Consider the following 55,276-nt stretch of genomic DNA (forward strand, 5'->3'; position numbering starts at 1 on the left):
GGCGGTTTAGGCGTCGGTTTCGGAAGCAATTCTTATTTTAACCTGCAGGTTGCACCTAGAGTAGGATATCGCCTGACAAATGATTTGGAAGCTGGTTTAATTGGAAGTGTTTCCTGGCAGACTTCAGATTTTTATAAATCGACAATGTTTGGTTTTGGTCCTTTTGTAAATTATTATTTTGCAAGATCTTTTTTTGTGAGTGGTAATTTGCAGCATTTTTTCATCAATTACGAAGATAAATTTTATGACTATAAAAACGATCAGCAAGAAACGGCTCTTTATTTAGGAGGTGGATATATGCAGCAAATCGGGAATAATTCTTTTATGCAGATCGGTTTGATGTACAATGTTCTGTATAAAGAAAACAGCAGTGTTTTTTCTGGCGGATTAATTCCTAGTGTTGGCTTTGTGGTTGGACTTTAAAAGATTTATATAAAAAAGCATCAGGTTTTTCTGATGCTTTTGATTTATTATTTGATAATTAATTTAAAACTTTTTACTAAGGTTTTATCTGATTTTTTTATTGATAGAATATAATTTCCTTTCGGAAGCTGATCTTCAAGGTTAAAATGCTCTTCTTTGCTTTTTTGAACGTTTCTAGAATAAATTAATTTTCCGGACATATCATTAATACTGATAATATGCGGTTCTTTATTTAATACAGAACCTTTTAAAATGAAATTTCCATTATTCGGATTGTTGTAGAGAACAAAATCTTGAGAAGAATTTATTTCAGAGGTAGAGAGAAATTTAGGATTGAATTTGACAATATATCCAGAACGTCCCATTGTAACTCCCGGAGGATAAATAATTCCTTGCTGATAACCATTTGTTGATGTAAAGCCGTTGTTTCGATAAGTTGCTCCATACAGATAAAATCCGTTGGATGATTTTGAAAAACTGCACCTCGCATCAATAGCTGCCGAAGGGTTATTAGCAGTACCTCCGTAGTAGGAAATAAAATCTGGATGCCCAGTATTGGTATTCAGAATACCAAAAAAGAGATCCTCGCTATTCGCGTTAGGTTTTGTGCTGACAAAAGCTCCAGGGGTTGAAATATTATAATTTCCCTGATTTAATCCAGTGAAAAGCAATTTACCATTTTTGATATCAAGACCTCTGTCTCCACTGTAAGAATCATAACCATCAGTTCCTATGTAGGTACTCCAAACCCTGTTTCCTGAAAGATTGAATTTTGTAATAAACATATCAATGCCATCGTTCGTCTGAGATTTATAAGCACCTTCTGTGGCATAATAAGTACCACCCATTATACCAAAGGTCATTCCTGTTACGTAGACCCCTGTTTCGTCTGCTTTTATATCAGAAAGACCAGCATCAAGTGTATTTCCTGGTGTACCATAATAAGTTCCCCATATTCTTTGTCCTGTCATCCCGTCAAATTTCGAAATAAACTGCCCTCCTTTTGCAGTCTGAAAAGTATTGGGCGTTGATAATGTTGCTTCTGTTGTGATTATATCATTGTTGCCAAAAATGTAAAGATTATTTTCATAAACTGTTATCCCATTTATTGAGCTAGATGGCGTGTATGTTGCCCATAATTTTTGACCTTGCGGATTTAATTTTACGATATACGTATTGGGTAAAAGTGTCCCTGAGACATCATAAACAAGCTTGAAATTCTGTTGAAAAGTACCCGGATCTCCCAAGGTTTGCCATTTAGTATAACCTACGATATAAATATTCCCGTTGCTGTCAACCTCAAAATTATGAGACTCTCCCGTATTGGGAATGTAGGTTTTCCATAAGAGATTATTGTTGATATCATATTTAGCAAAGATTACATCAGTTGACTCGTTATTGTTGGGTAACCAAACTCCGGATGGAAGTGCAGTATAAGCTGTAATAGTATGCTCAATATCATATCGGTTTCCGAGGTCATCTCTGAAATAAGTAGCTTGTCTTGAGGTGGGTAAATAAGATGTTTTATATTCTGCTTGTAAGAGATTTCCTGAAGATGAAAATTTGCCGTATAAGTTATTAGGATTGTTTCCTATATATGTTTGGCTTCCAGAGGTCACAAACTGATTGTAATATGAAACAGGAGTATTTCCTCCAGTAGGATTGAGATAAGTCGTGATAACATCTGCGGAGATATTGGATGAGCTATCTTCATAAATTCCTGTAAGATATGTGTTTGTTCCCCCAAAATAAGTAGCCCAATCTCTTTCATAGTTAAAACCTTGGGCAAATAGACTTGAGGAAAATAGGAAAAAGAATAGATTTTTTGTTTTCATATTCAATTTTAATATTTTTATGATTATTAAAGGTTTATGCAAAAATACAAACAATTGTGAATTATCCTAATCAGTTGTAAAAAACAAAAAGCATCAGGAAAATTCCCGATGCTTTCTTATTTATTTAAAAATTGATTACTAAGATTTCTCAGCCGCCGATTTTTTCGTCTTATGAGTTTTTCCTTCTAATCCGTCTTTAGCTTCATTTAGACCTAAAGTTACCGTTTCACCTTCAGTTAATTGCTTGTTTACAAGCATTTCAGCTAATAAATCTTCAATATATTTCTGAATGGCTCTTTTCAATGGTCTTGCTCCAAAGTCTTTATCCCAACCTTTTTCAGAGATGAAATCTTTGGCCTCTTCAGTTAATTCAACTTTGTAACCTAGCTTATCAAGTCTTGTGTAAAGTTTATTCAGTTCGATGTCGATAATTCTCTTAATGTCATTTTGCTCAAGAGAATTAAAGATTACAATATCATCAATTCTGTTAAGGAATTCTGGTGCAAATGCTTTTTTAAGAGCACTTTCTATTGTACTTCTTGCTCGGGAATCTGTATTTGTTTTCTTTGCATTGGTTCCGAAACCTACACCGTCACCAAAGTCTTTAATATCTCTTGTTCCGATATTTGAAGTCAAGATAATAATTGTATTTCTGAAATCAATTTTTCTACCTAAACTGTCGGTAACGTGACCTTCATCTAAGATTTGCAGAAGAATATTAAATACATCCGGGTGAGCTTTTTCAATTTCATCTAAAAGAACGACTGCATAAGGCTTTCTTCTTACAGCTTCAGTTAATTGTCCACCTTCCTCGTATCCAACGTATCCCGGAGGCGCACCAACCAATCTTGAAACGGCAAATTTCTCCATATATTCACTCATGTCAATTCGAACCAATGCTTCATCAGAATCAAAAAGTTCTCTTGCCATTACTTTTGCAAGCTCAGTTTTACCAACACCGGTTGTTCCAAGGAAAATAAATGTTCCAATTGGTCGGTTAGGATCTTTCAGACCTGTTCTGTTTCTTTGGATAGATTTTACAACCTTTCTTACCGCATCTTCCTGACCAATAACTTTTCCGTTCATATTGTCGTCCATCTGAGCCAATTTATCAAGCTCATTTTTGCCAACTTTAGTTACAGGAACACCGCTCATCATCGAAACGACTTCAGCAACACTTTCTTCAGATACGGTTTCTTTTTTCTCTTTTACATCTTTATCCCATTGATCCTGAGCAGAATTTAACTCCATTTGCAAACGCTCTTCTTCATCTTTCAACTTTCTTGCTTCCAGATAATCCTGAGCTTTTACAGCTTTTTGTTTTAATTCTTTGATGTCTTCGATTTTCTTTTCAAAATCGATAATGGCAGTAGGAACTTTCATGTTTTTAATGTAAACACGTGATCCCGCTTCATCCATTGCATCAATCGCTTTGTCCGGTAAAAATCGGTCTGTAATATATCTTGCTGTCAGATTGACACACGCCAAAATAGCTTCCTCTGTGTAAACTACATTGTGATGTTCTTCATATTTATCTTTAATCTGATTCAAGATCTGAATGGTTTCTTCAATCGAAGTTGGTTCCACCATTACTTTTTGGAATCTTCTTTCTAAAGCTCCATCTTTCTCAATATATTGACGGTACTCATCAAGAGTTGTAGCACCAATACATTGAATTTCACCTCTTGCTAAGGCCGGTTTAAACATATTGGAAGCATCTAAACTTCCTGTAGAACTTCCTGCTCCAACAATGGTGTGTAACTCGTCAATGAATAAAATGACATCACGGTTCTTTTCAAGTTCCGTCATGATGGCTTTCATTCTTTCTTCAAATTGACCACGGTATTTTGTTCCGGCAACCAAACTTGCAAGATCCAAAGTGATTACTCTTTTACCAAAAAGAACTCTTGAAACTTTTTTCTGCTGAATTCTTAAAGCCAAACCTTCAGCGATGGCAGATTTACCAACACCCGGTTCACCAATCAACAACGGATTGTTTTTCTTTCTTCTTGATAAAATTTGTGAAACTCTTTCAATTTCTTTCTCACGACCGATTACAGGATCTAATTTTCCGTCTCTTGCCAAAGAAGTAAGATCTCTACCAAAATTATCTAATGTTGGAGTTTTACTTTTTGAAGAACCTAAATTTCCTGTAGGCTTTCTCATTTGCTCAAATTCTTCTCTGTCATCATCATCATCGTAAGCCGAATTCTGAGGTGCCTCTCCGGAATTTTTAAGCATGGTTTGATATTCTCTTGAAACTCCTTCATAGTCAATGTCGTAAGCTCCTAAAATACTTGAAGTAGGATCCTCATATTTATATAAAATGCCCAAAAGCAGGTGAACGGTATTGATCTCGTTGCTTTTGTATTGTCTGCATTCTAATTCTGCACGCTTAATGGAATGATCTGCCATTTTGGTGAATGAAATATTGGTCACTTCCTCAGAAATAGGATTTAGACTTGCTGTATTTAAAGTTTCAATTTTTCTTCTGATCTGTGTTAAATCGGCGTTAAGCCCTTGAAGGATTTCTTTTGCAGAGTTTTCTGTTTTTATAATACCTAAAAGTAGATGTTCTGTATTGAGAAATTCACTTTTCAGACGCTTAGCTTCATTTTTGCTTTGCTTGAACACTTGGCTCAAACCTTGTGAAAACTTATAATCCATAATATATCTCGTTAGAATAAAAGCAGAATTGCTTTATATTCAATATCTAAATTACAAATATTTTACCAAAAACCAATTAATGACTTTATGGCAGAAAAATATTTTTTATCTTATTGAAAATGACTAAGTTTGTTGTCCTTAAATATTCCCCATGAGTCCTGAGATCGTCAATTACATAGGCTATGCTGCTTCAGTTTTTATCGTTTTGAGTTTTATTCTTAAAGATTTAACCAAAATCAGGATTGTCAATTGTATTGGTTGTCTCTGTTTTGTCATCTACGGAATTTTCAGTGGAATGCTTTGGCCGGTTATTATTCCCAACGGAATTATTTGCTTTGTACAGGTATATCATTTACTCATTGCAAAGAAGAAATAATGGCTCGAAAAAAAATATTAATTTCTGCATTCAGTAATCTTTATACCGACCAAAGAATTGAAAAAGTTTGTAAAACGCTGCATGAAAACGGTTATGAAATAGAGTTAATAGGAAATGATTGGGGTGGGAAAGAAGCAATGACCCGTCCATATCCTTTTTCGAGAATAAATATTATTTCTAAAACTTTAAAGACCGCTTATTTTGAGTTTAATTGGATGCTTTATTGGCAGCTTTATGAAAAAGCAAATGAGCATACGATTCTTTTGGCCAATGATTTAGATGCTTTGCTACCCAATTATCTTTTAGCTAAAAAATTAAATATTCCATTAGTATTTGACAGTCACGAAATTTTCTCTGAAATGCCCGCTGTTCAAGGGAAAATGTCTCAAAAGTTGTGGCGTTATCTTCAGAATAAAATAGTTCCGAATTTAAAATTCATGATTACAGCAAGTGGAAGTTATGCAAAATGGTTTCAGAATAAATATGGAATCAATCCAACAGTCGTTCAGAATGCACCAAGAAAAATTGATTTTTCAATAGAAATTCCCGAAAATAATCCTAAAATACTTTTATATCAAGGTGCAATTAATCCTTTTCGTGGAATTGATAAAGCTATTTTGGCTATGCATCATCTTGAAAATGTTATTTTTAAGATTGCCGGAGACGGGCCGAAGAAAAAAGAATACGAAGATTTAGTTGTAAAAGAAAATCTTCAGGATAAAGTTCAGTTTTTAGGAAAGCTGCTTCCGGAAGATTTAAGAAAAATCACATTAACTGCTGATGTTGGAATGAGCATCGAAGAAAATGGAGGCGAAAGTTATGAATTTTCACTTCCTAACAAAGTTTTAGACTGTATTCAGGCAAAGGTTCCTTTAATTTTATCTCCGCTTCCGGAAATGTTAAATATTAAAAATCAGTTTGATGTTGGTGAAATCATCAAAGATCATCAGCCGGAGAATATTGCAACCGCCATAAATTTAATTTTAAATAAAGGAAGAAAAAACTATCAATCTGAATTAGAAAAAGCTTCTGAAGTTCTTTGCTGGGAAAATGAAGAAGTAAAATTGCTGGAAGTTTTTGAAAGGGCTTCTCGAGAAAATCATTATTAAGGTTTGTTAAACGATTATGAATATTACATTCAACAATCTTAATGGTTCAATTAAATTCCTAGAAAACTAAAAACTCTAAAAATTAGTATCTTTGCAGAAAGAAAGTATAGAAATGACCATTAAAGAAAATCAGCAGGAAATAATCGACGAATTTGCGTTTCTTGAAGACTGGGAGCAGAAATATGAATACATCATAGATTTGGGTAAAGAACTGAAAGGTCTTCCGGATGACAAGAAAACCGATGATAATCTAATCAAAGGTTGCCAAAGTAAGGTATGGATTGATGCTGAATTTAAAGATGGAAAACTATTTTTCAATGCAGATTCTGACGGAATTCTCCCAAAAGGAATCGTCTCTTTGCTCGTAAGCATTTACAGTGGTCATTCTACCCAGGAAATTCTTGATTCTGACTTTGAATTTATTTCTGAAATCGGATTGCAAGAGTTTTTATCTCCTTCCAGAGCCAACGGATTGATGGCGATGACCAAGCAAATCAAATTTTATGCAGTCGCATACCAACTGAAATCTTAGTTGTGACCAGAATTTTAGCATACCGTTTTTCCGCTTTTGGTGATGTCGCTATGACAGTGCCGGTTTTTCGCGAGTTTTTAGAGCAAAATCCAGACGTTGAAATCGTAATGGTTTCACGGAATAATTTTGAGAGCTTATTTGCTGATATTCCGAATGTTATATTCCATGGGATTGACCTGGATGATTATAAAGGTTTTTTTGGCATAAGACGATTAGGAAAAGAATTATTAAAGCAATATAATCCAGATTATATTGCTGATTTACATGATGTTATTCGTTCTAAGATATTAGATAAATTTTATGTAAGAAAAGGGTTGAAGGTTTTTAAAATCAATAAAGGTAAAGAGGAGAAAGAAAACCTGACTGATGTTTGGAATTTAGATAAAATTCAGCTTAAAAAGACAGTAGAGCGTTATGCTGATGTTTTTCGTGAAATGGGTTTTAAAGTTGAGCTTTCACATCAATTAAGACCAAAATCTAATCATAAATCGGGAATTGGTTTTGCACCTTTTGCTCAGCATAAAGGAAAAATGCTTCCTTTAGAAAAATCTTTTGAGCTTATAAAAATTTTAGCAGAAAAACATACAATTTACTTTTTTGGAGGTGGAAAGAAGGAAATAGAAACCCTCGAAAGTTGGGAAGAGCAAATTCCCAATACCAAAAGTCTGGCAGGAAAACTCAATCTTTCAGAAGAACTGAATAGAATTTCTCAGCTTGAAGTAATGATTTCGATGGATTCGGCTAATATGCATTTAGCGAGTGTTGTAGGGACGCGTTGCATTTCAATTTGGGGCTCCACCCATCCGTATGCCGGATTTTTAGGTTTCGGACAAAGCGAGGATGATGTTGTTCAGATTAATGACCTTACGTGTAGACCTTGTTCGGTTTTTGGTGATAAAGAATGTTATCGTGGCGATTGGGCGTGCCTGGAGGAAATTAATGTACAACAGATTATAGAAAAAATTTAGCAGAATGAAGATTTCTGTGTGTATTCCGGTTTATAATTTTGATATAAAAAATCTGGTAATTGCTCTTAGAACAGAAATTCAAACTAATCAAATTGATGCCGAAATTATTCTTATTGATGATGCTTCAGACAATCGTTTCAATGAAATCTATAAAGAAGCTTCAGTTTACACAAATCAGTTTCTTTTCCTCGATAAAAATATTGGACGATCTAAGATTAGAAATTTATTTTTAAAGCATACAAAAGGAGATTATCTGCTTTTTTTGGACTGTGATGCTAAAATTGATAACACTGATTTTCTTAAAAATTATTTACAAGAAATAGAACAGAATAGGGGAGTAGAGGTTATTTATGGTAATTTCAAAATTGATTCTGCTTATTTAAAAACGTTACGGAATAGATATTCTGTAGAAAGAGAAATTTTTTCAGGTGACCGAACCTCAGATTTTTCTGTTTTTAAAACTGTTAATTTTATTATTCAGAGAAAGACTTTCATAAAATTTCCATTTGATGAAACTTTAGCCAATTATGGTTATGAAGACTATGTTTTTGCAAAAAAAATGGAACTGAATCAGGTGAAATTTTCCGCAATAAATAATCCTGTAATCCATATTGATGACACTCCTAATGAAGTTTTCTTAGCTAAGACAGAAACTGCGATGAATTCTTTGTTTCAGCTTTCGAAATTCGTGGAAAATGAAAATTATATTAAGGATATTAAAGCTTTGAGGATGGCAAGAAAAATAAAGAATCTTGGTTTTTCCAAACTTTTTATTTTTTTATATGAAGGATTAGTTAAAAAAATAATTCTAAAAAATTTACTGTCAGAAAATCCGAATGTAAAATATTTGGATGTTTACAAACTAAACTTGCTGCTAAAAAAAATAAGATAGCATTAAAATAAAAAACTCTCAGAATAATCTGAGAGTTTTTGTGGGCCCTGAGGGATTCGAACCCCCGACCCTCTGGGTGTAAACCAGATGCTCTGAACCAACTGAGCTAAGAGCCCTAAATTTTTTAAAAGTTTTAGGAACTTTTGTGGGCGATGAGGGATTCGAACCCCCGACCCTCTGGGTGTAAACCAGATGCTCTGAACCAACTGAGCTAATCGCCCCTTGCAACGTTACCGTTGTTTAGAGTGGTGCAAATATACGACTTATTCGCAAATCTCCAAATTTTTTTCTAAAAAATCTCCAACTACAAAGTTACTTCCGCCAATAAAAATCATTTCTTCATTTGTACATTCTTGTTTTGCAGAAAGATACGCTTCTTGTACCGAATCGAAAATTTTATAAAAAATTTTTGCGTCAATCAACAAATCTTCATAATCTTGAGGGTGCCTTCCTCTGTTAATGGATGGTTTTGCAAAATAAAACTTAGAGTTTTGGGGAAGTAATTCCATTACATCATCAATTTTCTTATCATTCACAAATCCCAAAATAACGTGTTTGTGTTTTTCAATAGAATTTAACTGTTCAAAAACCGATTCCAAACCGGCTTGATTATGCGCGGTATCACAAATCGTCAAAGGATGTTGAGAAAATTCAAACCAACGACCAATAAATCCTGTGTTATGATGAACTTTCAAAAGTCCGGTTTCAATATTTTTATTTGAGATAGGGTAGTTTAGTTTTCTTAATTCTTCAACTAAGCTTAAAACAACTTTTATATTTTTATTTTGATAATTTCCCTTCAAATCTGATTTTAGCTCAGTTTTTAAAATAGTAGCGTCAATAAATGGAGCGTTTTCTTTAGTAGCTTTATCTTTAATAATATTTTTTACCGTTTCATTATCATCTCCGAAAATGATAGGGGTATTACTTTTTATAATTCCTGCTTTTTCGAAGGTGATTTCTTCGATGGTATCTCCTAAAATATTTTGATGATCTAGCTGTACATTCGTAATTGCTGCAACCAAAGGTTTGATAATGTTAGTTGAATCTAATCTTCCACCCAATCCGACTTCAATAATGGCAATGTCTACCTTTTGCTGAGCAAAATATTCAAACGCCATAATTGTCGTAAACTCAAAAAAAGAGGGGAGGATATCTTCAGGGAGCTTTTTTAGTTCTAAAATGAAATTATAGACAAACTCTTTATCACAATTTTTACCATTAACTTTAATTCGTTCTGTAAAATCAATAAGGTGCGGAGAATTATATAAACCAGTTTTGTAGCCAGATTCTTGAAGAACTGAAGAAAGCATGTTGCTGGTAGATCCTTTTCCATTGGTTCCTCCAATGTGAATGCATTTTATTTTATCTTGTGGATTGTTAAAAAAAGCGCAAAGTCTTGTGATGTTTCCAAGTCCCGGTTTGTATGCTTTTTGCCCATCTAACTGATAGTTTGGCGCCTGAACGAAAAGCCATTCTACAGCTTCCTGATATTGTGCGTTTGTCATGATGCAAAATTCTCAAAACTTTCATTAAAATGAAACAATAATTTTCTAAATCTGTAACTTTTTTGCAATCTTTACGTCTAATTTGAATAAAGCCAATTAGAAATCGTTATTTGCAAGCTTTCTCACAGAAAAAATCAATTGAAAATAACGGCTCCATTTGAAAAAAAATTAAATATTTCCTTATGAAAAAAGTTTTGACGGTTGTTTTGGGATTAGCCTTTGCAGGATTAAACGCTCAGCAAAAATGGTCTTTGCGTGAATGTGTAGACTACGCAGTAAAGCATAATCTTCAGGTGATTCAGAATGAATATTCAAAACAGATTCAGGATTCTAATCTTAAAATTGCCCAGAAAAATTATCTTCCTTCTGTAAATGCAAGCATAGGGAATAATGTAAGTTTTGGGCAGGCTTCTTTGGGAACGACAAGTATCCGAAACGATCAATTCAGTAATTCGGCAAACATTGGAGCTGATATTTTGATTTATAATAATGGAAGGCTTGAAAAAACAATCAGGAAATCACAGTTTGATGTAGAGGCAAGTCAATACGATATTGAAACGATTAAAAACGATATTTCGCTTCAGATTGCTCAGCAATATTTAACGACTTTACTGAACAAGGAAATCGTAAAGATTTCTCAGAGCGCAACAGAAAATGCAAAAAAACAATTTGATAGGGCAAAAATAACTACAGAAGTAGGCACAACGGCTCAAACAATTGTTGCAGAAGCAGAAGCAGCTTGGGCAAGAGAAAAACAAAATTTAAAGACAGCTGAGATTAATGTCGGAAGAAGTCTGTTTGCTTTGGCGCAATTACTTCAGTTAAAAGAATACAAAGATTTTGATGTGGAAGATGTGGAAGTTGATGATAAATTGACTCCTCAATTGTTTTCTGTAGATGATGTTTTGAATTTAGCTTATGGAAATCAACCACAAATAAAAGCGGCAGAAAGCAGAATAAAATCTGCAGAGACTCAAACAGAAATTTCTCAAACGGCATTTTGGCCTACGCTTACTGCGAGTGTAGGGGTTGGGACTTTTTATAGAAATTTATTGAATACAAATTACACAGGAGGCACTCAAGAGCCTGGATTTTTTCAGCAGTATAAAGATAACTTTGGGCAGCAAGGAGGGGTAACTTTAAATGTTCCTATCTTTAATAAAGGGATTACCAAACTTCAGGTAGAGCAATCAAAAATCAACGAAAATATCGCTAAAACAACATTAGAGCAGCAAAAACAGACGGTAAGACAAAGTGTACAGCAAGCTCAGTTTGATGCAGATGCCAATTACGAAATATATCTTTCTGCTGTAGAAGCTGCAAAAAGCACAAAATTGGCAATGGAATTTGCAGATAAAAGTTATACGGCAGGCCGTACGACAATTTATGATTTAAACATTGCCCGAAACAATTATGCGAACTCTCAAGGTTCGGTTGAACAGGCGAAATTTAATTATCTTTTCAGTCTTAAATTATTGAATTTCTATTCAGGGATTCCGCTAACTTTGTAAGATGTCTATTCAGTCTTTAGAAAAATATTTGCCTCAAAATACACTTTTGTATTTAAGAAAGTGGTTTTCAGATTATTCTATTCACATAAAAGTTACTAAAAACCGAAATTCAAAACTTGGAGATTATCGTAAATTGAGAGACAATTCGCATGAAATTACTATCAATTCTACATTAGCTCCGCAGCTTTTCTTTTTCGTATTAACCCATGAATTGGCGCATCTTATTGCTTTCGAAAAATTCGGAAGAAGAATTGCTCCACACGGTAACGAATGGAAACATACTTTCAGGGAAATGCTTTTGGAAAGTGTAGATGTTTACGAAGAAGATTTAAAACCAATTATTATTAAATTTTCGCAATCTCCAAAAGCCAATTTTATGGCAAGTCCAGATTTGGTAAAATATTTTCATATTGAAAATCAAGATGATGATGAGGTTTATATAGAAAAGCTTTATAAAGGCGAAAATTTCATCTACCGAAGCGAAAAGTATTTGTTGGAAGGTCTTATTAAAAAAAACTATCTTTGTGTGAATCTGGTTACAGGACGAAAGTATTCTTTCAAACCTTTGGCTAGAGTGAAAAAATGCAGTTAAATATGTTAAAATCAGATAAATACTGTGTGATTATGGCAGGAGGAATCGGTAGTAGATTCTGGCCTCTGAGCACACAAAAATTCCCCAAACAATTTCAGGATATTTTAGGAACCGGTCGCACCATGATTCAGCAGACGTATGACAGAATCAGCAAAGCTATTCCTAACGAAAATATATTTGTAATCACCAACAAAGAGTATGTAGCGCTTTCTCATCAGCAGTTACCAGAAATTCCTGAAGAGAATGTCGTGGGGGAGCCTCTGATGAAAAACACCGCTGCCTGTAATCTTTATATGGCAAATAAAATTGCCGAAATTAATCCCGATGCTACGATGATTGTGCTTCCTGCAGATCATTTAATCTTAAAAGAAGATGTCTTTTTAGAGAAAGTAGAATTGGCATTTAATATTGCGTCAACCCATGATTATTTGTTGACTTTAGGAATTACGCCGACAAGACCAGATACGGGCTACGGATATATTCAGTTTGTAGAGAAAAAAGATTCAGACTATTATAAAGTTAAAACATTCACCGAAAAACCAATTCTTGAAATTGCTAAAAGTTTCCTTGAAAGCGGAGATTTCCTTTGGAATGCCGGAATTTTCATATGGAATGTAAAGTCTATTCACAAAGCCTTTGAAACGTTTCTTCCGGATATGACGCAGCAGTTTACGGCTTGTGAATACAATGCTGAAGCGGAACTAAGTTGTATAGAACTTATTTATCCTAAAATCCAGAAAATATCAATCGATAACGGGATTTTAGAAAAAGCTAAAAATGTACATGTAATTCCTGCTGATTTAGGTTGGAGTGACCTTGGAACCTGGACCTCGGTTTTCGAAAACAGCGATAGAGACCAAAACGAAAATGCAGTCAATATCAAAACGGCGCTTACCTACAATTCTACAGGGAATATTATTCATGTGAAAAATAATAAAGCAGTTGTAATAGACGGTTTGAAAGATTTTATCGTTGTAGATACAGATAAGGTATTGTTAATTTGCCCGAGAGAACACGATCAGCAGATTAAAGAATACGTTTTAGATTTAAAAAGCCTTAAAAAAGGAGAGAAATTTATGTAAATATTGGCATAGTTTCTGTCCGCATTTCAAACTATGAAAAAAATTAAAACTCTTACTTTTCTTCTTTTCTTTCTAGGAATCTCTGTTTTTTCTCAGGAAAAGAAAAAGTTCTCAAATATTGATGCCGTTTTGGGCAAAATTGTTCCCAATAGCAAAGTTGATTTTTGGGTATTGGTTAATAACAGTTATGGTAAAAATAAAGAAGTAAAAGTTTCAGGAACCAAACAAGATTATCTTCCTCAATTTGTGGGATTTAATTTCAGACCGGGACAAGAAAGTTTTTATTATATTGTTTCTTCCGTAGGAGGGAAGATAAGCTATTTAACTGATTTAAAAGAATTAAAAGAGTTTATCGGAAAGGTTGATAATGTCGAAGAAGCTGCGTTGTCTGCTGTTTTAGAGGGTTATTTTATCGATGAGCAATTCGTAGATATTGCGGCCAATTACTACGATGATAAAACCAATTATTACCTTAATCTTGGAAAAATCACCTCAAAAGAATGTCCTTATCAGAAAATACATTTTACATTAACGGTCAATAAATCAACAGGCATAGTTTCAAATATTAAAGATAACGGAACTTACATCGAAGTTTATACTAAAAACTGTACAAATAACCCGCGTCTTTTAAAAATAGAAAAGAAAGAAGAACCTAAAAATGAACCCCAAAAGCAACCTTCCAAAAAAAGAAAATAACTTCTACGAAACAGAAAGGCTTTTGATTCGACCTGTTGCTGTAGATGACACTGATATTATTTTTCAGCTTTATAATATGCCTAATTTTATAAAGTTTATTGGAAATAAGAACATCAATTCTCTCTCTGATGCCGAGAATTATATTAAATCTAAGTTTTTACCGCAAATTGAAAAACGAGGATTCGGAAATTATATTCTTGTTTTAAAAGAAGGAAATCAGAAAATCGGAAGTGTGGGAATCTTCGAAAGAGAAGGTTTGGGTGTTGTAGATATTGGGTTTTCTGTCCTTGAAAAATTTGAAGGCAAAGGTTTGATGTTTGAAGCCGCTCAAAAAGTAAAATCTATCGGAATGGAAGAATTTGGTTTAAATAAAATTTCTGCCATTACTTCAAAAGACAATTTTTCTTCTCAAAAATTAATCGAAAGGTTAGGTTTGAAATTCCAAAAATATGTAACGCTTCCTAATGAAGATGAGGAGCTGATGTATTACGAAACGGAATAATTAAACACTAAAAACACAAATGTTTTCACGAATCAGCATAAGATATTTGTGAAATTAGTGAAAACATTCGTGTTTAAGACTTATCCCTCCAAAATCTGTGCTGCTGCCGTTTTAGAAGTCACTTTTTCAATAACTCTGGTGCAAATTCCTTTTTCATCGAAAATAAATGTGGTTCTCACAATTCCCATATAAGTTTTACCAAAAGTTTTTTTCTCCTTCCAAACTCCGAATTTTTCAATGACATCACGGTTTTCATCAGCAATTAAATCATAAGGAAAAGCAAATTTGCTGTGAAAGTTTTTTTGCTTTTTCACGGTATCTCCGCTGATTCCTAAAAGCTGAAATCCTGCTTTTTCCAATTGTGAATAGTTATCACTTAAATTACAAGCTTCCACAGTACAAGTGGGCGTACTCGCTTGCGGATAAAAGAAAATTACTAATTTTTTTCCAAGTAACTTTTCAGAAGTAATTGTTTCTCCATCCTGATTTATTCCTTCAAATTGTGGTAATTGGTCTCCAACTTTCAGCATAATGATTTATTTTTGTTCAAATTTAATGGTTAAATGACAAAAAAGCAAAGAGCCGCACTCGTTCAGGAAGAATTAGAAAAATTATATCCTGTTGTTCCTATTTTTTTAGATCATACAGATGTTTATACTCTAATGGTTGCTGTTGCACTTTCTGCGCAAACGACCGACAAAAAGGTAAATGAGGTAACTCCGGAACTGTTCGCTGTAGCAGGAACGCCACAAAGAATGGCAAAATTGGAGGATTTTGAAATTAAAGAACTCATCAAAGAAATCGGACTTTCAAATACAAAAGCTAAGAATCTGAAAAAAATGGCAGAGCAACTTTTGGAAAAACATAACGGGATTGTCCCTCAAACGTATGAAGAACTTGAAGAATTGGCAGGAGTGGGGCACAAAACAGCTTCTGTAGTGATGAGCCAGGGCTTTGGATTTCCTGCTTTTCCGGTCGATACACACATTCATAGACTAATGACGCAATGGAAACTTACTTCTGGAAAAAATGTTGTAGAAACCGAGAAAGATGCCAAAAAATTATGGAAAGAAGAGTTCTGGAATAAACTTCACCTTCAAATTATCTTTTATGGAAGAGAATATTCTCCGGCAAGAGGAAAAGGCGAGAAAGATTTTATTACTAAAATGTTGTTCGAAGAAAAAGATAAATAATATAACAGCTGCAAAAATTCCCCTCCAATGGAGGGGTGGCGAAAATTCGACAGAATTTTTGACGGGGTGGTTTAAAGAATAAGAAATTTTAAAATCATTCCACATCCAACAATCTCCTATGATAGTTAATCTGTCCCAAATGATAACCCAAATGTCCAAACAAATGAACCAGAAAATAGTCTGTCGTCATGGGATAGCCTAAAGCCTCAATCTGATATTCTTTTTTCAAATCTTCCTCTGATAATTGATCAAGCGAAGAATGTACAGTCTCAATCGTTTTTTCAATTTTATCAATCAATTCTGTTCGCGGAATATTTTTTAATGAAAATTCAAGCTCCCTGTTTCTTACATAACCTGAATTTCCCAATATTGATCCGATGAAATGATTGATATTTCCAACCAGATGAAGCGATAAATTTCCTGCAGAATTGAGAATGTTTTTATCAATTTTCCAGATAGTTTCTTCGTTTTGATACGCTTCTATTTCTTTTTTTAATTGGTTTAAATCTCTTGTGAACAATGATTTTATACTTTCTGTCATAATTTTAGTATTATTAAATTCCCCTTCCTTGAAGGGGTGGATTTTTGTGAAACAAAAAGACGGGGTAGTTAACTAATAAATCAAAATTAAGAAAAATCAATATTCTGAGTAATTTTATTTTATTAAAGCTTTAAAATATCCTCTGAAATCTTTTGTGAAATTTTCTACTTTTGTATTATAATCTATAAAACCATAAACAGTGTCGTTTTTCTGAAAACTATTGTTATCAAGCACTAATTTTTGATAAACAGGTTTCGTCTTCATAAATTTTATTTCGCCGTGTAAGGTTTTAGGGTCAATATCTTTAATGAAAAAATGATCATCAAATACTTTGATTAAAACACCATTTCCATAAAGGCCATTATTGTTATTGAGTAAAATCTCCAATGTATCATTTTTTGAAACAGCGTTGCATTTATATTTATCGGTTTGAAATAAAGCTGTTGTCTGAATAATATAAGCCGTTCTTGTTTTACTTTCTATTTTTTCCTTTTTATAAAGCTTTAATTCTGGATATTTTGAAAGCAGTTTTATTGTGTCATTTTGTGGAAGACCTTCGTCAACGACAAATTTTCCAAAATTCTGTTGAATTTTCTTCTCTTTTTTACAGTTTACAATTGATAAGCAGAAAATTAAAATGAATATAAAAAATAAAGTTGGTTTCATGATTTTGTTTAAACAAAACTAAAACAAAAAAGTCACGAAAAATTAATTCGTGACTTCTATATTTTAATGAGAAAATCTTTCTCTTCATTTTTTTTACTAAACTTATTTCTGCTTCGTCGCCCAAAGCTCCATTTTTCTGTTTAAAACATCCAAAGGAAGACAACCCTGACTCAAAACTTCATCGTGGAATTTTGCCAGATTAAATTTACCACCCAATTCTTTCTGATATTTTTCTCTCAGTTCTCTGATTCTTAAAGATCCGATTTTATAACCCAAAGCTTGTCCAGGCATTGCCATGTATCGTTCAACTTCTGCAGTTGCTCCTGCTTCATCGTAAGCAATATTGTTTAAGAAATAAGTAATTGCATCTTCTCTTGTCATTTTTCCGGTGTGGATTCCGGTGTCGACCACCAAACGAACTGCACGAAGCATTTGATCGCTCAAATAACCCATTTTTTGATAAGGATCGGTGTACAATCCGAATTCAGGACCTAAAGTTTCGCAATAATGCGCCCAACCTTCACCATACGCTCCAAACCAGCCAAATCTCATGAATTTTGGAAGCTTTGTATTTTCCTGTTGCAGAGAAACCTGATAATGATGTCCCGGAATGGCTTCGTGTAAAAACAGAGATTCCATTCCTGAGGTAACGTTGAATTTTGAAGGGTCGGGAAGTGGCATGTAGAAAATTCCCGGTCTTTTTCCGTCGGGAGTGCCTTGGATGTATTCTGCACTTGCACTTGCTTCTCTGAATTTTTCAGTTTGTCTGATTTCAAACTTAGTTTTTGGCGTTACGCTAAACATGGTTTTTAGCTTCGGCGTTATTTTAGCTAAAATCCCATTGAAACCATCCAAAACTTCTTTTGAGGTTTTGTAAGGCATTGCTTTAGGGTCTGTTTTTACAGAATTGATAAACTCTTCAAGTGTTCCCTTGAAACCAACTTGCTGCTTTACTTTTTCCATTTCTCCACGAAGCATAGCAACCTGCTGTAGACCAATTTTATTGATTTCTTCAGGTGTTTTATTAGTGGTTGTCCAGCTTTTAGCGTAATATTTGTAGATATTATCTCCTTTAGGTAAGCTATTGTATCCGTCTGTTTCTCTTGCTTTTGGCAAATATTCTTTCTCTAAAAACTCACCCATTTTTGTATACGCAGGAATGATGTTTTTTGTAATAGCATCCTTGTAGAGGTTGGTCAGTTTTTCCTTTTGTTCTTTGCTGAAGCTTTTTGGAAAGTTTTTTACAGGACCGTAGAAAATATTCTTTTCAAAATCTGGTGTAATGATTTCTTCAGCTCTCATTTGAGGAATCATTTTTACAACCAATTTTCTTGGGAGAACCATTTTGTTATTCATTCCTTCACGGAAATTATCGGTAGCAGCATTCATCCACACAGGAAATTTCTCCATTCTTTTTAACCAGTCTTCATAATCTTTTTCAGTATTGAAAGGCTGACTTCCTTGTCCGCTTCCATACAATGGAAAATTTAGCGGTAAACCTGTAAACTGGCTGAAAGGAATATATTCCGGATGGTAAGCATACGCTTCAATTTTATCTTTTAAAGTATAATCTAAAACATCATAAATTACTTTGTCTTCATCCGAAAGACTTTTATAATCTACATTTTCAAGTTGTTTCTGAATAGAATTATAAAAAGCAACTTCACCCAAAATAAAATCTTTGTCAATATTGATAGGAAGTTGATCGTTGTACCTCAAGTCTCCTTGTGAAGTAGCTTCTAAAGGATAGAGCTTTAAATATTGTTCATAATAATTAGATGCAATAGAATCTATATTGGTTGGCGTAACTTTCGTTAATGGTGAATCTGATTTTTTGCAAGATGAAATGCTCACCGCCAAGCCGAGGCCGATTATGGTTTTAAATAAAATATTTTTCATAGATAATCTTTATCTTTTATTTGTAAGATGAAATGCAATTGTTGTTACAAAATTTTGTTTCAGCATTTTATCACGGGAATAAATAACAAAAATAGCCAATATTGTAATCAAATTCGTTTTAAAGGTAGATTTTAATAAAAATAATTTTCAAAACATTTTTCAGATTCGTACAATTTTTTATCTTTGCCTAAAGCATTTAACAATCATAGTATTACAGTTCTTTTTTAGGAAATAATGAAAGGGATTTTAAAAATTTACCATCCAGACGAGACATTAAAATATAATATAAAAAGCACTTATTGCAAGGCTGTTTATAGTAACCAAAAACACTTTCTGGAAGTGGAAGTCATTACAGATGACGGCTTAGATCATGTAGACGACGATTCTCTGCAGTATAATTTTCCTCAACTTTCGCTGGAAGTAATTGAATTTCCGATAGATTCTTCGGAAATTGAAGGAAAAACATTCGAGATCAACGACTCTGATGATGAGGTTTATACCGAAGTTAATTTGTTTGATGATGAAGATGCCTTCATTTACGACAACGAGCTTTGTTTTGAGAAAAACGAAGAAGATGAGCTTCAGGTAATCTGGAAAGGAACCATTGATGATTTTTACACAGGTTCTGATACGCCAATTTCTTTCAGACTGAAATGCGAATTCAAACAAGATGAGATAGAGGTAGACGAAGACTAAGCGCTGCCAAAATATAGACTGCAAATTTCTTTTCAAATACTTTTTTGGAAAGAAATTTGCTTTTTAAGACATTATTAGATTTGGAATGTGTTTTTTTAAGCTTATTTTAAGATAAGTATTAATAATATTCTGTTATTTTTGTCGTTTAAAAACCATTATAAAATAATCAATTAATGCTGCTAACGGAACTTACTCAGATTTTATTTGCACAGGTCGCTGTACCTACTGTACCTGTAGAAAAGCTTGAATTTTCTTTTTGGAATATCCTTTTTCATGGTGGTATCTTCGCTAAAATAGTGATGGTGACAGTTTTGTTATTAGGAGTTTTCTCTGTTTATCTATTTTTTGAAAGATTTTTCTTTATTAAAAGAATGACTTCAAAAACAGATTCTAATTTTATGAATAACATCGAAGATTTCATTCGAGATGGGAAAATAGAGGCTGCGGCAGATTATTGTAAAACACAGAATTCACCCGAATCCAGAATTTTAGAAAAAGGAATTTCAAGATTGGGAAGACCCGTTTCTGATATTGTAAGCGCGATGGAATCTCAAGCTCAAATTGAGGTGGCAAACATGGAGAAAAACCTGAACCTTTTGGCAGTTGTACCAAGTATTGCACCAATGTTGGGACTTTTGGGAACGGTAATCGGGATGATTATTGCGTTCTTTGATTTGTCTCACGCTGAAGGCGCTTTCTCTCCAAAAACTTTGTCTGAAGGTATTTATACCGCTCTTGGACAAACGGCAGTTGGTTTAGCAGTGGCAATCCCGGCAAACTTTTTTTATAATATTTTGCTGACAAGAATTGATAAATTCGTTTTGAGAACTCAAAATGTTTCTGGAGAATTTTTAGACATTATCAATAAACCTTTATAAATTCTAACAGATGAAAATTCAGAGAAGAAATAAAGCGCATCCGGAATTCAGTTTAGCAGCGATGACAGACGTTATCTTGCTGATGTTGATTTTCTTTATGATTACCTCTTCAGCGGCTAATCAGAGTGCGATTGATGTAAAACTTCCGCAAACAGGAAGCGTAGATAACAATATTCCGAATCCGATGACGGTAAGTGTAAAACCAGACGGATCGTATTTTGTAAATGATCAACCGGTAAGCAGAGAATTGGTGGAACAAACCATCGTGAGTGATCTTCAGAGCAAATCTGCAAAATCATTTACCATCAGAGCTGATGAGAGCACAATGCATAAAGATGTTGTTTTTTTAATGGAAATTGCAGAAAAGCATAAATTTAATATTGCGATTGCAACGGTAAAAGAATAAGCATTCTGCATTCCTACGAATACTTAAATAAGAAAATTAGTGCATTCGTGGCAAATAAAAATTATAATTTGAGACCAATAAATCAATGAGAGGTTATACGATAAATAGAGCCGAAGAAAATAAAGATAAGATAAAAAGTGCAGTGCTTTCTATCCTTATTTGGTCTGCTATTTTGTTATTCGTTTTCATCTATAAAATGAAACCTACCGAGCGTGCAAAAGAACCCGAAGTAATTACTACAATGCTTGTAAACTTTGGAGATAACCGAAACGGAGCCGGAATTGACGAACCAGCGAATCAGGAAGGAAGTTTAGCTGCAAAAGCTATTGAAACAGCTCCTGAACCAGTTGAAAATGTGGTTTCTGAGCCTAAAACGGTTATTGTTCCAGATCCCAAACCGGAATCAAAAAAAACTGAGGTCAAAGAAAAAATAATTACCGGAACAAACACCAAAGTTACCGCTCCGAAAAAAGAAGATTCAAAAACCAATAAAAAATCAACGGCAAGTTCGACGACGAAAAGCACAAAAAGTTCTGCAACAACAGCCAATTCTAAAACAGGAAATGGAGATGGAAAAGGAACTGCTGCTATCGGAAATCTAATTAAAGGCCGGGGAACAAAAGCCGGCAGTCAGGGAACAGGAACGGGAATAGGTAATAATGGCGATCCTTTAGGTGGAGACGGAAATGGCGACAGCAAAGTAGGAATAGACCGTCGATTGATAGGCTATATTCCCGGAACGATGGGAAGAGGAGGTGCTCAGCCAAGCCACAATTGCTCAGCAAGCGGATCGATTACCATTGCTTATACTGTAGATAAAGCTGGAAATATTTCTTCTGCAAGACGATCAGGCGGAGTTTCAGATCCTTGTGTGGTTTCCACGTCTGTTGCATGGGTTAAGAAATATGTTAAAGCTGAAAAAGCCAGCGTATCATCCACCGGAACGTATAGTATCACATTCTAAAAATACAAAAGCACTTTATTCAAGTGCTTTTTTTATTTGTTATATATAATTGCTCAATCTTTGTTTGCGATTGCTCGGAGATTATTTTTTTGCGATTTCGTTGATCCTGTTGATAATCGGAAGTGCAAAAATTCCACTGGTTTGAAGATAAAGCTCGTAGAATGTTTTTGCTTTGTCTAAAAAGTCATTATTGTTTAGAACTTTTCCGTTGTAATAGAAAAGATTTCCGAGCATTTCGTAATAATCTTTGCGGTCTCTTTCCTGTCTTTCTGTTACGATTTCAATTATTTCTTCTTTGGATTTTGATGAAAGTTCTTTAAAATCAAATTTAAAAATATCTTTCATTAAAGAATCAAAATCTAATTCTTTCTGCATTAAACTTTCTTCGGGTTTGTCTAAAATCAGTTTTTCTAATGCTTGAGATAACTGACGGATGAGTCTTAACGTGAATTCTTTATCTGTAATCATAAAATAGTTGCTTGTTGATAGTTTTTGGTTTTTTGTTTATGTACGCCAGTTTAACTGGACATATTTTATAAAATTATTTATTTTTCCTCCTAAAAGTTGATATTGTTCTATCTTATTTTGAAAATCCGCATTTAATTCAGGATAAAGTATTGCCAGCTTTGATAAATGACTTACTGTTTCATCACAATTCCCTTGTGAATAAACTAAAAAACGAATGAATTCTCCTTTATAATTTTTTCTTCCATATCCTTCTGCAATATTTGTTACCACAGAGTCAGAAGATCTTCTTAATTGACTTCCTAATTCATACAATTCACGTTTCGGTAATTTAAAAGTAAGTGGATGTGTTTCAATAAATAATTTAAAAGAAATATTATAAATATCAAGATTTGTGTAGCTCATAATTTTGTATTTAAAACTATTATCTAGCAACCATCAACTATCAACTAGTTAGGCGAAAAACAAATACGCCAATCCAATTGCTGTAATTACGCCCACCAAATCAGCCAAAAGCATGGCAACTACAGTGTATCTCGTGTTCTTTACAGCTACTGCTCCAAAATAAACTGCAATCACATAAAACGTCGTGTCTGAGCTTCCCTGAAGAACTGCTGCCAACTTCCCTTGAAAACTATCTGCTCCAAAAGTCGCCATCGTATCAACCATCATTCCTCTCGCTCCTGAACCGGATAAAGGTTTGATTAAAGCCGTCGGAAGACCGTCTACAAATCTGGCGTCTAAATTCGCAACATTGGCAACCCATTTCATCCCATCAATGATGACGTCAAAGACTCCTGAAGTTCTTAAAAGTGAAATCGCAATCAGCATTCCTACTAAATAAGGGATAATCTTTACACAAGTCCAAAAACCTTCTTTTGCGCCTTCAATAAAAGCATCGAAAACATTAATTTTTTTATAAACTGCACCAAGAACAATCGCAATAAAAATGAATAAGATTAAGCCATTACTTAAAACTTTACTGAAATCATCCAGTTCGTTCTTACTCAATTGAACTAAATAGACAACCAAAAGCGCAATTAATGCGGAAATTCCCCCAACATAAGCAAGAACAATAGGTTTTAATAGATTAATTTTTTGATAAGCTGAAACAATGATCATTGCTGCTAAAGTCGCTGCAAATGTCGCAATCATACACGGAAGAAAAATATCAGTCGGTGTTTTTGATCCCATCGAAGCCCTGATCGCAATAATAGAAACCGGAATTAATGTCATTCCTCCTGCGTGAAGGCAGAGAAACATGATTTGTGAATTACTTGCGGTATCTTTATTCGGGTTTAAAGTCTGTAAACTTTCCATCGCTTTTAGGCCAAATGGAGTTGCAGCATTATCTAAACCTAAAAGATTCGCGCTAAAATTCATCAGCATATGACCGAAAGCGGGGTGGTTTTTAGGAATTTCAGGAAATAATTTTGAGAAAAACGGTTGAATTAATCGGCTTAAAAGATTGATTCCGCCAGCTTTTTCAGCAATACTCATGAATCCCATGAAGAGGGTCATGATTCCTATCAATCCAATACATATTTTAACGGCGGTTTCCGAAGTTCCAATGACACCGTCTGCTTCCTGAATTCGATAAACCTGAACATTCTGTTTTAAAGAATCTGTTTTATAATGAATTCTGCTGTTTGCAAAATCAGGTTTTTTCATCAGGCTGTCTCTTACGATAGGAGAAAGTGTAGTGATATTTTGGGTAGCAATCTGTACGGTATCGCCGCCTTTTCCTACAACCATATCATTGAAAATGGTTTTGTAGTGGCTTGACGAAATGTATTTTATACTTGCAATAGTAATGGCAATGATGATGAAAGCCGACCAAATTCTGCTGAGAACCATTTAGATTAAATTAATTGTTTAAACTTAGTTAAAAATACTTTAAATTGCAAAAGTCTAAAAAATCAAGATTGGATTAAAATAAAGTTTGTCATTTCGCAGGAATCTAAACAGAGTTTCAATAGCATTACTGAGATTCCTACGGAATGACAAATTCTGATAATAAGGAAAAAAAAGAGAATTATTTTTCATCCAGATACACCAATTCTCCTTCAAAATTATCATCCAGGCTTTTCAAAATCTTGGCATTGGCGGTTTTCTTTTGTAATTCTTTAATAAAAAAGCTTTTCTCAAAAAACTGACGGTGAATTCCGGGAAGAAGTTCCATGAAATAATCCATTCCTATTTTGTTATTGTGAAGATCCATTTTGGTTTCCAAAGGCTCGTTTGGAAATAATTCTTCGTGCAGATCTGTAATTTTTTTGCAGAAGTCTAATGCTTTTTCGGGAGAAGACACTTTGCTGCAATACATCATAATCAGGCAACACCAAAGTGAATGTCTGAAAGCGTTTCCTTCACCGTTTTTGGATGCCGTTTTAGGATAAAGTTTCTGTGCGATAGAAAAGGCTTTTATGGTGGCATAAAAACTTAAAATCGAAAAAAGAGGGTGTGGTAAAACAGCAGATAAGAGTTTAAATATTTTCTTTAAACTCATTGATGTAATGGTAGTTAAAACGACTTTAAATGTCCTCATAATTTGGCTGTTGGCAGTTAGCTTATTGCTTTTGGCTTTGAGATCAAGCAGTATAGCTTTTAAAAATAAATTATTGCCATTATTTAAATAAAAATCTCTCCCAAATTGAGAGAGATGATATGTTTTTTTAGTTTAAATCTTAAGCTTTTACGGCTAATAAATTTACTGTTTTAGAAACGACTTCTTTAATTTCAGTTCTTTTTACAATGAAATCTACGAAACCTTTTTCCTGCAAAAATTCTGAAGTCTGAAAGCCTTCTGGTAAATCTCTACCGATGGTTTCACGGATAACTCTTGGTCCTGCAAATCCGATTAATGCTCTTGGTTCTGCCATAATGATATCTGCAGTCATTGCAAAAGATGCTGTAATTCCACCGAAAGTTGGGTCACAAAGATAAGCGATGTACAAAAGTCCTGCTTCTGAAAGCTGAGCCAACTTAGATTGTACTTTAGCCAACTGCATCAAAGAATACGTTGCTTCCTGCATTCTCGCTCCACCAGACTGGCAAATAATCATGTAAGGAAGTCTTTTTTCAATACAGTAATCAATTGCTCGTCTGATTTTTTCACCCATCACAGAACCCAAAGATCCTCCAATGAAAGCAAAATCCATACAAGAAACTACCATTTCAGTTCCGTTTACGGTTCCTACTGCGTTTCTTATGGAATCAGTCAGTTTTGTCTTTGCTTTTACTTCTTTTAGACGGTCGGTGTATGACTTGGTATCTTTAAAGCTAAGCATGTCTATACTTTCCACATTAGCATCTAGCTCAGTGAATTTTCCTTCGTCAAAAAGGATGTCAAAAAACTCTGCACTTCCTATTCTTACATGAAAATCGTCTTCAGGAGAAACATAATTGTTTTTCTTGAGTTCATCGTGTTCTACCACTTTTCCTGATGGAGTCTGATGCCAAAGACCTTTTGGTACATCTTTTTTATCATCTGTAGAAGTAGTAATATTTTGTGCTTTTCTTTTAAACCAGTCGAATGCCATAACTATATAATTGATGTATGATAAATGATAAAAGATGAGGAAAGCGTTTTAAAATCACTTATCGCTCATCTTTTATCAATTATAATTTATTTAAGCGTATTTACGTTATTTAAATCTTCAAAAGCTCTAACCAATCTTTTAGAGAACGTTTCTTCTCCTTTTCTGATCCATCCTCTTGGATCATAGTATTTTTTGTTAGGCTTTTCTTCTCCTTCAGGATTTCCGATTTGAGTTCTCAAATATTCTACATTTTCTACCATATAATCTCTGATTCCTTCTGTGTAAGCAAACTGAAGATCGGTATCAATATTCATCTTAATTACCCCGTAATCAATAGCTTCTCTGATTTCTTCTAAAGAAGAACCTGAACCACCGTGGAATACAAAATTAATTGGCTTCTCAACAGTTCCGAATTTCTCCTGAACAAATTTCTGAGAGTTATCTAAGATTTTTGGAGTAAGAACTACGTTTCCTGGCTTGTAAACTCCGTGTACATTTCCGAATGCTGCTGCAATGGTAAAGTTATCAGAGATTGCTTTCAGTTTTTCGTAAGTGTAAGCGATGTCTTCTGGCTGAGTGTATAATAAAGAGTTGTCTACACTAGAATTGTCTACACCATCTTCTTCACCTCCTGTAACCCCGATCTCAACTTCTAAAGTCATCTGCATTTTTGCCATTCTTTCGAAATATTCAGCAGAAATCTCAAGGTTTTCTTCTAAAGATTCTTCAGAAAGATCAAGCATGTGAGAAGAGTAAAGAGACTTTCCTGTTTGCTTGAAGAATTCTTCGTTAGCATCCATCAAACCATCAATCCAAGGCAACAATTTTTTTGCGGCGTGATCTGTATGTAAAATTACTGTTGCTCCATAAGCTTCAGCAAGGGTATGAATATGTCTAGCTCCTGCGATACCACCTAAAATAGCTGATTTCTGAGCGTCATTGCTTAATCCTTTTCCAGCGTTGAAAGATGCCCCACCGTTAGAAAACTGAATGATTACAGGTGAGTTTAATTTTGCTGCAGTTTCCATTACTGCGTTTACGTTGCTAGATCCAACTACGTTTACTGCAGGTAATGCAAACTTGTTTTCTTTAGCATATTGAAAAATATCTGTAACTAACTGACCTGTGGCAACTCCTGCCGGGAAAATTCTACTCATGTTTACTTTATTATAATATTAGGATATTTTTTGAAAATTCTTGTAAAGGTAATCAATTTTAAGAAATTACTAATTTCTTTTATCGCGTCCCCAAAGTAGCTTCTGACGGATGGTTTCATAGAAGCTTAAATTGTTGGGCTGCACCAATAATAACTGGAAACTTGCCTTTTTAATTATGATTTCTTTATCGGTTTCGATATGAATTAATCTTGAATCTAATGAAAGAGAATATTGCGGAACTCTGCTTTCCACTTTAAATTTAATTTCCACTTTATCATTAACAACTAATGGTCTTACGTTTAAATTATGTGGCGCAATCGGAGTAATGACAAAATTTTCGTTATTCGGAGAAATAATTGGTCCGCCACAACTTAATGAATAAGCTGTAGAACCTGTCGGTGTAGAAACAATAACACCATCGCCCCAAAATACATTTAAAAACTCATTATTGATATAAGAATCTACCGTTACCATTGAAGTGGTTTCTTTTCTTGAAACGGTTACGTCATTTAAAGCATACGGGAAAAACTCGTCAGATTTGGGTGAAACAACTTCAATCACAGATCTTCGGCTGGTTTTTACATCACCTTTTAAAATAGAATCCAGTTCTTTGAAGGCTTCTTCTTTGGTGAAGCTAGCTAAAAATCCGAGTCTTCCGGTATTGACACCAACGACAGGAATTTCAAGATCCTCAATGAAAGTCAAAGAGTTTACAATCGTTCCATCGCCTCCGAAAGTGAAGAAAAGATCAACTTCTTTATCGATAAGATCCTGTTTGTTGCCAAAAGTTTCAAAAATTTTAGAAAACTGAAGCGCTTCAGCCATTTCGTCAAACAAAACAGATTTTACACCTCTGCTTTCCAGTTCAGAAATAAATTTGCTTAAATATAAAAAAGTATCAAGATCTTTTTTCTGAGAATATATGGCTGCCTTCATATTATATTTCGATAAATTTTTGTAAAAAACCTAAACGGTCTTTGAAAAGATCTGTTTTCTCATCAGAATAATATTTTTCTACAATTCTGTAATCGTAACGGTCAAAAGTGGCATCAATTGAAGCTAAATTTTCGTTACTGATTTTTATGGTGACGTGAATCACTTCATCAGACATGAAACTGATAAATCCGCCGTAAAATTTAGAGTTGTTGCTCTCGACGATATTTGCAATTTCTGTCATCGAATATTTTCTTGCCGGAGTTTCTATCGTAAGAATAGCACCGGTTTCCGAAAACAGAGGGTATTTTGAAAAGGTCTGAAAAACATCATCACAACAAATGTATCCGAGATATTTTTCGTTTTTGTTGATCACAGGAATCACGTTGGCATTGAATGTATAAAACAATCGAATGCTATCCATGATATTATTGTCTTCTAAAATCGCAAACCGCTCAATCTGATGTTCCAGATTTTTCAAATGTCCTTCATCTTCATAAAGAAAGTCTTTAGCGATGGCTCCGTAAAAGTGGTGTGATTTTTTGATGAAAATATGTGTATATCCAAATGCTTCTAAAGTTTCTCTAGCTGATTCGATAGAGTCAGTCAGATGAAAACACGGAAAATCTTTTGAGATATAGTCCTTGATAAACATTGTGCTAATTTATAAAATTTTAAACGAAACCTTTCTCTAAAAGTTAAGTTATTTTTCAAAAAAGTAAAAAAACGGATTCAAAAATTTGTTCGTAAAGAAAAATAAAGTATCTTTGTCGCCTTTCATTTTTACTTTTTATTAGATTTATTTCAAACTGCACTGTCTTTTAGACAGACGCAGTTTTTTTATTTTAGGGCTTTTGCAAACTCCCACATCACGATTCCACCGCATACACTTACATTTAAAGAATGCTTTGTACCGAGTTGTGGAATTTCAATGAAAGAATCAATATTCTGCAAAGCTTCATCACTGATTCCTTCTACTTCGTTACCTAAAATTACCGCATACTTTTTAGTATTGTCGATTTTAAAATCAGTGATCATCGTACTATTAGTTGTCTGTTCGATTCCTACCACTTCAAAGCCTTGGCTTTTTAAATCGTTTATGGTTACATTAATATCATTTTCATAACTCCAGTCTACACTTTCTGTTGCACCTAAAGCCGCTTTGTGAATTTCACGGTGTGGCGGTTGTGGTGTAATTCCACACAGAATAATTTTCTGAATCAAAAATGCATCTGCTGTTCTAAAAGTTGCACCCACATTGTGCATGCTTCTTATATTATCTAAAACGACCACCAACGGAATTTTCTCAACCTTCTTAAAAGTTTCTACATCAATTCTGTTGAGTTCTTCCAGTTTTAATTTATTTACCAAAATAATTTTATTTCTTATTACAATTTACGAATTCTTGTCTATCAATGGATTTAATTCGCCTTTTCTTTTTTTTATTTTTTTGCACCCATGATCTGATGCACATTCCTTTCGATATTTTGTGCGATGGCTTCCATGGGAATATCATTCTCATCATTGTTGAAAGGATCTTCAATTTCTTCAGCAATCAATTCCAGACTCATCAAAACGTAATATACGAAAACAGTCAGCGGAATCATGAATAATCCGAGATTAATGACATAAGCAATTGGTAAAGCCAAAACATATAAAATGATGAATTTTTTTATAAATGAAGAATAGGAATAAGGAATGGGGGTATTTTTAATTCTTTCACAACCTCCGCAGACATCAAGAAAACCTGAGACTTGCGTATCTAAATAAAGCATTTCTACATCAGAAATTTTTCCTTCTTTTTTTAATTGATGCAATTTGTGGGTCAAAAGGATCACCAAATCGGTGGGTCCATGATTTTTCAAAGATTTTTCGATTTCAGAATAATCTTCATCCAAAGCTAATCTTGTAGATTCCTGAGAAAGATGTTTAGCCAGAAAATGGGGATAGTATTTTAGGTAACGTGCAATTTGATTTGCAGAATCTCTGTCGTCTGAAAGAATCATATTGATTTTTACAGCGAAATTTCTTGTGTCATTTACCAGTTTTCCCCAAAGTTTTCTTCCTTCCCACCATCGGTCATAGGCTGTATTGGTTCTGAAAACCAGCAATAATGATAAAACGAATCCTAATAATGAATGAATCAATCCGACATTGCTTACCTTAGATTTTGAGGTTAAATGCAGATATTCAACTTCTAAATACTGAATTCCGTAAGAATAAACAGCCATCAAAATCATTGTTGGAAAAAGGATTTTCAGGGTGTCGCTTTTGTGTAAGCTGACCAGTATTTTCAGGAAATGTTTGGTATTGTAAACTCTCATGGGTTGCGTGTCTTTTGCAAAGATAAATTTTTATAAATTTCAAAAAAACACTATTTTTATTTCGCATTAAATTTACAAAGCCATGATTCTCGAAAACGTAGACGTTGTAAACGATATAACGAAAGAAGATTTCCAGCAAAATTATTTCAAAAAACAGAAACCACTTCTGATAAAAAATTATGCGAGTCGGTGGGAAGCCTTCGATAAATGGAATTTTGATTTTATTAAAGAAAAAGCGGGTGCACAGGAAGTTCCGTTGTATGATAACAAACCAGCGGATTCTAAGAAAAGCTCTGATGCGCCTGTCGCGAAGATGAAAATGAAAGATTATATTGATACGATAAGATCTAAACCGTCAGACCTTCGTATTTTCTTTTATATTATTACCGACCGTCTTCCTGAACTGCTCAAAAATTTTACATATCCTGATTTGGGAATTAAATTTTTCAAAAGACTTCCTACATTATTTTTTGGCGGAAGCGACGCTCATGTTTTAATGCATTATGACGTTGACTTGGGTGATTTTATGCATTTTCATTTTGAAGGAAAGAAGAGAATTCTTTTGTTTGATCAGAAACAGTCGAAGTTTTTATACAAAGTTCCGCTGTCGGTTCACACGGTTTATGATATCGATTATGAAAATCCGGATTACGAGAAATTTCCTGCTTTGAAATATGCAAAAGGGATTGAAATTTTCATGGAACACGGTGATGCACTTTTCATTCCCGGAGCTTTTTGGCATTTCAATAGATATTTGGAACCCGGCTTTTCAATGTCTTTAAGAGCTTTGCCTAATAAACCAAAAGTTTTTGCCAATATGATGTATCATGTTTTCATCATGAGATATACGGATAAACTAATGCGAAAACTTTTTAAAGCGAATTGGGTGAATTTTAAGCAAAAATGGGCGTATGAAAAAGCAACGGAAGCTCTTGAAAAGTTTGAGAAGAAAATAGAAAAGGTTTAATGCATTATGCAGTGGCTAAATATTTATAAAAATAATGGATGAAAATTTTACTTTTCAAAAACATATTTTGATTGTTGGAAAGACACAAATTGAAAGACATACAAGCCTGGACCAGATTCTTGCGAACTGTAATCTTGAATTCATTAAATTTCCTGCATCCATGAAGTCATTTCCTGATTACCTTAATATAGTTCAATCTAAAAAGCTTTTTTCTCCATTTTATGAATCAAAAGGAAAATATAATTTAAATCAAATTTTAGATTTTCATATTGACTGGATTGCCGATAACAACTGTCTTTTTGTTTTTGATGAATTTCAGAACATTGAAGACGGATTTGCTTTAGAAATTATGAGAATTATGATTAATAATTTAGAAGTCAATCATAAATCGGCAACCAAAATAATAATGACTTTAGAAGATGAAACCAAATTATTAATAATCTGTATGAAATTGTAAATGAAACTAAATATAAAAGCAAAGTTCAGGTTGTAGAAAGTAATTTACAAATCATCACATTGTAAAAACGGATGTTTAAACAAGATTATTAAAAGTCTGTGCGAATCTTGCGAAATCTGTGGGGAAAATAAAAAAGTATCATTTTACTCCTTCTTTTTTATTTCATACTTTTACCAACCCAATTTTAAGAACGATTTCAATGGCAAAGGCGACGAAGAAAGAAACCCCGTTAATGACGCAGTATAATACCATCAAGGCGAGATATCCTGATGCGCTTTTACTTTTCAGAGTGGGAGATTTCTATGAAACTTTTGGACAAGATGCTGTTCGAACATCCCAAATTTTGGGCATTGTTCTTACCAAAAGAGCCAACGGAGACGGTCATATCGAATTGGCTGGTTTTCCGCATCATTCGGTAGATTCTTATTTGCCAAAATTGGTAAGAGCGGGAATTCGTGTTGCAATTTGTGACCAGTTGGAAGATCCAAAAACCGTCAAAGGAATTGTAAAACGTGGTGTAACAGAGTTAGTTACGCCAGGGGTTACGTTCAACGACCAGGTTTTAAGTTCAAAAAAGAATAATTTCCTGCTTTCGCTCCACAAGGAAAAAGAAAAATACGGAATCGCTTTGGTAGATGTTTCCACCGGAGAATTTCTGGTAAGTGAAGGAAATTTAGATAAGATTTTACATATTATCAATACGTTTGACCCGAGTGAAATCATTTATCAGAGAAGTGTACAAATTCCCGATCAGCTGAAAAACAGAAATGTTTTTAAATTGGAAGATTGGGCATATCAATATAATTTTGCCTACGAAAAACTGACGAATCAGTTTAAAACCAATTCGTTAAAAGGTTTTGGAGTGGAAGGTTTACCTTTGGCAATTACTGCAGCAGGAGCTATTTTTGCTTACCTTGTTGAAGATACCCATCACAAATTATTGGCGCACATCACCAAAATTCAGATTATTCCGCAGGATGATTATCTGATGATGGATCATTTTACGCTGAGAAACCTTGAAATCGTTTATCCAAGTAATCCGAAAGGGAAATCACTTTTAGATATTATCGATAAAACGGCCACACCAATGGGTGGAAGATTGTTGAGAAGAAGAATTATACTTCCTTTAAAATCTGTCGAAGAAATTGGAAGACGACTTTCCTTAATTGATTTTTTAAACGAGAATGATCAACTGAAATATGAAATTTCCCAATTATTGCGTGCTATTTCAGATTTAGACCGATTAATGGGAAAACTGGCAGCAGAAAAAATTTCACCTAAAGAATTGGGTTACCTTCGTCAAAGTTTGATCAATATTCAGAAAATTAAAGGATTACTTCATCCTCATGCTGATATTTTAGCTTGGTTGGAACCATTAAATTCATTAGATGAATTAATCGAATTGCTTGAAAATCATTTAAATGAAGAGCTTCCGGTAAATCTTGCGAAAGGAAATGTAATAAAGCAAAATATTTCTGAAGAACTCGATCATTTGAGAGGTTTACAAAATAAAGGTCGTGGTTTTCTTGACGAAATGTGTCAGCGCGAAGTGGAACGCACCGGAATTACCAGTCTGAAAATTGATTTTAATAATGTTTTCGGATATTTTATTGAAGTAAGAAATGCTCATAAAGATAAAGTTCCGAGTGAATGGATTAGAAAGCAGACGCTTGTGAATGCCGAAAGATACATCACGGAAGAACTGAAAGAATACGAAAGCCAGATTTTGGGCGCAGAGGAAAAAATCAGCGTTCTTGAAAATCAACTGTACCGAAAAGTCTGTTCAGACACGATGGTTTACATCGACCAAATTCAGGAAAACTCAAATATCATTGCGCAACTTGATGTTGCAGTAGGTTTTTCTGAACTGGCGGTTTCTGAAAGTTATACAAAGCCTGTTTTGAATGATGGTTTTGCAATTGATTTAAAAGAAGCAAGGCATCCGATCATTGAAAATGCACTTCCTTTAGGCGAAAAATATATTCCAAACGATATCTTTTTAGATAAAGATTCTCAACAGATTATTATGGTTACCGGACCCAACATGGCGGGTAAATCTGCAATTCTCCGTCAAACGGCGATTGTTTGTTTAATGGCGCAGATTGGAAGTTTTGTTCCGGCAAAGCATGCGGAAATCGGGCTTTTAGATAAAATTTTCACCAGAGTAGGAGCAAGCGACAATATTTCGGCGGGTGAATCTACTTTTATGGTGGAGATGAATGAAGCGGCAAATATTTTAAATAATATTTCTGAAAGAAGTTTAATTCTACTAGACGAAATCGGTCGTGGTACATCAACCTACGATGGGGTTTCTATTGCGTGGGCGATTGCTGAATATCTTCATCAACATCCGACTCAGGCTAAAACATTGTTTGCAACACATTACCACGAGTTGAATGAAATGACCGTAAATTTTGAGCGTGTGAAAAACTTTCACGTTTCTATTCAGGAGAATAAAGGGAATATCATTTTCCTGAGAAAATTAGTTCCTGGTGGAAGTGAGCATAGTTTTGGTATTCACGTGGCAAAACTGGCGGGAATGCCTGCAAAAGTGGTTAACAGAGCCAATGAGATTCTGAAAACTCTGGAAGCAAGCCGTTCTCAAAGTGGTTCTTCTGAAAGTATTAAAAAAGTAACTGATGAGCATATGCAGCTTTCTTTCTTTCAGCTAGACGATCCTGTTTTAGAAAATATCAGAGAAGAATTAACCAAAATTGATATCAATACTTTAACGCCAATTGAAGCTTTAATGAAGCTGAATTCGATTAAAAAGATGATTGGAAAATAATTTTTGCCTTTTAATCAAATAATTACTTGAAATCTATATTAATAGGAATTTGAAGTTTAGTTCTTACAAAATTTCCATTATGTTTTGCGGGAATCCATTTACCTTTGATGCGTTTTATGGCTTTTTCTACAGAATGATTAAAGCTTTTGTTTGATCCTATAACCTGAGTTTCTGCAATATTTCCATCTCTTTCTACGGTAAAACTAAGGATTGCTTTAAGAATATTTTCATTCTTTTTGATTTTTACTGAGTCTAATATGATAGCATCCTTAACCTTCTTGATGAAAGCTTCTTTGCCATTAGGAAAATAGGCTTCATGATCAGGATAATCAGGACATACTGTAGTTTCATGAATATTCTCTATTGCTTTCGGCATTGATGGCGTTGCGGGAGGTATCGGAATATTCTGTCCAAAAACAACCCCGTTAAAGGTCATTATGATAACTAAAGTAAGGTTTTTCATCGTTAAATTTCTTCAAAAATAAAAAAATCGATGTCAATTTCTGACACCGATTGAAATTTTAAAAAAACAAAATTATCTTTAATTAAACTTTTTACTCATTAAAGGAAAAAAGAATATGTAGCGTACCGCTTCACCGTTTAATTTTGCGGGTTTCCATCGGACAATAATCTTTCTCATTCCTTGTTCTGCTGCTGCTGCATGTTTTTTATTTTTTGCAACGGCAGTAACGTTTCTTACGTACCCGTTTTTTTCAACAATAAAATAAAGTCTAGTATCTAATTTTTCGTTTTTTTTAAGGTCTAAAGTTTCAATGTTTTCGAAATATTTTCTTTTAAAAGCATCCATTCCACCAGGAAATTCAGGGATGGTATCTGCTTTTGTAACAACCTGTTTAAGGTCTAATCTGTTTTTAATAACATCATAATCTGGTAAACCAGAAACATCAGAAATGGTAGTCTGAACAGTTTTTTTTTCTTCTGTATTTTGTGCGAATACAAGAGAAGAAAAACTAAGAACCATTAAAAAAAACGCTTTTTTCATTCAAATCTAATAATACCAATTTAAGTATTATTCTTCAAAGATAAGTATATTAAATGGGTATCAAAATTAATTGAAAGTTAGACTAAGATAGACTTTGAAGCGAAAGTCTACTTTGTGCGGAGTATTTTCGACATAAATCTGCTTGTCTTTTAATTAATTAACAAAGTTTAACAGCTCTATTATATTGGCATACAAATTCATTCGCTAATTTTGAGTATGAAGAAAATTTTGAGTTTCAGTGCATTGATTTTCAGTCTGTCTTTTTATTTTTCACAGGAACAAATTATTGTAAATGATGTTCCGATGATTAAATATGAAGTACTCGAAAAGAAAATTCAGGAAGAAAAAGACGTTTTGCTGGTTCTGAATTTCTGGTCTACAACCTGTGCGCCTTGTGTAAAGGAACTTCCGGATTTTATGGAAGTTAATAATAAACATAAAGACAATCCTAAATTTAAAATGCTTTTGGTGTCTTTAGACCGCCCGAAAGATAAAGACCGTGTTATTCAGTTTATTAAAAATAAGAACCTTACGGCAGAAGTTATTCTTCTTGATGATATTAAAAGAATGAACACCTGGATTCCCCGATTTGAAAAAAACTGGGACGGAAATATTCCTGTCACCATTATCTATAAAAACTCAGAAAAAGTACATTTTAATGACGGCGAAATGACAAAAACTGAATTGGAAAACGTAATCACAAAAAATCTATAACCATGAAAAATATTAAAACATTAGTTGCTGCCGCAATAATAGGCTTAAGCTTACTAAGCTTTTCGGCAATAAATAAAAATAATGAAGAACCGAAGCAAAAAGTAAGTTCTTCAAAAGGCTATGAAGTTGGTGATACAGCTGCCGACTTTAAGCTTAAAAACATTGACGGAAAAATGGTTTCGTTGAGTGATTTTAAAACAGCAAAAGGCTTTATCGTGGTTTTTACCTGTAATCATTGTCCGTACGCAAAAAAATATGAAGACAGGATTGTTGCGCTTGATAAAAAATATAAAGAAGCTGGTTATCCTGTGATCGCAATTAACCCAAATGATCCTAATGTGCAACCTGAAGATGGTTTCCAACAAATGATTACCAGAGCCAAAGAAAAAGGCTTTACATTCCCTTATTTGGTAGATGAAGGCCAAAAAGTTTATCCTCAATATGGAGCGACAAAAACACCGCATGTATTTATTCTTCAGAAAGAAGGCTCAAAAAATATAGTGAAATACATTGGAGCTATCGACAATAATTATGATGATCCTAATGATGTTTCAGAACATTATGTACAAGATGCAATGGATGCTTTATTAAGCGGGAAACCAGTTGCAAACGCTAAAACAGTAGCCATAGGTTGTACAATAAAAGTGAAAAAATAATTTTATTTTTAAAATTAAATTGAGATATTGGGCAGGCTTTTAGTCTGCTCTTTTTTTATGAAGACCTAGCCCAAATTAATCATGATGAAATTTAAATTTAGCCCGAAATATTTCCTTTTAACCATCCTTATCTTCCTTGTTGAGGTTTTAATTGCAACGGTTTTAAAAGATAATTTCTTTATCAGAGCTTATCTGGGAGATGTAATTGTGGTAATGCTGCTGTATACTTTTGTGAAAAGCTTTGTCATCATCAATGAAACAAAATTGATCATCGGGATTTTTGCTTTTTCATGTCTGGTCGAGTTTGCCCAATTTTTCCATATTGCAGATAAATTAGGCTTCCAACCTGGAAGCCTAATGTATATCGTAATCGGAAATTCTTTCTCGTGGATTGATATTTTGTGTTACGGAGTTGGCTGCTTAATTTTATATGTTTTCACAAAATTCAAATCAAAAAATGAAGACAATTAGTCTAAATTAAATTGAAGAGGTTGTCGCATACGCATTTTTACTTTCTCACCGTTTTTTTCGCCAGGAATCCATTTTGTTTTTATTTTATTGAGCGCACTTAGAAACTCTGTTTTTACGGCTTCATTGTCATAAGATTCCATTCTCAGATTAATCATATTTCCTTCTTTATCAATATCAAATACGGCAATTGCTCTTGCTTTTGCAATGTTCTGCTTTGCTAATTTAGAAGTATTGAATTGATTGATAATCTGCCTCATGAAAGCAGAATGTCCACCCGGAAATTCAGGAGTTTTTTCTACAGATGTTTTTTTTCTATAATCTGATCCTACTTTTACATCAGGAGATTGTATCGAATCTTTTTGAGCATCAATAAAAATTCCACAAAATAAGATCAGTAAAAATGCAATATATTTTTTCATAATAATTTATCTTCCAAAAGAATCATATTTATCTTCAGCGTACTTGATGAAACGGTTCAATAAAGCTACATTATCTTTTTCCATAGGCGACAATTCGCTGTCAACATTGTTGGAAACAGGGATATACCAATCGGTCTGCTCAAAGAAGTTTCTATACGTTTGTTTTTTGAAGGAATACCCGTGTCTTGCAAAAACAGAATTTTTAATGATTTCCATATCGAGTTTTCTAAGATTTTTAAGGTCTTTTTCACTCAGTTTCTGTTTAGAAGCATTGATTTTGAAAACCGCATCAGAGGCGATTCTGTTTTTTGAAGCGGTATAAGTTTCCGCTTTTCCGGTTTCTTCGTCGGTGTATTTTTCTTTAAAATCTTTTGGATTTTCCCAGTCAATCAACTCAGAATTTTCATCCAGCATAAAATTCGGATTGTAAACAAACTCTTTTTTGATTAATTTCAGGTTTTTTAACGGAGCTTTTACAGCAGATTTATTAAAAGCGGTCCATTTTCCAGTAATGCTGTCATTTTTTAGCTTAATTTCAAATCTTCCGTCGGTTTTATCATTTCCGGGCTCGTCAAGAACAAAAGATTGAGTACCTTCATTGAAAACCCCGCGAAACGGACGTTGGGTTCCATTCACAATGCTTTGTCCGTACACAGAATCCTGAGTAATTCGGTTGATTTTTAATGAAAGTCTTTTATAATCTGTTCCTTCGTAATATTCTTTGGTTTCGTTATCATAAAGTTCTCCTTTGCCTGCAAATTCTCCGGTGTAAATCCCGTAATATTCTTTATGAACTTCAGGAATTACCACAGAATCTTTTTTTGCGGTTAAAGAATCTTTTGGAGCTTCAGTAACTGTGGCGTCTTTTTTACAGCTGATTAAACTGATTGTAAACAGAGTGATTAAGGTAAATTTTAAAATTTTCATATTAAATTAAATGTGCTTTTTTGTGATTAAATATTCAATTAATAAAATGTTTGGAACCCAGCCCAACCATGCAATTATTTGGTAAACATCCATTGGGTTTGGGTGGAATAAATATACAATAATTACTTTCCAAATTCTCAAAGTAAGCGCAGAAATTGTGAGCGCGAAACTTCGCCACATCCATTGCTTGTGTTCTTTAAATTTTTTCTGTCGGGCCAGTTGATAGGCTTTAAACGTGGAAAACCACCAAAGACCACCTAGAATTGCAAAAGATAGTTTTGATAAAATTCCGCCATTCGCAAAAATTCCCATGTAAATTCCTGAAGGTGCTGCGAGAAGTAGAATCAAAAAAATATACATTTTCCCGGCATTTCTGTGAAAGTTTTTCAGTCGGAAATCTTTTCTTAAAATGGCTAAAAAACCGGACAATAAAACAAAAATGCTTGTGTAAACGTGAGTGTAGAAAAACCAAAGATATTCTGGTCTGTCCTGAACTTCGGTCTGTTTAATCATCAGGAAGCTGACATTGGGATCTAAAGGAATATATTCTAAAGTTATTTTCAGCATGAGCCAAAAGAAATATCCAAATCCGATGATGAGAAGGATTTTAAGAGTGTTAAGAATATTTCTTTTGACTGAAAACATTTTTATTTCTAATTAATCAAAATTCATTGCAATAGGTAATTTATATCTAAATCTTACTAGTTTTCCATCAATTTCAGCTGGTGTCCATTTGGTTTTCGACATTGCTTTTATTGAACGTTCCATTTCTTTGTTCATAGATTCATTATCGCCAATAATTTTAAGTTCTGTAAGCTTTCCCTCTTCGGTAATTACAAATTGTACTTCAGATTTTATTATCCCTTTTGCTTTTATTTTATTACTATTAAAAATTTGGGTCAATTTTTTTCTAAAAGCATTTATTCCTCCTGGATATTCGGCGGCTTTATCTGTTTTGTCAAAAGCATATTCTTTTGCTGTAATTTCTTCTTTTGGCGTAATACTTTCTTGTGAGAAAATTTTTACAGAACTAATTAGTACAATAAGTACAAATAGTTTTTTCATGATATAGTTTTTATAAATTATTCAAATCCTGTGCAATCAGCCACGCTTCACTCCAGCACGCCTGAAAATTAAATCCACCGGTCACGGCATCAATGTTCAAAACTTCTCCGGCAACGTAAAAGTTAGGCAAAATTTTCGAAGACATATTTTTAAAATTAATTTCTTTTAGATCTACACCTCCTGCGGTTACAAATTCATCTTTAAAAGTCGACTTTCCGGTGACCTGAAATTTCTTTTTACATAAATTTTCTAAAATCGTTTGCATCTCTTTTCCTGAAATCTGTGCAACTTGCTTATTTAAATGGATATTTGAAACTTCCAGAATTCTTTGCCAAAAACGGTTGGTCACATCAAAAATTTTCGATTGCCCGATTGTTTTTTTAGGATTTGATATTTTAAAATTCTGAAATAATTCTTCTGCATCATCGATATCTTTAGAAATAAAATTAATTTCAATTTCAAAGTTATATTTCACTTTAGCCAAATTAATCGCTTCCCAAGCCGAAATTTTCAGAATTGCAGGTCCCGAAAGTCCCCAATGGGTAATTAAAAGGGGGCCGCTTTCTTCAGTTTTTAATGTTGGAATCGATGTTTCTGCCATTTCAAAACTTGTTCCGGGAATATCTTTAAGTAATGGATCTTTAATATTAAAAGTAAAAAGCGACGGAACCAAATCAATGATTTTGTGACCTAAATTTTGAATCATTTTCAAAGACTTTGGTGAACTTCCCGTTGTATAAATCACAAAATCTGCTTCAAAATCTCCTAAACTTGTTTTTACCAAATAGTTTTCATCCCGTTTTTCAATTTCTTTTACAGAACATTTGGTTTTAACTTCAATGTTTTTCTGCTGAATTTCATTTAAAAAAGTATTGATAATCGTTTGCGAAGAATTACTTTGAGGGAAGATTCTGTTGTCATTTTCTATTTTCAACGAAATGTTTCGTTTTTCGAACCATTCCATCGTGTCTCCTGGTTGAAATTTGGTAAAAACACTGAGTAATTCCTTGTTTCCACGAGGATAAAACTGCACCAGTTCTTTAGGGTCAAAACAAGCGTGACTTACATTACATCTTCCGCCTCCGGAAATTTTTACTTTTTGTAAAACATCTGAATTCTGCTCAAGAATGGTAACTTTATATTTCTTTTCGTCAAGATTTGCTGCACAGAAAAATCCTGCGGCACCGCCTCCGATAATGATAATTTGCTTCATAATTATTTAATCTTATGCTGAAGATTATTTTTGCAAAACTACAATTTTTATAAACCATCTTATTTGAGTAATTTTGAGGATTATAATTTTTGAATTTTTTCTAACCACAAAAGTCGCAAAAGCTTTTTAACACATTAGTTATTTTAAGTTTAATTGATTTTGTAAAAAAGAACACATTAGTTTTTTGAAAATCTAAGATTTTCATCTGTTGTGAACTTTATGTAATCGTATTTTAAGCTTTAAGATTACAATTTATCTTTTGTGGTAAAATAAAGTTCAAATTAAACTTTTAAAAAATGACTTTTTACCATACATTCGAAGTTCGCTGGAGCGACTTAGACGCAAATAAACATTTGGCCAATTCATCTTACGTGCAATATTGTGCACAAACAAGAATGGCTTTTATGAAAAAAGAGAAAATGGGAGTTACCCAAATGAGCCGATGGGGAATTGGCCCTGTGATTATGCATGAGCGTTTTTCTTTTTTCAAGGAAATTTTTGCTGATCAAAAGGTAATTGTAAGCCTTGAAATCGATGGATGTGCAGAAGATGCTGCGATTTATCGTTTTGTTCACAAGTTTTATCTTCCGGATGGTTCGCATTGCGCAACCTCAGAAGCAACCGGTGTTTGGATCGATACGATGCTAAGAAAAATGACTTCTCCACCAGATGATGTGGTAGAAGCAATGAATAAATATAAAACTGCTGAAACGATATTGATGACGAGAGAAGATTTTAAAAAACTTCCTTTCCGTCCGGAAAATATTGACCCAGCAACATTTAACTAATAAATGATAATAGATAAATGATGTTTGATAGCCTAAGAAGTATTCAAAATCATTTATCATTTATCAAACATCACTTATAATAGAATTTATGTTTGAAGATAAAGAACAAGAATTAACGCCAATCTCAAAACTTGGAGAATTTGGTTTAATTAAACACTTAACAGAGCATTTCCCATTGGGAAATGAATCTTCGGAGCTTGGAGTAGGAGATGACGCCGCAGTTATCAATCCCGGAAACAAGAGAGTTGTTTTAACAACTGATGTTTTGGCGGAAGGTGTACATTTCAATTTAGGATATGTTCCTTTGAAACATTTAGGTTACAAAGCTGTTGTTGTGAATGTGAGTGATATTGCAGCGATGAATGCTACTCCTACACAAATTTTAGTTTCTCTGGCTGTCTCAAATCGTTTTCCTGTAGAAGCTTTGGAAGAATTATATGCAGGAATTCAGGCAGCTTGCGGAAGATATAAAGTGGATTTGATTGGCGGAGATACAACGAGTTCTAATGCCGGTTTAGTGATGAGCATAACCGCAGTAGGAATTGAAAATGAAGAAAATATCGTTAAAAGAAGCACTGCAAAACCAAACGATTTGTTGGTGGTAACCGGAGACTTAGGCGGAGCTTATATGGGACTTCAGATTTTAGAAAGAGAGCATGCCGTTTTCTTAGCTGATCCCAATATGCAACCTGAAATGGAAGGTTTCGACTATATTTTAGAGAGACAATTAAAACCGGAAGCCAGAACAGATGTAAAAGGTGTTTTAGAACAATTAGATATCAAACCGACGTCAATGATTGATATTTCAGACGGTTTAGCTTCGGAAATCTTACATTTGTCAGATCAGTCGAAAGTTGGTTTCAGATTGTACGAAGAGAAAATTCCGATGGATAATTTAACGATTACAACTGCTGACGAATTGAATTTAAATCCTGTAATGACGGCGTTAAGCGGCGGTGAAGATTATGAATTATTATTCACGATTGCTTCAGAGGATTTTGATAAGATAAAAAATCACCCGGATTTTACCATTATCGGTCATGCGGTTGAAAAAGAAGAAGGGAACTTTATGGTGGCAAGAGGCTCTAACCAATTGGTTGCTTTAACAGCACAAGGTTGGGATGCTTTTTTAGGAAACCAGTACAACGATTAAAATTTAATTTTAAATATTGTGAAGTCACTGCATTTTTTGTAGTGGCTTTTTTGTTTAATATTGGCAGATGGATAAAAAAAATAATGATTTAAATGTTCAATGTAACTGTTGTGGATATTTTTCTCTTGAAGAGAAAGGAGTTGCTGAAATTTGTCTTGTTTGTTTTTGGGAAGACGATGTAGAAACTGATTTAGATGTTATCAGTAATCCAAATCGGATGACATTAAGAAATGGAAGAAAAAATTTTCTTGAATTTGGAGCTTGTGAAGAAATATTTATAAAAGATGTTATAAAAAATCCTGAAAGCAAGTATAGAAAAGGTATTGTTAAAGTTTAGAAGAGTAATTTTCCTGTAAGAATAAATTTAGATATTATTAGGCTGATATTTCAAAAAAAAATCTCTACAGTTTTGCAGAGATTTTATAATTTTAAAAAGGTTGTTCAGTACATCTGTCATCACCGGGAGGACAATAAGGTGTCCCACCACCGCCTCCGCCACCTCCAACAGCGACGCATTGTCCCGGGTTTCCGTCATCATTCATTTCGCATGCTTTTCCAAAAGTACATTCGCAATCGGTCCAGCAATAAGCGGAATCGCCATTCGTATGGCAGCCAGACCCGGCTCCGCCAAGAATTGTTGATAAATCTTTTCTCAGAAGTTTTTTAATGTTTTTCATAGTTAAAAGTTTTGTATTTGGTTGAAATATTTTACATTTTTAAAGATAGAAAATTAAAATGAATCTCTTTGATTTTAAATGATTTGGAAATAAAAAAACCATTGCAAAAGCAATGGTTTTCATATAATAAGTAAATTACTTTTACGCTTTCACAATATTTACAATCACCTCAGTTGCCTTCATCATACTTTCCAAAGCAACATACTCATAAGGTCCGTGGAAGTTGATCCCGCCGGCAAAAATATTCGGACAAGGCAATCCCATATAAGATAATTGCGCTCCGTCTGTACCTCCTCTGATAGCTTTTATTTTAGGCTCAATTCCCGCTTCTTTCATTGCTTTTGCAGCAAGATCTACGATGTGCATTTTGCCTTCAAATTGCTGCTTCATGTTACGGTATTGCTCTTTAATTTCAACTTCAGCGGTTTTTTCGCCGTGTTTCGCATTAAACTCAGCAACTTTTTGCTCCATGAATTTTTTTCTTACTTCAAATTTTTCTTCGTCATGATCACGAATAATGTATTGAAGTTTACATTCTGAAACATCAGAAGTTACATCCATCAAATGATAAAATCCGTCAAAACCTTTCGTCGTAGAAGGTGTTTCGTTTGCAGGAAGAGACTGGATAAATTCTGCCGCCAAAAGACTTGCGTTTACCATTTTTCCGAAAGCATAACCAGGATGCACACTCAATCCGTGGATTTTTACTACTGCTCCGGCTGCATTGAAATTTTCATATTCCAATTCACCAACTTCTCCGCCATCCATTGTGTAAGCGAATTCAGCTCCGAATTTTGCTACGTCAAATTTATGTGCTCCTCTTCCAATTTCTTCATCGGGAGTAAATCCTACTGCAATTCTTCCGTGCTTGATTTCAGGATTCGCCATAAGGTATTCAGCTGCTGTTACGATTTCAGCGCAACCTGCTTTGTCATCGGCTCCAAGAAGTGTTGTTCCGTCTGTGGTAATCAAAGTAGAACCGATATATCTTTTTAAACTTTCAAATTTTGATGGCGATAAAGTGAAATTTGTTTCTTTATTTAAAATCAAATCCTGACCTTCATAATTTTCCCAAACCTGAGGTTTTACATTTTCACCATTAAAATCCGGAGACGTATCGTAATGAGAAATAAATCCTATTGTCGGCTGATTGTCGTTTTCCAAATTTGAGGGAACGTAGCCCATAATATAACCGTGCTCGTCAATAGAAACATTTTCCAAGCCTATTATTTTCAATTCTTCAACAATGTAATTGGCAATGTTCCATTGTCTTTCTGTTGAAGGAGTGGTTTCGCTTTCAGCATCACTTGTTGAATATATTTTTACATAGCTGAGAAAACGGTTCAGCAGTTTTTCTCTCCACATCGAGTTGAATTCTATTGTACTCATTTTGATATCATAAATTTTAACAAAGTTAGCAAATTTGAGGCTCAGAATAGGTTATTTGTTGCTGAATGTATTGTATTGAAATTTTAAATCGGAAATAAATTATTGATAATCAATTTAATATTAGCTTTGTTGAAAGCAAGAACTAAATAGTTTAGTTTTATTATATTTGAGAAAATCAAAAGTACAATGTTTCTTACCGAATGCCCTAGAGATGCGATGCAGGGTTGGGATGAGTTTATCCCGACCGATAAAAAAATAGATTACATCAATTCACTGATGGAAGTTGGATTTGATGTGCTTGACTGCCTGAGTTTTGTCTCTCCTAAAGCAATTCCACAAATGGCAGATTCTGCTGAGGTTGCCGAAAATATCGATAAATCTTTGTCTAATACCAAAGTTTCTGCAATTATTGCCAATTATAGAGGTGCTGAAAAAGCTTTGAAGCATCAGTCTGTAGATATTTTGGGGTTTCCTTTTTCTATTTCTGAAACTTTTCAGCACAGAAATACCAATAAAAATCAGGAGGAAGCTTTTGATGATATTGTAAAGATGGTCGAACTCACAAAAACTGAAGGCAAAGAGCTGAATATTTACTTTTCAATGGCATTTGGAAACCCGTATGGTGAAATGTGGAAATGGGAAGACGTAGATTTTTGGGCCAATAGATTTTCCGAAATCGGAATTAAAAATATCCTGCTTTCCGACACAACTGGAGTAGCAACACCGGAAACTATTGCTTTATTATTCGAAAAAATTCCGTCAAAATATCCTGAAATAGATTTCGGAGCACATTTTCATAACCGTTACGAAGATTCTTATTCTAAACTAAAAGCAGCTTATGATAAAGGTTGCCGAAGATATGATTCTGCCATCAAAGGAATTGGCGGCTGTCCGATGGCAAAAGATGATTTGGTAGGAAATATGCCGACAGAGCAAGTAATCAATTTTATGAGTGTAGAAAAAGCACAACACAATTTAAACTTATTGAATTTCGAAAGTTCTTATAACAGAGCAAAAGATATTTTTCATTTTTAGAGATATGAAGAAGTTTTACATACTATTATATTTTATTTTAGGGTTCACAGCTACTGCACAGTTAAAAGAGGTTCAAAAACTTAAAAATATTGAAAAGAAATATGATTCTATTTTGGTTAATTATCAGAAAAATGCAAAGGATTCTTTAGCCGATTTAAAGAAGGTAGAACGAAACAAAATCATGGCTTTGGAAGAGGCGAAGATTTTAGAAAGAAAGAAGAAAGAAGAATACACCCAGTTAGATAAAATTCGAAAAGAGGAGATGGAATTATCTGGAAAGAGTATTACTGAAAAATCTAGAAAATGTGAAATGGGTGCAGATTTTCAAATGCCTAACCTTTTAAATAAATTGAAATACAAACCAACCATCGATAAAACTAAAGAAAAAGCAAAAACACGCGAATTAACAAGTGTTGTTACTTTTCAGGTAACAGCCGATGGATATGTTAAAAATGTTAAGGCTACTGGAGTAAATGAAGATTTTAATAAAGAATTAGAATTAACGTATTACAAAGTTGAAAAGATGATGCCAATGTGCTTTAATGGAATCACAAAGACCAAAAATTTCAGACAACCCATAAAAGCCAACTTTTAAATTAATAAAATCATGACATCAAAAATAACATACATAGGAGGTTTAAGATGTTCAGCAGAGCATTTACAATCTGGAACCATCATCGAAAGTGATGCGCCAACAGACAACCACGGAAAAGGCGAGAAGTTTTCTCCAACCGATTTGTGTGCAACTTCTTTGGCAGAATGTGCATTAACAACCATTGCCATTTTAGGAAAAGATAAAAAAATCAATATTGACGGAGCTTATTGTACGCTTCAGAAAATTATGAAAACCGAGCCGAGAAGAATCGGTGAGATTGTTTGTAATTTTGTTTTTTCAAAACAATATTCAGATGAGGAAAAAGCTTTTATTGAGGAAACCGCCCACAATTGCCCGGTTGCCAAAAGCCTTCATCCGGAACTTGTACAGACAATGATTTTCATTTATCAATAACAAAAACCGCAGAGATTTCTGCGGTTTTTTATTTTTAGCTTTAATAGATTTTTGCAGATTTGAAACCTAAATCCAACTGAGTTTGGGATAAGAAATTAAGCGAAATCTTTGCGTTATATGGATAACACTTTTATAATGAGTTGTTTGTGATTGCTGCTTAACCCTAATTTTCGTAAATTAATCTGCGAGAAAAATTTAAATTAAAATAAACATTCATGTTTCCCATAATTTCACCAAAACAATTAAAAGAACTTTCGCCTGAAAACCTTATCATTCTTGATGTGCGAACCGGAAAAGACAGTTATCAAAACTATCTGAATAAACACCTTAAAGAAGCCAGATTCGTTGATCTAGATAAAGATTTAGCTGAAATTGTTGAAGATGCAGCTTATGGAGGAAGGCATCCTCTTTCAAAAATTCAAAAGTTCTCAGAAACCGTTTCTTATTTAGGAATTTCAGAAGATTCTCATGTCATTATTTATGATGATAAAAACGGAGCTAATGCTGCAGCGAGAGCATGGTGGATGTTGAAATCTTTTAACTTGGAAAACGTACAGGTTTTAGATGGCGGAATTCAGGCGGCTGAAAAAGAAGGTTTGGAGTTTTCATCAGGAAAAGAAACTTTTGAGAAATCTGAAATCATTATAAAAGAACATTGGTTTCTTCCTGTTTCAAGCTTGGAAGATGTTGAAAATGAATTAATAAACGAATCTACTACCGTTATTGATGTAAGAGATTCTTATCGTTATAAAGGTGAATCTGAACCAATCGATTTAGTTGCAGGTCATATTCCTGGAGCAATTAATATTCCTTTTTCTGAAAATTTAGATAAAAACGGAAACTTTTTGAAGCCTGAATTTTTAAAAGAAAAGTATTCAAAATTATTAGAAAATAAACCTGAAAAACTAATTATTCATTGTGGTTCGGGAGTTACGGCATGTCACACAATTTTGGCGCTTGCTTATGCCGGATTTGAAATTCCAAATTTATATGTGGGTTCGTGGAGTGAATGGAGCAGAAGAGAAGGAAAAGAGATCGTAAAAGAAATTTAAGATTTTTGTCATTAGCCACACGGAATCTGCGATTTCTTAGAAAAGAAGAATCTCATTCATTTATAGATTCTTCACTCCACGTTGTTACGTTCAGAATGACAGTGTGAACAAAATAAAAAAAAGCTGCCAAAAATTGACAGCTTCATTATTTATTTAAAGAAAATTTAAAGCATTCCCAGCTCAAACTTGGCTTCTTCACTCATCATGTCTTTATTCCAGCTTGGTTCGAAAGTGAGCTCCAATTCCACTTCGTTTACATTTTCTACTGTTTTTACCTTGTCTTTTACTTCCTGTGGTAAAGTTTCTGCAACCGGGCAGTTAGGAGTGGTTAAGGTCATAATGATTTTCACATCAGCTTCATCGGAAATCTGTACATCATAGATCAACCCCAATTCATAAATATCCACTGGAATTTCAGGATCATAAACGGTTTTTAATATTCTTATAATTTCTTCTCCTATATCGGCAATCTGATCGTCTGTAAATTTCATTTTATCGTTTTAATGACCGTTTAAACGGTATTTTATTTAATCTAAATTGATATTCCTTTTTAATAAATCTTCCTGACGCATCCGTCTGAAAATATTGGCCAAAGTTAAGACATCTTTTTCACAATAATCAACTATTCGTTGCAAGTCTTTTTCTATGTAGTAGATTGATGAAACCATTGATCCGTCGATGTCGTCTTTCGGGGTTGGGATTCCGAAAACATGAGCCAAAAGTTCTAGCGAAATATAGCTTTTATAATCTCCGAATTTCCACAGTTCCATAGTGTCGATATGTGGAATTTCCCAAGGTTTCTTTCCAAACATTTGGAATGGGGTCGGAGGCATCATTCCGTTGATGAGAAATCGTCTTGCAATCCAAGGAAAATCAAATTCTTTTCCGTTGTGAGCGCAGAGAATCACATCACGCAGTCTTGGGCTGTTAAAAAGTTCGCCAAATTCAGTCAACATTTTTTTTTCATCATCATCTGCGAAGCTTTTGATTCTTAAAGTATCGTTTTTCTCAAGCATTCCAATGGTAATGCAGATAATTTTTCCAAATTCTGCCATAATTCCCGCTCTGTCGTAAAAATCTTCAGCTGAAATCTCATCTTTCCTTTGAAATCTTGTTTTTTTATCCCAAAGATTTTGTTCAGTTTCAGAGAGTTCTTCCCAAGAACCAGCGTTAGGAACTGTTTCAATATCAAGGAATAAAACTTTTTCTAATGGGATATTTTGTATCATATATGTGTTTGATTAATTATTTTTAAAAACTAAATTTTATTATCATATTGAAACCTAACAAGTTTCAAAAAACCGTTAGATTTACATTTTTTTAAGAAATTTACCCGACCTGTAATCCATTTTTTGTAGGAAGAGAGGGGGAAAGCAGGGTTACATCTTTTGCATCCTCACCATAAACTCCTAAAACCAGACATTCACTGAAAAAATTGGCAATCTGTTTTTTTGGAAAATTAACCACAGCTAAAATTTGTTTTCCAATTAAATCTTCTTTGTTGTAAAGCGAGGTGATTTGTGCAGCAGATTTTCTGGTTCCTAAATCTCCAAAATCGATCTCGAGTTGATAAGAAGGGTTTCTGGCTTTTTCAAAATCATTCACGGAAATAATTGTTCCGCATCGAATGTCTAATTTCTCAAAATCTGTCCAGGATATTTCAGGTTTTATGTTCATATTGATATTTTTAAATTCTAAATTTTCATGCTAAGTACAGATTTTTTTAACTGCTATTATTTTTTAGGATTGGTTGATATATTCATACTTTCAGAAGTTATAACACCTATAAATAAATTTACATATTTCTTTTTATCACCTTTACTTAAATATTTGTATAAATTTTTGTTTAAAATTAATTTAAAGGTTGCTTTGTAAGGAATGTCTGGATTCAGTCTCCAATAAAACTCATGGTAATCAAATAAATCCTGTCTTTTAAGAAAGGGATTAAAATAAATTTTATATTTGATTGTAGTTTTGGGTGCAATAGTAATCATACTCTTCAAAATATACCAATTGTATATTGAGTGTAAATCACTGCCTAGTTTATTTTTTTCTTTCCATTCCTTTATTTTAATTAATCTCTCAGTTTTTAATTTATCTATTTCTGTTTGATTTGTTTTTGGCAGAATCTCGAGATGATGAGACATATCAAATTCTTTATCAATAAATTTATTTTTCTGATACAAAAAAGGATAAACTCCTAAAACATTAAATAAATCAGGATCGCGAATAAAGTCCTCTCCTTTGTAATATAGCTTAGTATTCTCTGCGTATGGTAGAACGTAACTAAGGGTATCTAAAGGTAATGAAATTGGTTTTTCAGAATTATTAAAAATTGAAATTTCAAAAATGTGACCTCTATATTTAAATTCTATATCATCTACAAAATCATTTTTTGGGACATATGGAGTGAAAGCATCATATTTTAGTTCTTCAACTTGTAAAGAAAGTTGACAGTATAAAGTAATGCTGACAAAAAATAAAATTAAAGATAAAAAAGATTTTATTTTCATAAATTAATTATCATTTTAGCCGTTAACTATAAAATTATCACTCTTAACATTCCTCAAAGATTTTTCTTCATAGTAATAGGTCTTACTCAGAAAAGCCTAAGATTCTTAACAACATTATTAAAATTTAAACTTAAAATCTGCCCAGCATATTTCAGGTTTTATATTGGTCATGATTCAACAAAGTTTTTAGTATAAAAATTATCAGATTCCCGAATATATGACAATTTTAAAGACAAAATTTCATAAAATCATTATTTGTTTGCTATATTCAACTAAAAATGCTAATTTAGCAAGAAGATGTATCGTCATATTTACATATTGATTTTTGCTTGTTTAGGATTTTTATTAATGCCTACTCAAACTTATGCGTGCAGTATGGAAGGTATGAAGAAAGAAAAAACAAATTCTCACCATACATCTGCATCTAAAAATGATGATTGCAAAGACAAATGCAGCCATCAAAATAATAAAAAAAATCATTGTGGTAACGACTGCAACAATATGCTTTGCAAGTGTCCTACAAACTGCAATACCACTTTTTTTCACTCTAACAGCTTCACTTTTATCAAAAGTGTACAACCAATAATTGAAACCTCTTTTTCAAATGAAGAAAGCAGTGTTTCTAAAGGTTTTTATTCCATTTGGCTGATTCCTAAGATAGGATAATTGTACTCTGTACGGCCATAAATATGTGCTTTTGAAAACATACCGTTTTCAATCTTTCTTATCATTTAAAATTAAATCAAAGCAATGAAAAATCGTTGCTGCTAAAAAAAATATAATGAAATCAATATCAAAAATATTGGGATTAATGATGCTATTTGTTTCATTGGTATATTCTGCCCAAATAAAAAATGCAAAAACCGAAACCACTAAAATCTACGGAAACTGCGACATGTGCAAATCAACGATTGAAAAATCGGGAAATGTGAAAAATGTAGCCATGGTAAACTGGGACAAAGATTCTAAAATGGCAACCATAACCTATGATTCAAAGAAAACCAACGAACAGGAAATTTTAAAAAGAATTGCTAATGCAGGATACGACAGCGAGTCATTTTATGCGCCAGATGATGTGTATGCTAAACTTCCATCTTGTTGTCAGTATAAAAGAAATAAGACAACAGCAATGGATGACCACGGGCATGAGCATTCTTCAATGAAAAGTTCTGTGTCAAACGTGAACGATCACTCTTCAATGTCTGATCATTCTTCAATGATTCAGGAAAGTAAACCGGCTGGTTCGCCTTTGCAAAGTATTCAGGATTCTTATTTTTCATTAAAAAATGCTCTTGTAAAATCTGATGCTAAAACTGCTTCTGCAAAAGGGAAAGAATTAACAGATGCGATCACTGCTGTAAAAATGAATGAACTGTCTGCTACAGAGCATGATGTTTGGATGAAAGCAATGAAAAGCTTAAATAGTGACGCTTCAGCAATTGCTAAAACGCAAGACATAAAAAAACAAAGAGAAGCCTTCAAAACGTTATCTAAAAACATGTACGACTTGCTAAAAACCTCAAAGATTTCGACACCTGTTTATTATCAGTATTGTCCGATGCAGGATGCCAATTGGCTGAGTACGGAAAGTACAATCAAAAACCCATATTACGGAGCACAAATGCTTACTTGTGGAAATACAGTGGAAACTTTAAAATAAAGAGTAATATGCTAAAAACTAAATATATAGTTATCGGGATTTTATTTTCTTTTTTCTTTGTAAAAGCACAGGATCATTCTGCGCATAATATTCATAATGCTCAGAACAAAAAAGTACTTCCTTTTCCTGAAAAAAAGTTAACTGGTGGTAAAACAGTAACGTATCATCTGTATGTAAAAGATACTTTGGTTAATTTCACCGGAAAAGTGAAAAGAGCGATTGCGGTTAATGGGCAAATTCCTATGCCTACGCTTACATTTACAGAAGGCGATACTGCGGAGATCATCGTGCATAACCATATGAACGAAGAAACTTCCCTGCATTGGCATGGATTGATGTTGCCCAACAAAGAAGACGGCGTTCCTATGCTTACTCAAATGGGAATTAAACCACATTCAACGTATACTTATAAATTTCCAATTATTCAGCACGGAACGCATTGGTATCATTCTCATTCAGGTTTGCAGGAGCAGATAGGAATGTATGGATCGATGATTTTGAAAAAGAGAGATGACGACCCTACATTTAGAAAAGGAATTGATGATATTCCAGCAATTCCCCTGATTTTAAGCGAATGGACAGATTTGAATCCTCATAATGTGCATAGAATGCTTCACAACGCAAATGACTGGTTTGGGATAAAGAAAAAAAGCACTCAAAGTTATTGGGAAGCCATAAAAGAAGGACATTTTGGAACAAAAGTGACCAATGAATGGAAACGGATGCTTGCAATGGATGTAAGCGATATTTATTATGACAAATTTTTAATTAATGGTACATCTGAACAGCAGTTGTCTCAATTTAAAGCAGGGGATAGGGTGCGGCTTCGGATTTCCAACGGAGGAGCTTCGTCCTATTTCTGGATCAATTATGCAGGTGGGAAGATTGAAGTTGTGGCAAACGATGGTAATGATGTAGAGCCGTTGATGGTAGACAGACTTATCATCGGAGTTTCTGAAACGTATGATATTGTGGTGACAATTCCCGAGAAAAATACTTCTTACGAGCTTTTAGTAACTCCAGAAGATAGAACCAAATCGGTTTCAATTTATGTAGGAGAAGGCATCAAGCAGCTCCACGCTCCGCTTCCTAAACTTAAATATTTTGAAGGGATGAAAATGATGAACGATATGATGAAGATGAATGGAGATATGAAAGATATGGGAATGGGAATGAGCCTTCAAAAAATGGATATGAACGCAGTGATGTATCCTGAAATTACAGGCGAGAAAGCAAAAGATCGTCAAAAAATGGAAATGAATAAAGACGCAAAAATGAACCATTCTTCACACGGTGCAGGAAATACTGATATTGTAACCTTAAATTATAATATGCTAAAGTCTCCTTATGATACTTCTTTGCCGAAAAAAGATTCTATAAAAAATATTACCCTTACTCTTACAGGAAATATGAACCGTTATGTCTGGAGTATGGATAATAAAGTGCTTTCGGAAGTTGATAAAATTCCAGTTAAAAAAGGAGAAATATTAAGAATTAAATTGATCAACAATTCTATGATGAGGCATCCGATGCACCTTCATGGTTTTGATTTCCGTGTTCTTAACGAAAACGGCTCTCAAGCTCCATTAAAAAATGTATTAGATATTATGCCCATGGAAACAGATGTTATAGAATTTGAAGCAAATACAGAGGGCGATTGGTTCTTCCACTGTCATATCTTATATCACATGATGGCAGGCATGAACAGAGTTTTTGCAGTAGGCGACTACAAAAACCCGGAAATTCCGGATAAAGAAAAGGCCTATAAAATGCTTCAGGACGAAAGTAACGAATGGCATCTTATGGCAGAAAATGATTTTGCAACCAATGGTAACGACGGACAAGCAATGTTGCAAAACGCAAGATGGAGCATCGGTACAGAATGGAGATTGGGATACAACAGTATGCACGGCTACGAAACAGAAACCCATATTGGTCGATATATCGGTAAAATGCAATGGTTAATGCCTTTTATTGGTTTCGATTGGAGATACAGAAACTCTCATGGTTCTGAATCGGAAAAAAACCTTTTTTGGCAGAAAAGCAAAAAAGATCAAAGAGCAACAATTAGTGCAGGAGTTTTGTATACTTTACCCATGTTGATTGATTTTCAGGCAGAAGTCTTCACAGACGGAATTGTGAGGCTTCAATTAAGAAGAGAAGATATTCCTCTTACTCGAAGATTGCGCGGTGCTTTTTCTGTCAATACCGATAAGGAATATATGCTGGGTTTAAAATATATCGTTACCCGAAATGCATCCTTATCAACCCATTATGATAGCGATATGGGCTTTGGAGCGGGAATTACATTGGTTTATTAATCAGATTTTTACCAATTTTAAAAACGAGTTTTCTTTATATTAATAATTCGGGACAGAATATTCTGTCCCGAATTATTTTTTTTAAATTTAAATAAATACTGTAAATCATTACTTATTGAAAAAAAATAATTATTTTTATAAAAAAAACACACAATGCTGATTAAAATATATGGAAGTTCCATTTTCGGCGTTTCCGCACAAACTATAACTATTGAAGTCAATATTGATACAGGTGGAGTCGGTTATCATTTGGTAGGCCTTCCCGATAATGCTATCAAAGAAAGCAGTTACAGAATTTCTGCTGCACTCAAAAATTGTGGTTATAAAATTCCCGGAAAAAAAGTTACGATTAATATGGCGCCCGCAGATTTGCGGAAAGAAGGTGCTGCGTACGACTTGAGTATCGCAATCGGAATTCTGATTGCCTCTGACCAGATTCTTGGTGAAAATGTACAAGATTATATCATTATGGGAGAGCTTTCACTTGATGGAGGCTTGCAACCGATAAAAGGAGTTCTTCCAATTGCCATTCAGGCTCGTGAAGAAGGATTTAAAGGAATTATTTTACCTAAACAAAATACCAGAGAAGCAGCCATTGTCAATAATCTTGATGTATATGGTGTAGAAAATATTAAAGAAGTC

General features: G+C 33.8%; 63 protein-coding genes and 2 tRNA genes (2 of these 65 running past the window's edge). 33 read left to right on the forward strand and 32 right to left on the reverse strand.

Annotated features, from left to right (window positions below; translation table 11 throughout):
- Positions 1-423: the 3' portion of a hypothetical protein gene (locus B5X64_RS00865; protein WP_079463459.1), read on the forward strand. It extends 105 nt beyond the left edge of the window; only the last 423 of its 528 coding nucleotides appear in the window; its start codon lies beyond the left edge, outside the window; the stop codon is at positions 421-423.
- 47 nt (positions 424-470) lie between these two features.
- Here the strand turns inward: B5X64_RS00865 and B5X64_RS00870 are convergent, their stop codons facing one another.
- On the reverse strand, positions 471-2,258 hold the full coding sequence (locus B5X64_RS00870) for a T9SS type A sorting domain-containing protein (protein ID WP_123921021.1): 1,788 nt from the start codon (positions 2,256-2,258) through the stop codon (positions 471-473).
- Positions 2,259-2,396: 138 nt separating this feature from the next.
- A complete protein-coding gene (locus B5X64_RS00875; RefSeq protein ID WP_079463461.1) occupies positions 2,397-4,925 on the reverse strand; it encodes an ATP-dependent Clp protease ATP-binding subunit in 2,529 nt (842 codons plus the stop codon).
- 151 nt (positions 4,926-5,076) lie between these two features.
- Here B5X64_RS00875 and B5X64_RS00880 point away from each other — a divergent pair, with 151 nt between their 5' ends.
- The 5 genes from B5X64_RS00880 to B5X64_RS00900 all read left to right on the forward strand — a co-directional run bounded on the left by B5X64_RS00880 (position 5,077) and on the right by B5X64_RS00900 (position 8,802).
- Positions 5,077-5,301, forward strand: a complete 225-nt coding sequence (locus B5X64_RS00880) for a uroporphyrinogen decarboxylase (protein WP_074230588.1) — start codon at positions 5,077-5,079, stop codon at positions 5,299-5,301.
- The gene (locus B5X64_RS00885; RefSeq protein WP_079463462.1) at positions 5,301-6,410 is read left to right on the forward strand and encodes a glycosyltransferase; all 1,110 of its coding nucleotides are present in this window, start codon (positions 5,301-5,303) and stop codon (positions 6,408-6,410) included. The genes B5X64_RS00880 and B5X64_RS00885 overlap by 1 nt, the downstream gene beginning before the upstream one ends.
- Before the next feature lie 112 nt (positions 6,411-6,522).
- On the forward strand, positions 6,523-6,942 hold the full coding sequence (locus B5X64_RS00890) for a SufE family protein (protein WP_047443313.1): 420 nt from the start codon (positions 6,523-6,525) through the stop codon (positions 6,940-6,942).
- Positions 6,943-6,944: 2 nt separating this feature from the next.
- Positions 6,945-7,910, forward strand: a complete 966-nt coding sequence (locus B5X64_RS00895; RefSeq protein ID WP_228418675.1) for a glycosyltransferase family 9 protein — start codon at positions 6,945-6,947, stop codon at positions 7,908-7,910.
- Positions 7,911-7,914: 4 nt separating this feature from the next.
- Positions 7,915-8,802, forward strand: a complete 888-nt coding sequence (locus tag B5X64_RS00900) for a glycosyltransferase family 2 protein (RefSeq protein WP_079463463.1) — start codon at positions 7,915-7,917, stop codon at positions 8,800-8,802.
- Between the two features lie 41 nt (positions 8,803-8,843).
- Here the strand turns inward: B5X64_RS00900 and B5X64_RS00905 are convergent.
- From B5X64_RS00905 to B5X64_RS00915, 3 genes are all read right to left on the reverse strand, one after another.
- Positions 8,844-8,918: transfer RNA gene (locus B5X64_RS00905), tRNA-Val, on the reverse strand.
- Between the two features lie 30 nt (positions 8,919-8,948).
- Positions 8,949-9,023, reverse strand: a tRNA-Val gene (locus B5X64_RS00910).
- Between the two features lie 42 nt (positions 9,024-9,065).
- Positions 9,066-10,310: a bifunctional folylpolyglutamate synthase/dihydrofolate synthase gene (locus B5X64_RS00915; RefSeq protein WP_079463464.1), complete on the reverse strand. Its 1,245-nt coding sequence runs from the start codon at positions 10,308-10,310 to the stop codon at positions 9,066-9,068.
- Positions 10,311-10,492: 182 nt separating this feature from the next.
- On the opposite strand from B5X64_RS00915, the gene B5X64_RS00920 reads away from it, so the two are divergent.
- The 5 genes from B5X64_RS00920 to B5X64_RS00940 are packed head-to-tail and all read left to right on the forward strand — an operon-like array spanning position 10,493 to position 14,693.
- Positions 10,493-11,821 carry a TolC family protein gene (locus B5X64_RS00920; RefSeq protein ID WP_079463465.1) on the forward strand — a complete coding sequence of 443 codons (1,329 nt, stop codon included), beginning with the start codon at positions 10,493-10,495 and terminating at the stop codon, positions 11,819-11,821.
- 1 nt (position 11,822) lies between these two features.
- Positions 11,823-12,413 carry a SprT-like domain-containing protein gene (locus tag B5X64_RS00925; RefSeq protein WP_079463466.1) on the forward strand — a complete coding sequence of 197 codons (591 nt, stop codon included), beginning with the start codon at positions 11,823-11,825 and terminating at the stop codon, positions 12,411-12,413.
- 2 nt (positions 12,414-12,415) lie between these two features.
- On the forward strand, positions 12,416-13,495 hold the full coding sequence (locus tag B5X64_RS00930) for a mannose-1-phosphate guanylyltransferase (RefSeq protein ID WP_228418678.1): 1,080 nt from the start codon (positions 12,416-12,418) through the stop codon (positions 13,493-13,495).
- A 33-nt stretch (positions 13,496-13,528) separates the two neighbouring features.
- Complete coding sequence (locus B5X64_RS00935; RefSeq protein WP_079463468.1) at positions 13,529-14,191, forward strand: hypothetical protein; 663 nt, start codon at positions 13,529-13,531, stop codon at positions 14,189-14,191.
- Positions 14,154-14,693, forward strand: coding sequence for a GNAT family N-acetyltransferase (locus B5X64_RS00940; RefSeq protein ID WP_079463469.1), 540 nt, complete (start codon positions 14,154-14,156; stop codon positions 14,691-14,693). The genes B5X64_RS00935 and B5X64_RS00940 overlap by 38 nt, the downstream gene beginning before the upstream one ends.
- Positions 14,694-14,773: 80 nt before the next feature.
- Here B5X64_RS00940 and bcp read toward each other — a convergent pair whose 3' ends face one another.
- Positions 14,774-15,223 (reverse strand): thioredoxin-dependent thiol peroxidase, encoded by a 450-nt coding sequence (gene bcp, locus B5X64_RS00945; protein ID WP_079463470.1) that lies wholly within the window; start codon positions 15,221-15,223, stop codon positions 14,774-14,776.
- A gap of 33 nt (positions 15,224-15,256) precedes the next feature.
- Here bcp and B5X64_RS00950 point away from each other — a divergent pair, with 33 nt between their 5' ends.
- Positions 15,257-15,886, forward strand: a complete 630-nt coding sequence (locus B5X64_RS00950) for an endonuclease III domain-containing protein (protein ID WP_079463471.1) — start codon at positions 15,257-15,259, stop codon at positions 15,884-15,886.
- A 94-nt stretch (positions 15,887-15,980) separates the two neighbouring features.
- Here the strand turns inward: B5X64_RS00950 and B5X64_RS00955 are convergent, their stop codons facing one another.
- The 3 genes from B5X64_RS00955 to B5X64_RS00965 form a co-directional block, all read right to left on the reverse strand.
- Complete coding sequence (locus tag B5X64_RS00955; protein WP_228418681.1) at positions 15,981-16,427, reverse strand: DinB family protein; 447 nt, start codon at positions 16,425-16,427, stop codon at positions 15,981-15,983.
- A gap of 114 nt (positions 16,428-16,541) precedes the next feature.
- Positions 16,542-17,093: a hypothetical protein gene (locus tag B5X64_RS00960; RefSeq protein WP_079463473.1), complete on the reverse strand. Its 552-nt coding sequence runs from the start codon at positions 17,091-17,093 to the stop codon at positions 16,542-16,544.
- 102 nt (positions 17,094-17,195) lie between these two features.
- Positions 17,196-18,992 carry a DUF885 domain-containing protein gene (locus tag B5X64_RS00965; RefSeq protein WP_079463474.1) on the reverse strand — a complete coding sequence of 599 codons (1,797 nt, stop codon included), beginning with the start codon at positions 18,990-18,992 and terminating at the stop codon, positions 17,196-17,198.
- Positions 18,993-19,226: 234 nt separating this feature from the next.
- Between B5X64_RS00965 and B5X64_RS00970 the strand changes: the two genes are divergently transcribed.
- From B5X64_RS00970 to B5X64_RS00985, 4 genes are all read left to right on the forward strand, one after another.
- A complete protein-coding gene (locus B5X64_RS00970) occupies positions 19,227-19,688 on the forward strand; it encodes a hypothetical protein (RefSeq protein ID WP_079463475.1) in 462 nt (153 codons plus the stop codon).
- Positions 19,689-19,861: 173 nt separating this feature from the next.
- Entirely contained in the window at positions 19,862-20,566 is a 705-nt protein-coding gene (locus tag B5X64_RS00975) for a MotA/TolQ/ExbB proton channel family protein (protein ID WP_079463476.1), read from the forward strand.
- Between the two features lie 10 nt (positions 20,567-20,576).
- Positions 20,577-20,972 (forward strand): ExbD/TolR family protein, encoded by a 396-nt coding sequence (locus B5X64_RS00980; RefSeq protein WP_079463477.1) that lies wholly within the window; start codon positions 20,577-20,579, stop codon positions 20,970-20,972.
- Between the two features lie 85 nt (positions 20,973-21,057).
- Entirely contained in the window at positions 21,058-21,936 is an 879-nt protein-coding gene (locus B5X64_RS00985; RefSeq protein WP_079463478.1) for a ferric siderophore ABC transporter substrate-binding protein, read from the forward strand.
- Positions 21,937-22,017: 81 nt separating this feature from the next.
- Here B5X64_RS00985 and B5X64_RS00990 read toward each other — a convergent pair whose 3' ends face one another.
- The 10 genes from B5X64_RS00990 to B5X64_RS01030 all read right to left on the reverse strand — a co-directional run bounded on the left by B5X64_RS00990 (position 22,018) and on the right by B5X64_RS01030 (position 30,357).
- On the reverse strand, positions 22,018-22,404 hold the full coding sequence (locus B5X64_RS00990; protein ID WP_079463479.1) for a hypothetical protein: 387 nt from the start codon (positions 22,402-22,404) through the stop codon (positions 22,018-22,020).
- 36 nt (positions 22,405-22,440) lie between these two features.
- Positions 22,441-22,806 carry a four helix bundle protein gene (locus B5X64_RS22940; RefSeq protein ID WP_123921019.1) on the reverse strand — a complete coding sequence of 122 codons (366 nt, stop codon included), beginning with the start codon at positions 22,804-22,806 and terminating at the stop codon, positions 22,441-22,443.
- Between the two features lie 48 nt (positions 22,807-22,854).
- Positions 22,855-24,258 (reverse strand): nucleoside recognition domain-containing protein, encoded by a 1,404-nt coding sequence (locus B5X64_RS00995; RefSeq protein ID WP_079463480.1) that lies wholly within the window; start codon positions 24,256-24,258, stop codon positions 22,855-22,857.
- A gap of 178 nt (positions 24,259-24,436) precedes the next feature.
- Complete coding sequence (locus B5X64_RS01000; protein WP_066677143.1) at positions 24,437-24,949, reverse strand: DUF6973 domain-containing protein; 513 nt, start codon at positions 24,947-24,949, stop codon at positions 24,437-24,439.
- A gap of 139 nt (positions 24,950-25,088) precedes the next feature.
- A complete protein-coding gene (accD, locus tag B5X64_RS01005) occupies positions 25,089-25,943 on the reverse strand; it encodes an acetyl-CoA carboxylase, carboxyltransferase subunit beta (RefSeq protein WP_066677141.1) in 855 nt (284 codons plus the stop codon).
- Between the two features lie 86 nt (positions 25,944-26,029).
- The gene (fbaA, locus tag B5X64_RS01010; protein ID WP_079463481.1) at positions 26,030-27,100 is read right to left on the reverse strand and encodes a class II fructose-bisphosphate aldolase; all 1,071 of its coding nucleotides are present in this window, start codon (positions 27,098-27,100) and stop codon (positions 26,030-26,032) included.
- A 69-nt stretch (positions 27,101-27,169) separates the two neighbouring features.
- The gene (locus B5X64_RS01015; protein WP_079463482.1) at positions 27,170-28,036 is read right to left on the reverse strand and encodes an NAD kinase; all 867 of its coding nucleotides are present in this window, start codon (positions 28,034-28,036) and stop codon (positions 27,170-27,172) included.
- A 1-nt stretch (position 28,037) separates the two neighbouring features.
- A complete protein-coding gene (locus tag B5X64_RS01020) occupies positions 28,038-28,688 on the reverse strand; it encodes a CBS domain-containing protein (RefSeq protein WP_079463483.1) in 651 nt (216 codons plus the stop codon).
- Between the two features lie 185 nt (positions 28,689-28,873).
- Positions 28,874-29,404: an RNA methyltransferase gene (locus B5X64_RS01025; protein ID WP_079463484.1), complete on the reverse strand. Its 531-nt coding sequence runs from the start codon at positions 29,402-29,404 to the stop codon at positions 28,874-28,876.
- Between the two features lie 71 nt (positions 29,405-29,475).
- Positions 29,476-30,357: a bestrophin family protein gene (locus B5X64_RS01030; protein ID WP_079463485.1), complete on the reverse strand. Its 882-nt coding sequence runs from the start codon at positions 30,355-30,357 to the stop codon at positions 29,476-29,478.
- Positions 30,358-30,439: 82 nt separating this feature from the next.
- On the opposite strand from B5X64_RS01030, the gene B5X64_RS01035 reads away from it, so the two are divergent.
- The 3 genes from B5X64_RS01035 (at position 30,440) to mutS (ending at position 34,569) form a co-directional block, all read left to right on the forward strand.
- Positions 30,440-31,324 carry a cupin-like domain-containing protein gene (locus tag B5X64_RS01035; protein WP_079463486.1) on the forward strand — a complete coding sequence of 295 codons (885 nt, stop codon included), beginning with the start codon at positions 30,440-30,442 and terminating at the stop codon, positions 31,322-31,324.
- Positions 31,325-31,358: 34 nt separating this feature from the next.
- Positions 31,359-31,781: a hypothetical protein gene (locus tag B5X64_RS01040; protein ID WP_079463487.1), complete on the forward strand. Its 423-nt coding sequence runs from the start codon at positions 31,359-31,361 to the stop codon at positions 31,779-31,781.
- 199 nt (positions 31,782-31,980) lie between these two features.
- Positions 31,981-34,569: a DNA mismatch repair protein MutS gene (gene mutS / locus B5X64_RS01045; protein WP_079463936.1), complete on the forward strand. Its 2,589-nt coding sequence runs from the start codon at positions 31,981-31,983 to the stop codon at positions 34,567-34,569.
- Positions 34,570-34,591: 22 nt separating this feature from the next.
- Here the strand turns inward: mutS and B5X64_RS01050 are convergent, their stop codons facing one another.
- A complete protein-coding gene (locus B5X64_RS01050) occupies positions 34,592-35,032 on the reverse strand; it encodes an energy transducer TonB (RefSeq protein WP_079463488.1) in 441 nt (146 codons plus the stop codon).
- A gap of 78 nt (positions 35,033-35,110) precedes the next feature.
- Positions 35,111-35,572 (reverse strand): hypothetical protein, encoded by a 462-nt coding sequence (locus B5X64_RS01055; protein WP_079463489.1) that lies wholly within the window; start codon positions 35,570-35,572, stop codon positions 35,111-35,113.
- 216 nt (positions 35,573-35,788) lie between these two features.
- On the opposite strand from B5X64_RS01055, the gene B5X64_RS01060 reads away from it, so the two are divergent.
- The 3 genes from B5X64_RS01060 to B5X64_RS01070 all read left to right on the forward strand — a co-directional run bounded on the left by B5X64_RS01060 (position 35,789) and on the right by B5X64_RS01070 (position 37,413).
- The gene (locus B5X64_RS01060; protein ID WP_164463461.1) at positions 35,789-36,286 is read left to right on the forward strand and encodes a TlpA family protein disulfide reductase; all 498 of its coding nucleotides are present in this window, start codon (positions 35,789-35,791) and stop codon (positions 36,284-36,286) included.
- 2 nt (positions 36,287-36,288) lie between these two features.
- Entirely contained in the window at positions 36,289-36,942 is a 654-nt protein-coding gene (locus tag B5X64_RS01065) for a thioredoxin family protein (protein ID WP_079463490.1), read from the forward strand.
- A gap of 84 nt (positions 36,943-37,026) precedes the next feature.
- The gene (locus B5X64_RS01070; RefSeq protein ID WP_111944909.1) at positions 37,027-37,413 is read left to right on the forward strand and encodes a ribosomal maturation YjgA family protein; all 387 of its coding nucleotides are present in this window, start codon (positions 37,027-37,029) and stop codon (positions 37,411-37,413) included.
- Here B5X64_RS01070 and B5X64_RS01075 read toward each other — a convergent pair.
- Genes B5X64_RS01075 through B5X64_RS01095 form a run of 5 tightly spaced genes read right to left on the reverse strand, consistent with a single transcriptional unit; the run spans position 37,410 to position 41,037 of the window.
- The gene (locus B5X64_RS01075; RefSeq protein ID WP_079463492.1) at positions 37,410-37,832 is read right to left on the reverse strand and encodes a hypothetical protein; all 423 of its coding nucleotides are present in this window, start codon (positions 37,830-37,832) and stop codon (positions 37,410-37,412) included. The two genes, B5X64_RS01070 and B5X64_RS01075, sit on opposite strands and share 4 nt — an antisense overlap.
- 6 nt (positions 37,833-37,838) lie before the next feature.
- Positions 37,839-38,759, reverse strand: coding sequence for a YARHG domain-containing protein (locus B5X64_RS01080; protein ID WP_079463493.1), 921 nt, complete (start codon positions 38,757-38,759; stop codon positions 37,839-37,841).
- A gap of 6 nt (positions 38,760-38,765) precedes the next feature.
- The gene (locus tag B5X64_RS01085) at positions 38,766-39,404 is read right to left on the reverse strand and encodes a DUF2306 domain-containing protein (RefSeq protein WP_079463494.1); all 639 of its coding nucleotides are present in this window, start codon (positions 39,402-39,404) and stop codon (positions 38,766-38,768) included.
- A 12-nt stretch (positions 39,405-39,416) separates the two neighbouring features.
- The gene (locus B5X64_RS01090; RefSeq protein WP_079463495.1) at positions 39,417-39,824 is read right to left on the reverse strand and encodes an energy transducer TonB; all 408 of its coding nucleotides are present in this window, start codon (positions 39,822-39,824) and stop codon (positions 39,417-39,419) included.
- A gap of 10 nt (positions 39,825-39,834) precedes the next feature.
- On the reverse strand, positions 39,835-41,037 hold the full coding sequence (locus B5X64_RS01095; protein ID WP_079463496.1) for a BaiN/RdsA family NAD(P)/FAD-dependent oxidoreductase: 1,203 nt from the start codon (positions 41,035-41,037) through the stop codon (positions 39,835-39,837).
- Between the two features lie 296 nt (positions 41,038-41,333).
- On the opposite strand from B5X64_RS01095, the gene B5X64_RS01100 reads away from it, so the two are divergent.
- From B5X64_RS01100 to B5X64_RS01110, 3 genes are all read left to right on the forward strand, one after another.
- Entirely contained in the window at positions 41,334-41,825 is a 492-nt protein-coding gene (locus B5X64_RS01100) for an acyl-CoA thioesterase (protein WP_066677105.1), read from the forward strand.
- An 88-nt stretch (positions 41,826-41,913) separates the two neighbouring features.
- Positions 41,914-42,978: a thiamine-phosphate kinase gene (gene thiL, locus B5X64_RS01105; protein ID WP_079463497.1), complete on the forward strand. Its 1,065-nt coding sequence runs from the start codon at positions 41,914-41,916 to the stop codon at positions 42,976-42,978.
- A gap of 67 nt (positions 42,979-43,045) precedes the next feature.
- Entirely contained in the window at positions 43,046-43,315 is a 270-nt protein-coding gene (locus B5X64_RS01110; protein WP_079463498.1) for a CPCC family cysteine-rich protein, read from the forward strand.
- 91 nt (positions 43,316-43,406) lie between these two features.
- On the opposite strand, the gene B5X64_RS01115 is transcribed toward B5X64_RS01110, so the two are convergent.
- Together B5X64_RS01115 and pepT are read right to left on the reverse strand one after the other, a co-directional pair.
- The gene (locus B5X64_RS01115; RefSeq protein WP_079463499.1) at positions 43,407-43,655 is read right to left on the reverse strand and encodes a hypothetical protein; all 249 of its coding nucleotides are present in this window, start codon (positions 43,653-43,655) and stop codon (positions 43,407-43,409) included.
- A 141-nt stretch (positions 43,656-43,796) separates the two neighbouring features.
- A complete protein-coding gene (gene pepT, locus B5X64_RS01120) occupies positions 43,797-45,044 on the reverse strand; it encodes a peptidase T (protein WP_079463500.1) in 1,248 nt (415 codons plus the stop codon).
- Positions 45,045-45,230: 186 nt separating this feature from the next.
- Between pepT and B5X64_RS01125 the strand changes: the two genes are divergently transcribed.
- The 4 genes from B5X64_RS01125 (at position 45,231) to B5X64_RS01140 (ending at position 48,140) form a co-directional block, all read left to right on the forward strand.
- Positions 45,231-46,079: a hydroxymethylglutaryl-CoA lyase gene (locus B5X64_RS01125; RefSeq protein WP_079463501.1), complete on the forward strand. Its 849-nt coding sequence runs from the start codon at positions 45,231-45,233 to the stop codon at positions 46,077-46,079.
- A 4-nt stretch (positions 46,080-46,083) separates the two neighbouring features.
- Positions 46,084-46,674, forward strand: a complete 591-nt coding sequence (locus tag B5X64_RS01130; RefSeq protein WP_079463502.1) for a hypothetical protein — start codon at positions 46,084-46,086, stop codon at positions 46,672-46,674.
- A 12-nt stretch (positions 46,675-46,686) separates the two neighbouring features.
- Positions 46,687-47,088 carry an OsmC family protein gene (locus tag B5X64_RS01135; protein WP_079463503.1) on the forward strand — a complete coding sequence of 134 codons (402 nt, stop codon included), beginning with the start codon at positions 46,687-46,689 and terminating at the stop codon, positions 47,086-47,088.
- A 215-nt stretch (positions 47,089-47,303) separates the two neighbouring features.
- Positions 47,304-48,140 carry a sulfurtransferase gene (locus tag B5X64_RS01140; protein WP_079463504.1) on the forward strand — a complete coding sequence of 279 codons (837 nt, stop codon included), beginning with the start codon at positions 47,304-47,306 and terminating at the stop codon, positions 48,138-48,140.
- Positions 48,141-48,304: 164 nt separating this feature from the next.
- Here B5X64_RS01140 and B5X64_RS01145 read toward each other — a convergent pair whose 3' ends face one another.
- From B5X64_RS01145 to B5X64_RS01160, 4 genes are all read right to left on the reverse strand, one after another.
- Positions 48,305-48,631 (reverse strand): SUF system Fe-S cluster assembly protein, encoded by a 327-nt coding sequence (locus tag B5X64_RS01145; RefSeq protein ID WP_066677091.1) that lies wholly within the window; start codon positions 48,629-48,631, stop codon positions 48,305-48,307.
- A gap of 36 nt (positions 48,632-48,667) precedes the next feature.
- The gene (locus B5X64_RS01150) at positions 48,668-49,369 is read right to left on the reverse strand and encodes a 3'-5' exonuclease (protein WP_079463505.1); all 702 of its coding nucleotides are present in this window, start codon (positions 49,367-49,369) and stop codon (positions 48,668-48,670) included.
- A 100-nt stretch (positions 49,370-49,469) separates the two neighbouring features.
- Positions 49,470-49,817, reverse strand: a complete 348-nt coding sequence (locus B5X64_RS01155; RefSeq protein WP_066677087.1) for a tRNA-binding protein — start codon at positions 49,815-49,817, stop codon at positions 49,470-49,472.
- Between the two features lie 56 nt (positions 49,818-49,873).
- Positions 49,874-50,653, reverse strand: a complete 780-nt coding sequence (locus tag B5X64_RS01160; protein ID WP_079463506.1) for a hypothetical protein — start codon at positions 50,651-50,653, stop codon at positions 49,874-49,876.
- Positions 50,654-51,001: 348 nt separating this feature from the next.
- Between B5X64_RS01160 and B5X64_RS01165 the strand changes: the two genes are divergently transcribed.
- From B5X64_RS01165 to B5X64_RS01180, 4 genes are all read left to right on the forward strand, one after another.
- Positions 51,002-51,319, forward strand: coding sequence for a hypothetical protein (locus tag B5X64_RS01165; protein ID WP_123921017.1), 318 nt, complete (start codon positions 51,002-51,004; stop codon positions 51,317-51,319).
- 115 nt (positions 51,320-51,434) lie between these two features.
- Positions 51,435-52,313 (forward strand): DUF3347 domain-containing protein, encoded by an 879-nt coding sequence (locus B5X64_RS01170; RefSeq protein ID WP_079463507.1) that lies wholly within the window; start codon positions 51,435-51,437, stop codon positions 52,311-52,313.
- An 8-nt stretch (positions 52,314-52,321) separates the two neighbouring features.
- A complete protein-coding gene (locus B5X64_RS01175) occupies positions 52,322-54,634 on the forward strand; it encodes a multicopper oxidase domain-containing protein (RefSeq protein WP_079463508.1) in 2,313 nt (770 codons plus the stop codon).
- Positions 54,635-54,787: 153 nt separating this feature from the next.
- Positions 54,788-55,276 carry the beginning of a YifB family Mg chelatase-like AAA ATPase gene (locus tag B5X64_RS01180; RefSeq protein WP_079463509.1) on the forward strand. It continues 1,047 nt past the right edge of the window, so 489 of the gene's 1,536 nt are visible here — the first part of the coding sequence; it begins with the start codon at positions 54,788-54,790; the stop codon falls past the right edge of the window.

Source organism: Chryseobacterium balustinum, from assembly GCF_900168205.1.
Taxonomy (GTDB): domain Bacteria; phylum Bacteroidota; class Bacteroidia; order Flavobacteriales; family Weeksellaceae; genus Chryseobacterium; species Chryseobacterium balustinum.

What these genes read in the sequence shown, in the direction of transcription:
- B5X64_RS00870 (WP_123921021.1), bottom strand. Translation starts at nt 2,258, where the DNA reads ATGAAAACAAAAAATCTATTCTTTTTCCTATTTTCCTCAAGTCTATTT.
- B5X64_RS00875 (WP_079463461.1), bottom strand. Translation starts at nt 4,925, where the DNA reads ATGGATTATAAGTTTTCACAAGGTTTGAGCCAAGTGTTCAAGCAAAGC.
- B5X64_RS00880 (WP_074230588.1), top strand. Translation starts at nt 5,077, where the DNA reads ATGAGTCCTGAGATCGTCAATTACATAGGCTATGCTGCTTCAGTTTTT.
- B5X64_RS00885 (WP_079463462.1), top strand. Translation starts at nt 5,301, where the DNA reads ATGGCTCGAAAAAAAATATTAATTTCTGCATTCAGTAATCTTTATACC.
- B5X64_RS00890 (WP_047443313.1), top strand. Translation starts at nt 6,523, where the DNA reads ATGACCATTAAAGAAAATCAGCAGGAAATAATCGACGAATTTGCGTTT.
- B5X64_RS00900 (WP_079463463.1), top strand. Translation starts at nt 7,915, where the DNA reads ATGAAGATTTCTGTGTGTATTCCGGTTTATAATTTTGATATAAAAAAT.
- B5X64_RS00915 (WP_079463464.1), bottom strand. Translation starts at nt 10,310, where the DNA reads ATGACAAACGCACAATATCAGGAAGCTGTAGAATGGCTTTTCGTTCAG.
- B5X64_RS00920 (WP_079463465.1), top strand. Translation starts at nt 10,493, where the DNA reads ATGAAAAAAGTTTTGACGGTTGTTTTGGGATTAGCCTTTGCAGGATTA.
- B5X64_RS00925 (WP_079463466.1), top strand. Translation starts at nt 11,823, where the DNA reads ATGTCTATTCAGTCTTTAGAAAAATATTTGCCTCAAAATACACTTTTG.
- B5X64_RS00930 (WP_228418678.1), top strand. Translation starts at nt 12,416, where the DNA reads ATGTTAAAATCAGATAAATACTGTGTGATTATGGCAGGAGGAATCGGT.
- B5X64_RS00935 (WP_079463468.1), top strand. Translation starts at nt 13,529, where the DNA reads ATGAAAAAAATTAAAACTCTTACTTTTCTTCTTTTCTTTCTAGGAATC.
- B5X64_RS00940 (WP_079463469.1), top strand. Translation starts at nt 14,154, where the DNA reads ATGAACCCCAAAAGCAACCTTCCAAAAAAAGAAAATAACTTCTACGAA.
- bcp (WP_079463470.1), bottom strand. Translation starts at nt 15,223, where the DNA reads ATGCTGAAAGTTGGAGACCAATTACCACAATTTGAAGGAATAAATCAG.
- B5X64_RS00950 (WP_079463471.1), top strand. Translation starts at nt 15,257, where the DNA reads ATGACAAAAAAGCAAAGAGCCGCACTCGTTCAGGAAGAATTAGAAAAA.
- B5X64_RS00955 (WP_228418681.1), bottom strand. Translation starts at nt 16,427, where the DNA reads ATGACAGAAAGTATAAAATCATTGTTCACAAGAGATTTAAACCAATTA.
- B5X64_RS00960 (WP_079463473.1), bottom strand. Translation starts at nt 17,093, where the DNA reads ATGAAACCAACTTTATTTTTTATATTCATTTTAATTTTCTGCTTATCA.
- B5X64_RS00965 (WP_079463474.1), bottom strand. Translation starts at nt 18,992, where the DNA reads ATGAAAAATATTTTATTTAAAACCATAATCGGCCTCGGCTTGGCGGTG.
- B5X64_RS00970 (WP_079463475.1), top strand. Translation starts at nt 19,227, where the DNA reads ATGAAAGGGATTTTAAAAATTTACCATCCAGACGAGACATTAAAATAT.
- B5X64_RS00975 (WP_079463476.1), top strand. Translation starts at nt 19,862, where the DNA reads ATGCTGCTAACGGAACTTACTCAGATTTTATTTGCACAGGTCGCTGTA.
- B5X64_RS00980 (WP_079463477.1), top strand. Translation starts at nt 20,577, where the DNA reads ATGAAAATTCAGAGAAGAAATAAAGCGCATCCGGAATTCAGTTTAGCA.
- B5X64_RS00985 (WP_079463478.1), top strand. Translation starts at nt 21,058, where the DNA reads ATGAGAGGTTATACGATAAATAGAGCCGAAGAAAATAAAGATAAGATA.
- B5X64_RS00990 (WP_079463479.1), bottom strand. Translation starts at nt 22,404, where the DNA reads ATGATTACAGATAAAGAATTCACGTTAAGACTCATCCGTCAGTTATCT.
- B5X64_RS22940 (WP_123921019.1), bottom strand. Translation starts at nt 22,806, where the DNA reads ATGAGCTACACAAATCTTGATATTTATAATATTTCTTTTAAATTATTT.
- B5X64_RS00995 (WP_079463480.1), bottom strand. Translation starts at nt 24,258, where the DNA reads ATGGTTCTCAGCAGAATTTGGTCGGCTTTCATCATCATTGCCATTACT.
- B5X64_RS01000 (WP_066677143.1), bottom strand. Translation starts at nt 24,949, where the DNA reads ATGAGGACATTTAAAGTCGTTTTAACTACCATTACATCAATGAGTTTA.
- accD (WP_066677141.1), bottom strand. Translation starts at nt 25,943, where the DNA reads ATGGCATTCGACTGGTTTAAAAGAAAAGCACAAAATATTACTACTTCT.
- fbaA (WP_079463481.1), bottom strand. Translation starts at nt 27,100, where the DNA reads ATGAGTAGAATTTTCCCGGCAGGAGTTGCCACAGGTCAGTTAGTTACA.
- B5X64_RS01015 (WP_079463482.1), bottom strand. Translation starts at nt 28,036, where the DNA reads ATGAAGGCAGCCATATATTCTCAGAAAAAAGATCTTGATACTTTTTTA.
- B5X64_RS01020 (WP_079463483.1), bottom strand. Translation starts at nt 28,688, where the DNA reads ATGTTTATCAAGGACTATATCTCAAAAGATTTTCCGTGTTTTCATCTG.
- B5X64_RS01030 (WP_079463485.1), bottom strand. Translation starts at nt 30,357, where the DNA reads ATGAGAGTTTACAATACCAAACATTTCCTGAAAATACTGGTCAGCTTA.
- B5X64_RS01035 (WP_079463486.1), top strand. Translation starts at nt 30,440, where the DNA reads ATGATTCTCGAAAACGTAGACGTTGTAAACGATATAACGAAAGAAGAT.
- B5X64_RS01040 (WP_079463487.1), top strand. Translation starts at nt 31,359, where the DNA reads ATGGATGAAAATTTTACTTTTCAAAAACATATTTTGATTGTTGGAAAG.
- mutS (WP_079463936.1), top strand. Translation starts at nt 31,981, where the DNA reads ATGGCAAAGGCGACGAAGAAAGAAACCCCGTTAATGACGCAGTATAAT.
- B5X64_RS01050 (WP_079463488.1), bottom strand. Translation starts at nt 35,032, where the DNA reads ATGAAAAACCTTACTTTAGTTATCATAATGACCTTTAACGGGGTTGTT.
- B5X64_RS01055 (WP_079463489.1), bottom strand. Translation starts at nt 35,572, where the DNA reads ATGAAAAAAGCGTTTTTTTTAATGGTTCTTAGTTTTTCTTCTCTTGTA.
- B5X64_RS01060 (WP_164463461.1), top strand. Translation starts at nt 35,789, where the DNA reads ATGAAGAAAATTTTGAGTTTCAGTGCATTGATTTTCAGTCTGTCTTTT.
- B5X64_RS01065 (WP_079463490.1), top strand. Translation starts at nt 36,289, where the DNA reads ATGAAAAATATTAAAACATTAGTTGCTGCCGCAATAATAGGCTTAAGC.
- B5X64_RS01070 (WP_111944909.1), top strand. Translation starts at nt 37,027, where the DNA reads ATGAAATTTAAATTTAGCCCGAAATATTTCCTTTTAACCATCCTTATC.
- B5X64_RS01075 (WP_079463492.1), bottom strand. Translation starts at nt 37,832, where the DNA reads ATGAAAAAATATATTGCATTTTTACTGATCTTATTTTGTGGAATTTTT.
- B5X64_RS01080 (WP_079463493.1), bottom strand. Translation starts at nt 38,759, where the DNA reads ATGAAAATTTTAAAATTTACCTTAATCACTCTGTTTACAATCAGTTTA.
- B5X64_RS01085 (WP_079463494.1), bottom strand. Translation starts at nt 39,404, where the DNA reads ATGTTTTCAGTCAAAAGAAATATTCTTAACACTCTTAAAATCCTTCTC.
- B5X64_RS01090 (WP_079463495.1), bottom strand. Translation starts at nt 39,824, where the DNA reads ATGAAAAAACTATTTGTACTTATTGTACTAATTAGTTCTGTAAAAATT.
- B5X64_RS01095 (WP_079463496.1), bottom strand. Translation starts at nt 41,037, where the DNA reads ATGAAGCAAATTATCATTATCGGAGGCGGTGCCGCAGGATTTTTCTGT.
- B5X64_RS01100 (WP_066677105.1), top strand. Translation starts at nt 41,334, where the DNA reads ATGACTTTTTACCATACATTCGAAGTTCGCTGGAGCGACTTAGACGCA.
- thiL (WP_079463497.1), top strand. Translation starts at nt 41,914, where the DNA reads ATGTTTGAAGATAAAGAACAAGAATTAACGCCAATCTCAAAACTTGGA.
- B5X64_RS01110 (WP_079463498.1), top strand. Translation starts at nt 43,046, where the DNA reads ATGGATAAAAAAAATAATGATTTAAATGTTCAATGTAACTGTTGTGGA.
- B5X64_RS01115 (WP_079463499.1), bottom strand. Translation starts at nt 43,655, where the DNA reads ATGAAAAACATTAAAAAACTTCTGAGAAAAGATTTATCAACAATTCTT.
- pepT (WP_079463500.1), bottom strand. Translation starts at nt 45,044, where the DNA reads ATGAGTACAATAGAATTCAACTCGATGTGGAGAGAAAAACTGCTGAAC.
- B5X64_RS01125 (WP_079463501.1), top strand. Translation starts at nt 45,231, where the DNA reads ATGTTTCTTACCGAATGCCCTAGAGATGCGATGCAGGGTTGGGATGAG.
- B5X64_RS01130 (WP_079463502.1), top strand. Translation starts at nt 46,084, where the DNA reads ATGAAGAAGTTTTACATACTATTATATTTTATTTTAGGGTTCACAGCT.
- B5X64_RS01135 (WP_079463503.1), top strand. Translation starts at nt 46,687, where the DNA reads ATGACATCAAAAATAACATACATAGGAGGTTTAAGATGTTCAGCAGAG.
- B5X64_RS01140 (WP_079463504.1), top strand. Translation starts at nt 47,304, where the DNA reads ATGTTTCCCATAATTTCACCAAAACAATTAAAAGAACTTTCGCCTGAA.
- B5X64_RS01145 (WP_066677091.1), bottom strand. Translation starts at nt 48,631, where the DNA reads ATGAAATTTACAGACGATCAGATTGCCGATATAGGAGAAGAAATTATA.
- B5X64_RS01150 (WP_079463505.1), bottom strand. Translation starts at nt 49,369, where the DNA reads ATGATACAAAATATCCCATTAGAAAAAGTTTTATTCCTTGATATTGAA.
- B5X64_RS01155 (WP_066677087.1), bottom strand. Translation starts at nt 49,817, where the DNA reads ATGAACATAAAACCTGAAATATCCTGGACAGATTTTGAGAAATTAGAC.
- B5X64_RS01160 (WP_079463506.1), bottom strand. Translation starts at nt 50,653, where the DNA reads ATGAAAATAAAATCTTTTTTATCTTTAATTTTATTTTTTGTCAGCATT.
- B5X64_RS01165 (WP_123921017.1), top strand. Translation starts at nt 51,002, where the DNA reads ATGCCTACTCAAACTTATGCGTGCAGTATGGAAGGTATGAAGAAAGAA.
- B5X64_RS01170 (WP_079463507.1), top strand. Translation starts at nt 51,435, where the DNA reads ATGAAATCAATATCAAAAATATTGGGATTAATGATGCTATTTGTTTCA.
- B5X64_RS01175 (WP_079463508.1), top strand. Translation starts at nt 52,322, where the DNA reads ATGCTAAAAACTAAATATATAGTTATCGGGATTTTATTTTCTTTTTTC.